At 66.7% G+C, this 46,105-nt stretch carries 37 protein-coding genes (1 of these 37 running past the window's edge); 6 read left to right on the top strand and 31 right to left on the bottom strand.

Annotation, left to right across the window (positions count from 1 at the left end; genetic code table 11):
• The 7 genes from WCE05_RS11670 to WCE05_RS11640 all read right to left on the bottom strand — a co-directional run.
• Positions 1-643, bottom strand: a 643-nt coding sequence (locus WCE05_RS11670) for a hypothetical protein (protein WP_368815962.1), incomplete at its 3' end; no start/stop codon positions are given.
• Positions 636-1,478 carry a hypothetical protein gene (locus tag WCE05_RS11665; RefSeq protein ID WP_253081814.1) on the bottom strand — a complete coding sequence of 281 codons (843 nt, stop codon included), beginning with the start codon at positions 1,476-1,478 and terminating at the stop codon, positions 636-638. The genes WCE05_RS11670 and WCE05_RS11665, both read right to left, overlap by 8 nt.
• Positions 1,475-2,050, bottom strand: coding sequence for a DUF4123 domain-containing protein (locus WCE05_RS11660; protein WP_253081813.1), 576 nt, complete (start codon positions 2,048-2,050; stop codon positions 1,475-1,477). Before WCE05_RS11660 ends, WCE05_RS11665 begins: the two co-directional genes overlap by 4 nt.
• Positions 2,047-4,152 (bottom strand): type VI secretion system Vgr family protein, encoded by a 2,106-nt coding sequence (locus WCE05_RS11655; RefSeq protein WP_368815961.1) that lies wholly within the window; start codon positions 4,150-4,152, stop codon positions 2,047-2,049. The genes WCE05_RS11660 and WCE05_RS11655 overlap by 4 nt, the downstream gene beginning before the upstream one ends.
• A gap of 494 nt (positions 4,153-4,646) precedes the next feature.
• Entirely contained in the window at positions 4,647-5,834 is a 1,188-nt protein-coding gene (locus WCE05_RS11650; protein WP_253090848.1) for a hypothetical protein, read from the bottom strand.
• A gap of 84 nt (positions 5,835-5,918) precedes the next feature.
• Entirely contained in the window at positions 5,919-6,386 is a 468-nt protein-coding gene (locus WCE05_RS11645) for a VOC family protein (protein WP_253081378.1), read from the bottom strand.
• Positions 6,387-6,570: 184 nt separating this feature from the next.
• Positions 6,571-8,190, bottom strand: coding sequence for an NADP-dependent glyceraldehyde-3-phosphate dehydrogenase (locus WCE05_RS11640; protein WP_253081379.1), 1,620 nt, complete (start codon positions 8,188-8,190; stop codon positions 6,571-6,573).
• A gap of 139 nt (positions 8,191-8,329) precedes the next feature.
• Here WCE05_RS11640 and WCE05_RS11635 point away from each other — a divergent pair, with 139 nt between their 5' ends.
• The gene (locus tag WCE05_RS11635; RefSeq protein WP_368815960.1) at positions 8,330-10,549 is read left to right on the top strand and encodes a putative bifunctional diguanylate cyclase/phosphodiesterase; all 2,220 of its coding nucleotides are present in this window, start codon (positions 8,330-8,332) and stop codon (positions 10,547-10,549) included.
• Here the strand turns inward: WCE05_RS11635 and WCE05_RS11630 are convergent.
• From WCE05_RS11630 to WCE05_RS11540, 19 genes are all read right to left on the bottom strand, one after another.
• Entirely contained in the window at positions 10,537-12,963 is a 2,427-nt protein-coding gene (locus tag WCE05_RS11630; RefSeq protein WP_368815959.1) for a TonB-dependent siderophore receptor, read from the bottom strand. The genes WCE05_RS11635 and WCE05_RS11630 overlap by 13 nt on opposite strands.
• Before the next feature lie 106 nt (positions 12,964-13,069).
• Positions 13,070-14,005, bottom strand: a complete 936-nt coding sequence (locus tag WCE05_RS11625) for a DUF4880 domain-containing protein (protein ID WP_225787958.1) — start codon at positions 14,003-14,005, stop codon at positions 13,070-13,072.
• The gene (locus WCE05_RS11620) at positions 14,002-14,517 is read right to left on the bottom strand and encodes a sigma-70 family RNA polymerase sigma factor (protein ID WP_225787957.1); all 516 of its coding nucleotides are present in this window, start codon (positions 14,515-14,517) and stop codon (positions 14,002-14,004) included. Before WCE05_RS11620 ends, WCE05_RS11625 begins: the two co-directional genes overlap by 4 nt.
• 108 nt (positions 14,518-14,625) lie before the next feature.
• Positions 14,626-15,426 (bottom strand): ChbG/HpnK family deacetylase, encoded by an 801-nt coding sequence (locus tag WCE05_RS11615; RefSeq protein WP_225787956.1) that lies wholly within the window; start codon positions 15,424-15,426, stop codon positions 14,626-14,628.
• Complete coding sequence (locus WCE05_RS11610; protein WP_225787955.1) at positions 15,398-16,564, bottom strand: GNAT family N-acetyltransferase; 1,167 nt, start codon at positions 16,562-16,564, stop codon at positions 15,398-15,400. The genes WCE05_RS11615 and WCE05_RS11610 overlap by 29 nt, the downstream gene beginning before the upstream one ends.
• 3 nt (positions 16,565-16,567) lie before the next feature.
• The gene (locus WCE05_RS11605; RefSeq protein WP_253081382.1) at positions 16,568-17,257 is read right to left on the bottom strand and encodes a GNAT family N-acetyltransferase; all 690 of its coding nucleotides are present in this window, start codon (positions 17,255-17,257) and stop codon (positions 16,568-16,570) included.
• Positions 17,258-17,291: 34 nt separating this feature from the next.
• On the bottom strand, positions 17,292-19,226 hold the full coding sequence (locus tag WCE05_RS11600; RefSeq protein ID WP_368815958.1) for a hypothetical protein: 1,935 nt from the start codon (positions 19,224-19,226) through the stop codon (positions 17,292-17,294).
• On the bottom strand, positions 19,223-20,527 hold the full coding sequence (locus tag WCE05_RS11595; protein WP_253081383.1) for an oligosaccharide flippase family protein: 1,305 nt from the start codon (positions 20,525-20,527) through the stop codon (positions 19,223-19,225). The genes WCE05_RS11600 and WCE05_RS11595 overlap by 4 nt, the downstream gene beginning before the upstream one ends.
• Positions 20,524-21,534 carry a polysaccharide deacetylase family protein gene (locus WCE05_RS11590; protein ID WP_225787951.1) on the bottom strand — a complete coding sequence of 337 codons (1,011 nt, stop codon included), beginning with the start codon at positions 21,532-21,534 and terminating at the stop codon, positions 20,524-20,526. Before WCE05_RS11590 ends, WCE05_RS11595 begins: the two co-directional genes overlap by 4 nt.
• 9 nt (positions 21,535-21,543) lie before the next feature.
• The gene (locus WCE05_RS11585) at positions 21,544-22,680 is read right to left on the bottom strand and encodes a glycosyltransferase (protein WP_225787950.1); all 1,137 of its coding nucleotides are present in this window, start codon (positions 22,678-22,680) and stop codon (positions 21,544-21,546) included.
• Positions 22,673-23,638 (bottom strand): glycosyltransferase, encoded by a 966-nt coding sequence (locus WCE05_RS11580; RefSeq protein WP_368815957.1) that lies wholly within the window; start codon positions 23,636-23,638, stop codon positions 22,673-22,675. Before WCE05_RS11580 ends, WCE05_RS11585 begins: the two co-directional genes overlap by 8 nt.
• A complete protein-coding gene (locus WCE05_RS11575) occupies positions 23,635-25,005 on the bottom strand; it encodes an O-antigen ligase family protein (protein ID WP_368815956.1) in 1,371 nt (456 codons plus the stop codon). Before WCE05_RS11575 ends, WCE05_RS11580 begins: the two co-directional genes overlap by 4 nt.
• Entirely contained in the window at positions 25,002-26,015 is a 1,014-nt protein-coding gene (locus tag WCE05_RS11570) for a glycosyltransferase family 4 protein (RefSeq protein ID WP_225787973.1), read from the bottom strand. The genes WCE05_RS11575 and WCE05_RS11570 overlap by 4 nt, the downstream gene beginning before the upstream one ends.
• A gap of 74 nt (positions 26,016-26,089) precedes the next feature.
• A complete protein-coding gene (locus WCE05_RS11565; protein ID WP_225787947.1) occupies positions 26,090-27,664 on the bottom strand; it encodes a Wzz/FepE/Etk N-terminal domain-containing protein in 1,575 nt (524 codons plus the stop codon).
• Between the two features lie 13 nt (positions 27,665-27,677).
• Positions 27,678-28,715: a polysaccharide biosynthesis/export family protein gene (locus WCE05_RS11560; protein ID WP_225787946.1), complete on the bottom strand. Its 1,038-nt coding sequence runs from the start codon at positions 28,713-28,715 to the stop codon at positions 27,678-27,680.
• A 21-nt stretch (positions 28,716-28,736) separates the two neighbouring features.
• Complete coding sequence (locus WCE05_RS11555; protein WP_253081388.1) at positions 28,737-29,384, bottom strand: CpsD/CapB family tyrosine-protein kinase; 648 nt, start codon at positions 29,382-29,384, stop codon at positions 28,737-28,739.
• A gap of 1 nt (position 29,385) precedes the next feature.
• Entirely contained in the window at positions 29,386-30,132 is a 747-nt protein-coding gene (locus WCE05_RS11550; protein ID WP_225787944.1) for a sugar transferase, read from the bottom strand.
• Positions 30,129-31,193: an NAD-dependent epimerase gene (locus tag WCE05_RS11545; protein WP_225787943.1), complete on the bottom strand. Its 1,065-nt coding sequence runs from the start codon at positions 31,191-31,193 to the stop codon at positions 30,129-30,131. Before WCE05_RS11545 ends, WCE05_RS11550 begins: the two co-directional genes overlap by 4 nt.
• A complete protein-coding gene (locus WCE05_RS11540) occupies positions 31,190-32,542 on the bottom strand; it encodes a UDP-glucose/GDP-mannose dehydrogenase family protein (protein WP_225787942.1) in 1,353 nt (450 codons plus the stop codon). The genes WCE05_RS11545 and WCE05_RS11540 overlap by 4 nt, the downstream gene beginning before the upstream one ends.
• A gap of 384 nt (positions 32,543-32,926) precedes the next feature.
• Between WCE05_RS11540 and WCE05_RS11535 the strand changes: the two genes are divergently transcribed.
• Positions 32,927-34,618 carry a sulfatase-like hydrolase/transferase gene (locus WCE05_RS11535; RefSeq protein WP_368815955.1) on the top strand — a complete coding sequence of 564 codons (1,692 nt, stop codon included), beginning with the start codon at positions 32,927-32,929 and terminating at the stop codon, positions 34,616-34,618.
• 71 nt (positions 34,619-34,689) lie between these two features.
• Here the strand turns inward: WCE05_RS11535 and WCE05_RS11530 are convergent, their stop codons facing one another.
• Positions 34,690-35,631 carry a LysR substrate-binding domain-containing protein gene (locus WCE05_RS11530; RefSeq protein WP_225787940.1) on the bottom strand — a complete coding sequence of 314 codons (942 nt, stop codon included), beginning with the start codon at positions 35,629-35,631 and terminating at the stop codon, positions 34,690-34,692.
• A gap of 146 nt (positions 35,632-35,777) precedes the next feature.
• Here WCE05_RS11530 and WCE05_RS11525 point away from each other — a divergent pair, with 146 nt between their 5' ends.
• The 3 genes from WCE05_RS11525 to WCE05_RS11515 all read left to right on the top strand — a co-directional run bounded on the left by WCE05_RS11525 (position 35,778) and on the right by WCE05_RS11515 (position 39,720).
• A complete protein-coding gene (locus WCE05_RS11525) occupies positions 35,778-37,154 on the top strand; it encodes an L-serine ammonia-lyase (RefSeq protein ID WP_368815954.1) in 1,377 nt (458 codons plus the stop codon).
• A gap of 176 nt (positions 37,155-37,330) precedes the next feature.
• The gene (locus tag WCE05_RS11520; protein WP_368815953.1) at positions 37,331-39,232 is read left to right on the top strand and encodes an acyltransferase family protein; all 1,902 of its coding nucleotides are present in this window, start codon (positions 37,331-37,333) and stop codon (positions 39,230-39,232) included.
• Positions 39,233-39,414: 182 nt separating this feature from the next.
• On the top strand, positions 39,415-39,720 hold the full coding sequence (locus tag WCE05_RS11515; RefSeq protein ID WP_225787937.1) for a DNA-binding transcriptional regulator: 306 nt from the start codon (positions 39,415-39,417) through the stop codon (positions 39,718-39,720).
• A gap of 106 nt (positions 39,721-39,826) precedes the next feature.
• On the opposite strand, the gene WCE05_RS11510 is transcribed toward WCE05_RS11515, so the two are convergent.
• The 3 genes from WCE05_RS11510 to WCE05_RS11500 all read right to left on the bottom strand — a co-directional run bounded on the left by WCE05_RS11510 (position 39,827) and on the right by WCE05_RS11500 (position 43,715).
• On the bottom strand, positions 39,827-41,122 hold the full coding sequence (locus WCE05_RS11510; RefSeq protein ID WP_253090835.1) for an FAD-binding oxidoreductase: 1,296 nt from the start codon (positions 41,120-41,122) through the stop codon (positions 39,827-39,829).
• Positions 41,123-41,136: 14 nt separating this feature from the next.
• Positions 41,137-42,225 (bottom strand): polyamine ABC transporter substrate-binding protein, encoded by a 1,089-nt coding sequence (locus WCE05_RS11505; RefSeq protein ID WP_368815952.1) that lies wholly within the window; start codon positions 42,223-42,225, stop codon positions 41,137-41,139.
• A 131-nt stretch (positions 42,226-42,356) separates the two neighbouring features.
• On the bottom strand, positions 42,357-43,715 hold the full coding sequence (locus WCE05_RS11500) for a glutamine synthetase family protein (protein WP_225787934.1): 1,359 nt from the start codon (positions 43,713-43,715) through the stop codon (positions 42,357-42,359).
• A 149-nt stretch (positions 43,716-43,864) separates the two neighbouring features.
• Here WCE05_RS11500 and WCE05_RS11495 point away from each other — a divergent pair, with 149 nt between their 5' ends.
• Positions 43,865-44,767: a helix-turn-helix domain-containing protein gene (locus tag WCE05_RS11495; RefSeq protein ID WP_253081392.1), complete on the top strand. Its 903-nt coding sequence runs from the start codon at positions 43,865-43,867 to the stop codon at positions 44,765-44,767.
• Positions 44,768-44,810: 43 nt separating this feature from the next.
• Here WCE05_RS11495 and WCE05_RS11490 read toward each other — a convergent pair whose 3' ends face one another.
• Positions 44,811-46,105 carry the 3' portion of an aldehyde dehydrogenase family protein gene (locus tag WCE05_RS11490; RefSeq protein ID WP_368815951.1) on the bottom strand. Its footprint extends 91 nt past the window's final position, so the window shows 1,295 of its 1,386 coding nt (coding positions 92-1,386); its start codon lies beyond the right edge, outside the window; its stop codon occupies positions 44,811-44,813.

Genomic DNA, 46,105 nt, shown 5'->3' with positions numbered 1-46,105 from the left:
ACCTGGCCTTGGCCTCGGCGAAGTGGCGGGCCAGTTGCTCGCTGGCCAGTTCGACGGGGTACAGCCCGGTGGGGGTATGCCAGGTATAGGGCGGGCTGATCCGATGCTCGCCGTTCTCGTCGGTGTACTCCTCGCGCGGCGCCTCGGCCCAGCGGGCGTGGGTGAAGGTGGCGAAGTAGATCTTGTGATCGCTGAAGAAGAAGTTGCGCTGCAGCTCGAAGCCCAGCCCCTGGTGGGTGCGCACGCCCATGTGGTCGAGCACTGGCGGCGCCAGGTCGTCCAGTTGCAACTGGTCATCGACGCACACCAGTTCAAGCTTTTCGGTGGCGGCGAAGGCATGGAACTCGGCGAGCCAGGCATCGCCTAGCGTGCTGCCGGCGTGTTCCAGGACCCGCTGCAGGAAGGTGTCGCGCTGATTGCGCGTCTTGTCGCGGATCCAGGGGTTACGGCGGAACCACTCAGGGCCGACGCCATCGCGGGAGGGGATGCCCAGCAGGTGGTCGCAGCCGTCGTTGCCGTCGAGGGAGAACAGCGCGCCGGGCAGGGAGCAGGGCACGCAGAGGGTAGGGGGCACGGGTAGTGCACCGTTGCGCACGCCCTGGCGCAGCCTTTCCAGGCCGGGGGGTAAAAGGGGTTCAGACATGCGAAGGTGTGTCCTTGAGTGCGCGTTGGTGAGCGGTCAGTTGCTTGCCCAGCACCTGGCACCTCTGGCGTGCGGAGCCCTGTTCGTCCAGCGACGTGACCCAGGTGGCGAACAGCGGATTGAGGTAGAAATGGCGTCCGAAAGCGATCGCCAGCAGGACGTGCAGCAGCACTTGGTTGCGGGGGAGTGCCGGGAGGTGTTTCAGGTCATCGGAAGGCTGTGGTAGGCGCTTGCCGTAATGCCGATAGGCCAGGATCTCATTGCCATTGAGTTCCTTGTGTTGCAGAGGGCGGAGCCCATAACGCTCGCAGGCATCCGACTCATATTGGCAGTAGCAGTCCTCGTGCGTGTCCGAAGGTAGGCCGCGCAGGGCCATCAGCTGGGTGATCGAATGCCAGAGCCTGTCGTCGTCCTTGGCATCTTCACGCCAGCCCAACATGGCCAGGATGATGTCGTGCATGTGGGGCAACTGGGTTTCGAGCTGCTGACGGTGGGCGATCGCCTGCTCGGCCAGCAAGCCGAGCCGCTCATCCTGGGCCAGCCCGCCAGCTTGGGTGCCAGGCCACAGCGGTTGGCAGGCGAGGTCGTTCCACCAGCCCAGCCCGAGGAGGAAATGAGTAAGGACCAGCACGCTGTATTCCCGGGTGCTGCCGTACCCCTCGTGGCAGACCAGGTTGCCCGCCTGGGCGACCAGCGCGTGGATGTGTGCGTGGCGGGTATGCAGGCGGGGTAGCGTGGGGCCAAGGGTATCGAGTAGATACTGGGCCAACTGGCGGTTCGTGGCGTGCAGCGCGGCCTTGTGGAGCGCATCGAGGTCCAGGGGTGGCAATTTCATTGGCCGCCCTCCCGCTCAGGGCGCAGCCAGGCCAGGTAACCCTCTTGCTCGCAGGCGTCTTCCGCTTGCTCGAACAATGGCTGGACGCCGAGTGCCAGGTCTGTTGCGGGGTCATGGAAATAGAGCCTGAGTACGCGCCCATGGTCGAACAGCCTGGCCAGGGCATCGGCGTGTTGTGCCAGTGATCCCACATACAGGCTCAACGACCGCGGGTCGCCAAGGCGTAGAAAGTACCGTTGCTTGCCTTGCTGCACCTTGCCGAAGCGGCGTAGGTGCTGCGCCAGTGCCTCCAGTGGCAAGGTGGCCTCGAACGCGGTGAAGGCGAGCGAGCCGTCCAGTGTGCCGAGCCACGTGTCCAGGTCACTACCGGGTTTCAGCGGGAAGAGTATCGGCGCATGCTTTTCCAGCCCGGGATTCTGCTCCAGGTACCAAAGGCACTGGTGTTCGATGGCATGGAACTCCAGACGGCCGAGCAAGCCTGGGGTGGTAGAGGCTTCGGCCAGCAGGAACAGGCTGTCGCGACCTGCATCACCTATTGCTGCGTGATCGTTCAATCGCTGATGCAGGCTCATGCGTCGCCCCTACCGGCAAAGGGGCATTCTTCGATCAGGGGAGAGCCTTCACGGATGGCCGCTTCAATCGCTTCGAGCTGCTCTTGCACCGGCGTCAGGTAGGTGACGTTGCCTTTGAAGCGGATGTTGGGCGCTTCCAGGGTAATGCCGTCGGCATCGAGGATGATCTTGCCGCTGGGGCCGCGGATATGGATGCGCTCGGTACCCTGAAGCATGTAGGACGGCGTCAGCAGGCGTTGGGCTGTCCGGGCTTCCACGCTGCGTGCGCCTTCGACGATGAGTGACTGGTTACCGCCGATGCTCAGGGAGTGATCGGTTCCGATCGTGTCGTGGCTCGCGTTGCCGATGGAACGCACTTCATTGCGGTCGATCGTGGTGAAGAGGTCTTGCTGGACATGGTCGCGCCGGTCCCGCCCCGTCGTGGTCGATTCGTCACGGGCAACGCTCGAGCTGCAGTCGCGGCCGGTGGCAATCTTGCGGTCGTTGCCGACGGTGAGGGTTTCATCGTGCTGCACCTTGGTGTTCAGGTCTTTTTGCGCATGGATGAACACTTCCTCCTGCCCCAGCTCATCCTCGAAGCGCAGTTCATTGAACCCCTTGCCCTTGTGGGTCTGGCTCTTGATCGTCATGCGCGTCTTGTGCTTGGGCAGTTCGTAGGGCGGTAGCTGGTTGCCGCAATAGGTGCGCCCGGTGATCATGGGTTGGTCGGGGTCGGCATTGACGTATTGGACGATCACGTCCTGGCCGATGCGCGGGATGGCCATCGAGCCCCAGCTACCCCCGGCCCAGGCTTGCGATACCCGCACCCAGCAGGAACTGAACTCGTTGTCCTTGCTTTCCCGGTCCCAGGGAAAGCTGACCTTGACCCGGCCCCACTCATCGCAATAGATCTCTTCACCGGGCGGGCCGACCACGGTGGCCATGTGCGGGCCGTCGATGCGCGGCTTGGGCTGGGGCTCGGGGCGCCACTCGGCCATGCCGGGGACCAGTACGGCGGTCTGCTCGTAGCGTGTGCCCTGATGGGCACCGGCCGCTTCTTCCTCGAGGCTGGTGAGCTGGCTGCCCTCATGGGTGACGCGGATCACCCGCCAGTGCGCGTTGAGGTCTTCGCGCGGGTGGCCGACGAGGTTGAAGCTCAGGCCCGGTTGCAGGCGCGCGTCGTCGCCCTTGACGTCGGCGATACGGGCGTCATGGCGCAGGGCCGTGAGGCGGGTTTCGGTGAAGGGCTTGCCGACCGCATCGCGCTTGTAGCGGCCGGGATAGTCGAAGCGTTCATACGCCAGCGCCGGGTGAATGACCTCAGGGGCGTTCGCGGCATGTTCCTGGCGGTAGCCAGGGTTGGTGAAGGTGTAGTCGCGCTGCACCTGGCGTGTGCTGCGCACCTGTTCGCTGTAGCGCAGGCGTCGCAGGCAGGGCCTGGGTTGGTCGCCGCCGCTGTTGGCCAGGTACAGCACGGTGTGGGGAGCGGTGGGTTCATCGTCCTCGAAGAAGCCGTCATCCTCGTCGTCGTGCTCGCGGGCCCCTCGGCTGATCAGCCCCAGCGACAGCAGCCGGTCGGTGATGAGCAGCTTGTGCTGCTTGGCACTGTGCTCGAAGCGGTAGACGAAGCCTTCCTCGGCGGCCAGGCGGGCGATGAACTCGAGGTCGGTCTCGCCGGCCTGGACGCAGAACTCGCGAACCTGGTGCTCGAAGCTGGTGCCCAGCTCGAACTGGGTGATGCCCTGGCGCTTGAGCATCAGTTCGAGGATCTGTGGGACGCTCTTTTGCTGGAAGATGCGCCAGTTCGAGCGCAGGCTGGCGCGGGCCAGTTGGGGTTCGACGAGGGCGTGGTAGTAGGTGCGGTGGAAACCGCTCTCGCCCTGGCTGAAGCTGCTGACCAGGCCGTGCACGTAGCGCAACGGGCGTTCACCGCGCCAGAGGGTGAACAGGACGGGTTTGTCGAGCAGTTCGCCGAAGGCGACATCGTCGTCGAAGCTGACCAGCTCCAGGTGCAACGTGAAGGGTGTGCTGAGGGCTTCGTGGAGCTTGAACGACACCACCTCGAACAAGGCGTTGCCAACAAGGGGCTGGAAGCTGTAACGCAGATCGGATTGGTGAGACATGGAAGATCCTTATCCAGATTTACCGAGCACCCGCTGTGAAAAGAGAGCATTCGGTAACGAAACAAGGTAAGGACCGTAAGTGGTGGATAAGAAGAAGTCTTGCCAGCAGATTCCTAGGTTGTTGTGGGAGATTTCGCTATTTATGTAGGTGTGCGCCTAACTCAACGCTTGGTTGCCAAGATCGCTATATTGTTTGGCTTCACTAGGCAAAAGGAATTCGCACAACGGTGATGTTTGCCCCCCGAGTTCATTGATGGGGCGTTACCGGCGGTGTGGTTGGCGAACTGGCAGGCGAACGTATTTATGACTCTACCCATGATTGATGTGAGCAGCTGGTCTATAGAGATTCAACTTGCTTTTATGATCAGTCCATTCGTGATCGGACTGCTCGGCGTCGATGGCTCGAACAACAAAAACGCTTCTGGGGAACGACGAGCGTCAAATCACGCTGGATGCTCGTCTCCGCAGCCCTGAATGAGAGGCGGCCTGGCCCCTCAACGCTCACGCATGAAGAACCCCGCCACATACTTGCGAAAGGTCTCCAGGCTCTTGAAGTCGGCATAGCGCTTGAAATTCTCGGCATCCGGCTCGGGCCCGGCCGGCTGCTCCAGCAGCGACACCGACAGCACCCGGTCCTGGTCGGAGGTCAGCACCAGTTCGTCCATCACCTGGCCGCCGATCACCGGGCGGCGCATCAGCACCTTGACGCCCTTGCTCGCCATCCAGTCGACCAGCGACACCAGTGCCTTGAGCGGCTCGCGTTCCTCGTCGCGATACACCGGGAACAGGTGCCCACGGGACAGCACCGGTACGCTGGCCACATGGATCAGCTCATAGAAGTGGCTGCCGGCGCTGGTCGGCGAATACAGCGCCAGGGCCAGCAAGGGGCCGGTCGCCCGGTTGCCGCCCCAGTACAGGTGGTGCCCCTGGAAGTCGAAGCCGTCCTCGCTGCGGGCATTGAACAGCTTGCGCCCCTTGATCTGGTCGACACAGTCGAGCAGCAGCCCGTGGCGGCGGTGGTTGCCGAATACCGTGGCCTCGCGCAGGCGGGACTTGAGCATCATCATGTGCTTCATGTCCAGGCGGGTTTCCAGGTAGTTGCTGGCCGGGACCCGCTCCAGCAGCGGATACCGGCCAGCGACGCTGCGCAGCTCGGCGAACTGGGCGGTGAGGTCTTTCTTCAGGTGGGTGGCGTAGACGTTCAAGCCACTGGCTTCGATCCAGGTCAGCAGCAGCGACAGCAGGCGCTGCTGTTCGCGCCGCTCGTTGGCCTCGGCCGAGCCGCTGGCTGTTTCGCTGGCCCGGCGGAAATCACCGAGCAGCCGCAGCGGTGTATCGGGCGGTAGCCAGGCTGCAGGTTGCACGGCCTCGGTGACACGCTCGGTGGCCTCGCGCTCGGCCTTGCTGAACGGGCAACCAGGGGTATGTTCGGGCGTGTCCGGGTTGTTGCGCAGGAACAGCGTGCCGGTGTTGCCGTTGAGGGTGACATTGAGCACCGGCACGGCATCCTTGCGGCAATCGCAGGCCAGCCACTGGTTGGCGCTGCGCACTTTCATCAGCCATTGATTGGCCTGCAACAGACGTGGGCCGGCGAGGGTGCCGGTGACGAAACCGGCCAGCAGTTCTTCCTCGGCCGGCGTCAGTGTGCGCACCTGGGTGGCGTTCTTTTCGATGATTCGCATGAAGCAGCTCCAAGCTACAAGCCTCAAGCTTCAAGCAAAGCCGCGCGGCATTCAACTTGAAGCTCGCAGCTTGCAGCTTGCCGCTCAGTTACCGGCGAACAGCTTGGCGGCACGGGCGCGGATTTCCTCGGGGCTGAGGTCTTCCTTGTGGGTCGAGACGAACCACAGGTTGCCGAATGGGTCCTTGAGGACACCGCTGCGGTCGCCATAGAACTGGTCCTGCAGCGGGCGCACCGCGGTGGCACCGGCGGCGACGGCCTGGGCATAGACCTTGTCGCAGTCCTCGACATACAGGTGCAGGCCGATGGCCGTACCGGAGACCGACTGGCTGGCGGCCAGGCCGTCTTCCATGTCGCACGGGTCGGCGAGCATCAGCGAGGAGTCGCCGATCTTCAGCTCGGCGTGGCCGATGCGGCCGTCGGGGCCGTCGAGACGGAACATCTCGACCGCGTCGAAGGCCTGCTTGTAGAACTCGATGGCCTTGGCTGCGCCCTGGATGCCCAGGTACGGGGTGATGCTGTGTTGCCCTTCGGGGATGGGTTTGACTGCCATTGCCAGGTCCTCCTTCTTGGGGTGGGCTCATGCATGAGACGAAACTGTATGCTTGTACAGTTTCGCCGAATACGCAAATGTCATTTCCCCATTAGTGGCGGTGCCTTCAAGGTCTTTGCGTTCTAGTCGTCAGTTACATTGTTGGAAAGAATGCTGGGGCTGCTATACGCCCCAGCTGGCCCGGCTAGAAAATGTAGTCGGTCGTCAGGAAACTCGACTGACGGTTGCGGATGATCTCGCTGATCAGTGCCTTGTTGGCGTCCTGGAACTTGGTCGCCACCAGGGTGCGGATGGAGAACACTCGCAGGGCGTCGTGCACCGACAGCGTGCCTTCGGCGCTGTTCTTGCGGCCGTTGAACGGGTAGGTGTCCGGCCCGCGCTGGCACTGGGCGTTGAGGTTGATGCGCCCGACCTGGTTGGCGAAGGTGTCCACCAGCATGCCGATGGTGTGCGGGTCGTTGCCGAACAGGCTCAACTGCTGGCCATAGTCGGAGTCGAGCACGTAGTCGATCACCGTCTGCAGGTCGCGGTAGGGCACCACCGGCACGACCGGGCCGAACTGCTCCTCATGGTACACGCGCATGTCGCTGCCGACCGGGTAGAGCAGGGCCGGGTAGAAGAACGAGCCGCGGCTGTGGCCGCCGCCCGGGTTGAGCACTCGCGCGCCCTTGGCGGTGGCGTCGGCCACCAGGCCGTCGAGGTAGTCGACCTTGCCAGGCTCGGGCAGCGGCGTCAGGGCCACGCCTGGCTCCCAGGGCATGCCCGGCTCGAGGGCGGCGAGCTTGCGCTGGAACTTGTCGAGGAACGGCTCGACCACATCCTCGTGGACGAACAGGATCTTCAGCGCGGTGCAGCGCTGGCCATTGAACGACAGGGCACCGGTGACCGCTTCCTCGACCGCGTTGTCCAGGTCGACCTGGGGCAGGACGATCCCCGGGTTCTTGGCATCGAGCCCCAGGGCGGCACGCAGGCGGTGCGGGCGCGGGTGCAGCTTCTTCAGGTCGCTGGCCGCCTTGTGGGTGCCGATGAAGGCGAACACGTCGATCTTGCCGCTGGCCATCAGGGCGCTCACCGTCTCGCGGCCACGGCCATAGATGACATTGATCACCCCTGGCGGGAAGCTGTCGCGGAACGCCTCCAGCAAGGGGCGGATCAGCAGCACACCGAACTTGGCTGGCTTGAACACCACGGTATTGCCCATGATCAGCGCCGGGATCAGGGTGGTGAAGGTTTCGTTGAGCGGGTAGTTGTAGGGCCCCATGCACAGCGCCACGCCCAGGGGCGCGCGGCGGATCTGGCCGAGGGTGCCCTGTTCCAGCTCGAAGCGGCTGGAGCGGCGGTCGAGGTCCTTGAGGGCGTCGATGGTGTCGACGATGTAGTCGCAGGTACGGTCGAATTCCTTCTGCGAGTCCTTGAGGTTCTTGCCGATCTCCCACATCAGCAGCTTGACCACCGCCTCGCGCTGCTCGCGCATGCGCGCCAGGAAGGCTTCGACATGCTGGATACGCTCGGCCACGCGCATCGTCGGCCAGGCGCCGCGACCCTTGTCGTAGGCCTCGACCGCGGCGTCCAGGGCGGTGAGGGCGGTCTCGGCATCGAGCAACGGAGCACTGCCGAGCACCACCTGGTGTTCGCCATCGCCGTCCTTGATCCACACTGGACTGCGTACCGTGGCCAGCGGGCCGTCCCAGCGCCTGAGCTGGCCGGCGACCAGGTAGTCGCGTTGCTCCAGGGGCTCGCCCAGGCGCCAGGCCTCGGGGATGTCACAGGCTTCGGGAAACAGCGAATCGAGCAGACGGTCCATGGGTACTGCACCTCACTTTTTCTTGGGGGGTGAAACGCTTCAGCTTGCGAGCATGCACCCTGGTGAAGAAAAACACCAGTCTGGCTCAACATTGGCGCCCCTGCGCCGATACAGGATGAATAGACCTCGGCCGCCGCCCATGAGAACCCTCCCTACCCCCCTCGATGAACCGGCGCCTGCAAAAGGGACATTGCGGCGTACCCTCGGTCGCCTGCTACCGGTCGGCTTCGCCCTGGTGGGCATCGGCCTGTCGGCGCTGCTCGGGCACCTGGACCAGCAGCGCCGGGAGAGCGAGCAACTGGCCAATCTCAGCGCACGCCTCTCTGGCGTGCGTGCCGCCCTGGAGGCACAGCTGCGCGCGGCATTCGGCGAGGCCGAGGGCATCGCCCAGTTGATCGCCGCCGATGGCCGCATCAGCGTCGGGCACTTCCACGGCATGGCCCGTGGCGCGCTCGACTCGGTACCCTACATGCGCCATGTCGCCCTGGCACCGGCGGACGTGGTCCGCGATGTCTATCCGCTGGAGGGCAACCAGGCGATCATGGGCCTGGACTACCGCCACCTACCGGACCAGTTCCCCCTGCTGCAGTCGGCCCGCGAACACCAGCAGGCGGTGCTGGCCGGGCCGGTCCAGCTGTACCAGGGCGGCCGGGCGCTGATCTACCGGCGCCCGGTGTTCATCACCGGCAAGCGTGGGGTGAAACTCTACTGGGGCAATGTGTCGATCGTCGCCGATACCGACCGCCTGTTGTGGGCGGCAGGCCTGGGGCCGGAGCTGCAGATCCAGCTGGCCGTGCGCGGAGGCGATGGCAAGGGCGCCGACGGGGCGCTGATCTGGGGCGATGCGCGGCTGTTCGACGACCCCTTGCTGAGCCAGACGGTCGAGGTGCCGGGCGGGCACTGGCAACTGGTGGCCGCGCCCCGCGATGGCTGGCCGACCCTGGGCCTGTTCGCTTCGCCGCTGTTCTTCTTCGCCTTGGGCTGCACCGGGCTGTTCAGCCTGTTCGTCGCCCAGCTCAGCGGCAATCATCGCCTGCTGCAACAGCGCAACCGCGAGCTGCGCCAGTCCCAGGCACGCTTCGAACGCCTGGCCCACTACGACACCATCACCGGTTTGCCCAACCGGGTGCTGTTCCAGCAACAGCTGGCCCAGGCGATCGCCCAAGGCGAGGGCCTGGCGGTGCTGATGCTCGATATCGATGGCTTCAAGCAGGTCAACGACAGCCTTGGCCATGCCATGGGCGACCTGTTGCTGCAGCAGGCCACGGCGCGTTTCCTGCAGGAGTTGGACACCCCGGACCGGGTCTGCCGGCTGGGCGGCGACGAGTTCGTGTTCATGCTCCAGGGCAGCCAGGAGCAGGTCAGCCACCAGGTCCGTGCCCTGTTGCACTGCCTGCAACGGCCCTTCGATCTCAACGGCAATGCCGCGTTGGTCACCGGCAGCATCGGCCTGGCCTGGTGCCCGCGGCATGGCGAGGACGTCGACAGCCTGTTGCGCCATGCCGACACCGCCATGTACGTGGCCAAGGAGAGTGGGCGCAACGCCTGGCGCCCCTATCATCCCGACATGACCGAGCGCCTGCAGCAGCGCCTGGAGCTGGAACGCAACCTGCGCCGGGCCTTGCAGCACAACGAGTTCGAGCTGTGGTACCAGCCCAAGGTCGACCTGTTCAGCGGGCGCCTGGAAGGGATCGAGGCATTGCTGCGTTGGCGCGACCCGGAGCACGGTCTGGTGTCGCCGGGGGCGTTCATTCCCCTGGCCGAGCGCACCGGACTGATCATCCCCCTGGGGGAGCGGGTCCTGGAGCTGGCGTGCGCGCAACTGGCAGCCTGGCGGGCCGAGGACTGCCTGCCTGGCCCGCTGGCGGTCAACGTGGCGGCCCTGCAGATCGAGCGCAGCGACTTCGTCAGCAGCCTGGCCACGGCCCTGGCGCGCCATGACCTGGCGCCGCATCTGCTGGAGGTGGAAATCACCGAGAGCCTGTTGATGGAGAGCCAGCAGCAGGCCTGCGCGGTGCTGGCCCGGTTGCAGGCGATGGGGGTGACCACGGCGGTGGACGACTTCGGCACCGGCTACTCGTCGTTGGCCTACCTGCGCGCCTTGCCCATCGACCACCTGAAGATCGACCGTGCCTTCATCAAGGACCTGCCCGATGACGACGACGCGGTAGCCGTCGCCCGGGCGATCATCGACCTGGGCCATGCCCTGGGCTTTCGCATCACCGCCGAGGGCATCGAGACCCAGGCCCAGTACGACTTCCTGCGGCATGCCGGCTGCGACCAGGGGCAGGGCTTTTTGCTGGGCCGGCCGATGCCGGCCCAGGCGTTGCAGCGCTGGCTGCTCGACTACCAGCGGTAGGTCAAGGTGGCCAGCAGTGTCCGGCGCTGGCCGTAGTAGCACTGCAGGGCGTTCTGGCAGAACGCCACGTAGCGTTTGTCGAACAGGTTGTTGGCGCTCAGGCGTAGGTCGGCGCCATCCAGGCGGCCATCGGCCTTGCCCAGGTCGTAGTGCAGGCTGGCATCGAACAGGGTGCGGCCCGGCATTTCCAGGGTGTTGGCCGCATCGCCGTAGGCCTTGCTCATGTAGCGTGCGCCGAAGCCTATCCCGGCGCCCTGCAACAGGCCGTCGCCCAGGGTGTGGTCGAGCCACAGCGAGGCCTGGTGCGCAGGTACCTGGACCAGTTCGTTGCCCTTCAGGCTGCTGCCGTCGACTGCGGTATTGGCCTTGGTGACGCGCGAATCCATGTAGGCATAGGAGGCCAGCAGGTCCAGGCGCTCGTGCAGGCTGGCCTTGGCGTCCAGTTCCAGGCCGCGCACTCGTGCCTCGCCGGTCTGCACGTTGAAGCCGGCGTGGGTGGGGTCTGGGTCGGGCGTGGTGATGTTCTCCTGGGTCAGCTCGAAGGCCGAAAGCGTCACGAACGCGTTGCTGCCTGGCGGTTGGTACTTCACGCCCACCTCGTACTGCTCGCCGGTCATCGGCGTGAAGGGGCGCCCGGAGAAGTCGGTGCCGTCCAGCGGCTCGAACGAGGTCGAATAGCTCAGGTACGGCGCCAGGCCGTTGTCGAACAGGTAGGCCAGGCCGATGCGGCCGGTCGGCTTGTCTTCGCGCTGCTTGCTGCGGTTCTCGCCGGCCAGGCCGCTTTCGGTGCGGGTCGAGACCCAGTCCTGGCGGGCGCCGAGGGTCAACAGCCAGTTGTCCAGGCGGATCTGGTCCTGCAGGTACAGGCCGGTCTGTTCGCGCTGCTGGTGGTAGTCGATCCGGGGAATCAGCTCGGGCACCGCCTGGCCGTAGCGCGGCGCGTAGATGTCCAGCGGGGTGGTGTAGAGCCCCGAGGCGAACTGGTATTCGTCGGTCAGGGAGAGATAGTCCACGCCTGCCAGGAAGCGATGACCGAGGCGGCCGGTGGTGAAGTCGGCCTGGGCGAAGGTATCGACGGTGACGCTGCGCGCCTGGCCTTCGCCACGGGTGGCGACACGGCTGAGTTCCCGGCCGTCGGCGCTGAGCAGGTAGCCGGGGCTGGCGCTGTTGTCGATCTGCACGCGGTTGACCTGCAGGTTCTGCTGCAGGCTCCAGACGTCGTTCAGGCGGTGCTCGAGCAGGTAGCCCAGGGAGAACTGCTCGCGCTCGTAGCCGTCGAAGCCGGGCTCGCCCAGGTAGCGGCTGCGCGGCAGGCGGCCGTTGGCGCCGGCGTGCAGGCTGGCGTCGGCCGGCAAGGCGACGTAGTCGGAGATGCTGCGGTCTTTCTGGTAGTGGCTCAGCAGCGTCAGGCGGGTGTCTTCGCTGGGCTGCCAGGTGAGGGCCGGTGCGATGAACTCGCGCTTGTCGTAGCCGTGGTCGACTTCGCCCTGGCTGTCACGCAGCAGGCCGGTCAGGCGGTAGGCGAGGGTACCGTCGTCGTCCAGGCCGTCGCCGAAGTCGAAGGCGCCCTGGGTGCGGTCGTTGCTGCCGGCCTGTAGCTGGATCTCGTGCACGGGCGAGAAGGTCGGGCGCTTGCTGACCAGGTTGGCCAGCCCGCCGGGGGTGTTCTGGCCGTAGAGCACCGAGGCCGGGCCCTTGAGCACTTCGATGCGTTCCAGGCCATAGGGCTCGATGCGCATCATCGCGGCGCTGTAGGCACCGTAGGGCAGGCGCGAGCCGTTGAGGTTGTAGCGCAGGAAGAAGCCACGGCTCTGCAGGACGTCGTTGCGGCTGTCGCTGTCGCCGAAGGAGGCGACCACCCCGGGGGTGTAGCGCACGGCCTCGGTGACGTTCTGCGCGCCCTGGGCCTGCATCTGGTCACGGGTGACCACGTTGACCGTCTGCGGGACCTCGAGCAGCGCACTGTCGCTCTTGGTGCCGGTGGCGCTGCGCGTGGCCACGTAGCCGCTGACCGGCCCCCAGGCCTGTTCGGCGGCCGTGGCGTCGATCATGACTTCGCCGAGGTTGACCTGGTCGGTGCGTTGCCGGTCCAGGGTCAGGATGCCGCCGGGGGTGACCTGCAGCACCAGGCCGGTGCCGGAGAGGGCACCGGCGATGGCTTGCTCGGCGGTCATGTGGCCCTGGATGGCCGGTGCAAAGAAGCCGCGTACCCGTTCCGGCGCATAGACGATGGTGCGCCCGCTCTGCCGGGCGACCTGATCGAGGGTGGTGGCCAGCGAGGCGGCGGGCAGGTCGAATGTCCAGGTCTGCTGGCGGCTGTCGGCCTGGGGTTGGGCGCAGGCGACGCCCACCGGCAGGCAACAGGCCAGTGCCAGGCAGAGCGGGGCGAGCAGGAAGGGGTGGCGTGGGGGCATGAAGGGCTCCATAGGTCGGTCGGGTCCGCGTTTTTCGTGCGGCTTCAGGACCTATGTGTGACGAGAGCGCGAAAGCGATATAGGGAGATGAAAAAAATTGATCTGGCTAACCCCGCAACTCGATGCGGGTCCACCAGCCCAAGGTCTGTTCGATCCTCAGCGGCATGGTCTGCTCCAGGGCGCGCAGGGCGCCGTCGCTGTCATCCAGGGGGAACAGGCCCGATACCCGCAAATCAGCGGCCTGCGGGGCGATTCTCAGGATGCCCCGGCGGTAGGGCCGCAAGGCCTCGACCAGCTCGCCCAGGCTCCAGTCATCGACGCTGAGCCAGCCGCCGGTCCAACTGCTCTCGCCGCGTCGATGCTCGGCCAGGCGCTGGATACCGGCGACATCGAAGCGCACGCCATGCCCCTCGCCGAGCGTCGCCTCGGCGCCGCCCAGGGTGCGAATGGCGACGCTGGAGGCCTGTACCCACACCCGGCTCGCCTGCGCCTGCAGGGCAACCGTGAAACGGGCATCCGTCGTCTGCACCTGGCCGTCCGGGGTGCGCACGGTGAACGGCCGGGCGCCCGCGACGACCTGCAACTGCAGCTTGCCCTTGCGCAGGCGGACCTCGCGGGCCTGGGCATCGAAGTGCAGGTCGGCGGCACTGCAGGCATCGAGCAGCAGCCGGCTGCCGTCGGGGAGGGTGCGGGCGAGCCGCTCGGCGGTGCCGCTGCGCAGGTCGGCAGCCAGTTCCTGCGCCAGGTCGGTCTTGCCCAGCAGGTAGCTGCCCAGGCCGAGCCCGGCCATGGCCAAGGCGCCACGCAGCAAGTGGCGGCGGTCGAGGCTGGGCGCCGACTGCAAGGTCTGGCGCAGTGCAGGCCCGCCCTCGGCCAGGGGCGTCAGGGTCAGCGCCAGATGGCCCTGGACCCGTGTCCAGGCCCGGACATGGGCCGGATCGGCGGCCAGCCAGGCCTCGAAGGCCTGCTGCTCGCGTGGGGACACCTCGCCGGAGCCCAGGCAGGCGGTCCATTCGATGGCCTGTTCGATGGCCTTGCTCACGACAGCAGCTCCTGGCAGCACAGCTTGAGCCCCTTGGCTACGTACTGCCGAACACGGATGGTCGAGACGCCAAGCTGCGCAGCGATGTCGGCGTACTTCATGCCGTCGAGCTGGCTGCAGAAGAACGCCGCGCGCGCCCTGGGCGACAGGCCGTCGAGCAAGGCGTCGATGGCCAGCAGCGTTTCCATCGCCAGCGCCCGTTCCTCGGCCGAGGGCGCGGTCGCCTCGGGTTCCTGCGCCAGGGCCTCGAGGTAGGCGCGTTCCAGGTCGCGCCGGCGCCAGCTGGCATAGACCAGGCGCTTGGCGATGGTGGTGAGGAACGCACGGGGTTCGCGGATGCTGTGTGGCGCGGGATGGGCAACCACTTGGACGAACGCTTCGGCGGCCATGTCTGCCGCGTCGTGGCGGCAACCCAGGTGGGCCCGCAGGCGCCCGAGCAGCCAGCCGTGATGCTCGCCGAACAGGCGATGCAGGACGTGCTGGCGCAGGGAGGAGGTATCCGGTGACGACATGGGCGAGGCAGGTATGACATGAAATGAGAAGGATTATTATTTATTCCCGCCCATCAGACAATATCCCGACGCCCCCGGCCTGCCGACCGGGGACGCGCCGGCAGGGTTTCAAGCCGGTTCGACTTCGCTGGGGCAAGGTTTCTTGCCCGGGACCAGCGCCTGGTAGCCGATCCTGCCGACCGCGCCCAACTGCGAGTCGACCAGGGCCTTCAACGACTCGCCGCTGGCCAGGTAGGCATCGCCGAAGTCATGGCCGCCCAGGGCGCTGGGATGCGCCACCACCTCCAGCACCCCCGCCTTGGGCGCCAGCCCCGCCTTCAGGTCCACGGGCGTGCAGACATAGTCCGCGGTCGCCCCGCTGAGCTGGCGCAAGCGCCTGTTGAGCAGCGTCTTGAACAGCCGTTTCAACGGGCCGATGTTGTGCCCCAGGTTGCGCGCCAGGCGCACCGGTACGCCTTGCTGGCGGGCGAAGCGGGCGACGAGCTCGCCGATCGGCCAGATGTTGTGCACGTGCTGGTGCGAGTCCAGGTGGCTGGGCACCAGGCCGTGGTCCAGGCAGTGCTGCCACTGGGCCTGCAGCTCCTGCTCGACCGCTTCGCGTTCGCTGCGGGACAACCGCAGCGTGCGGCGCTTCAGGCGCAGGTCGAACTCCCCATGAGGGGCGCAGAACCGTTGTTCGGCGAGGATCGCCTGGCTCAACGGCCGCCCATAGGTCAGGTTGAAGTGCAGCCCGATCCGCCCCTTGAGCGCTGGTTGCTGGGCCAGCACGCAGGCACCGGCGAAGGCGGGCATGTTGGCCATGGCCGTGGCCGAACTGATCAGGCCCGCCTGGAAGGCATGCAGGATCACGGCGTTGGTGTGGGCGCTGAGGCCGAAGTCGTCAGCGTTGACTATGACCTGGGATGGCATCCGGGCTCTCCTGTGGGGGATGGGGGACAACATCGCCCGCGGCCGTGGCCGCGCGCTTGCGCAGGCGTGGCTTGAGCCACTGCCAGCAGCGCAGGGCCAGGCCCAGGGCGATACCGTCGAGGCGCCAGCTGTAGCAACTGATGCGCCACTGTTCGAGTTGGCCTGTCATGCGTTCGTGGAGCTGGTGGCTGGAGTTCTCGAGGCTCACGCGCGAGGCATCGACCCAGGTCCAGCCGTCTTCCAGGCCCCAGTGGATCCACTCCTCCAGCAGCACGCGGCCGCTGCCCAGGTCGCGATGCTCGGGGACGAAGGCCAGGTTGTAGTCGTAGACCCGGCCACGCTCCAGCAAGCCCAGGCGATAGCTGATGCAGCGCCCGTCCAGCTCCAGCAGCACCAGGCACACCAGGCCTTCGGCAGCCAGGGCGGTGAAGGCCTGGTACATCCACTGGCGGCGCGTGTCGCCGGAGAAGATGCCGACCTCGTCGTCGCCTTTCCAGCTGGCCGCCTCGACGGCGCTCACGGCGTCGAGCAGCGCGACGATGTCTTGCGGCGTGGCCAGGACCCGCCGCACCAGGGCGCCGCAGGCCTTGATGCGCTTGCGCGCGCGGCGCAGTTTGTAGCGCGGGTCGCCGCTGACCTCCTGGCGGTCGGCCTCGCTGATGCGGTGCACCGGTACCTTGCAGGTCAGGCGCCGTTCGTAGGTCGAGCTGGCCATGGCCCATTGGCGCAACCAGTCGTCGCCGTCCTCGCCGGGGACTTCGCCAAGCTGCAGCAGGGCGTGGGGCAGGCGCTTGCGGATGACCTGCAGCACCTGCCTGGCGCAACGCTCGGGCAGGTCGACGAGCAGGGCGATGCGGTCGCTCAGTGGATGGCCCAGGTGCCGCACCACCGGCACGTTCAGGGGGCCGAAGGGTTCGCGCTGGCGCACCAGGGGCAGGCACAGGCACAGCCGGCCGTCCTGATGCCCCAGCAACACCTGCAACTGCTGGCCTGGCTGCAGGGCGGCCTCGGCGGCGCGCAGCCAGCCCAGGTGGTTGAATGGCGTGCTGCCGGGCAGGCGGCGGCGCAGCGCCTCGTAGCCGGCGGCGGGAAAGTCGTCGGTGCACAGCGAGGCGCACCAGCTCAGGTCCAGGCCCATGGCTCAGGACGCCGTGGCCGTGGTGCCCTCGGGCACCGGCTTGCGCAGGGGCTCCAGGCGCGACGCCTGGTAACGGGTTTCGCGAAAGAACTTCCAGCGGCCGAACAGGCAGTACACGTTCATGATTCGTCCTTGCTCCTGGTAGCCCATGCGCAGGTGTAGCTTCAGCGCCGGGATGTTGTGTTGCTCGCACACGTCCACCACCTTGTTGCAGCCTTGGGCGGCCATGGCCTTCCACAGGGCCAGTTGCAGGTCCACGGAGAGCTCGGTGCCCCAGTACTTGCGGATCAGCTCGCCGCCGAACTCGAAGAATTCGCCGGGCCCCACCGGGAACCAGCAGCCATAGAAGTGCCGGTCGTGGTAGTGCCGCGGGCTGCCCCAGATGAAGGCCACGGCATCGCCGTCGTCGTCGAGGAACATCAGCCCGGTGTGGCCCTCGGCGGCCAGCTCGCGCATGGTCTCGACCCGGTCGCCGAAGTGCCGGGCAAAGGCCTGTACGTTGTTCGCAGTGATCGTCTCCACGCGCAGGGGCGGGTAGGGTTTGAGCCGGTGCGGTGGCACCGGGGTCTCCAGGTCGCGCTCCATCCACAGCAGTTCCCAATGGTAGAAGACGTAGTGCCGGAAGGCGCTCGCCAGTGTGTCGCGCAGTCCCTTGCGCTTGATGCGGTCCTGGAGTTTGCTCAGTACGTGCATGGTGCCTCCTGATGGCTGCAGGTCGAGGCGCGCCTCATGGCGCGCTCCAGGTCAGGGCGAACAGCGTCTGCCCTGGCAGTTGAAAGTGCAGGGTGCCGTCGTGGCAGGTGAAGGCGGCCTGCCGGGCCTGGCTGTCGGGGCCGAACAGTTGCAACTGGCCTTGCGGGCACTCGCGGCGCGCCGGTGTCCCGGCCAGGGTCAGGCCCACCTGCTGCACGCGCTCGGCTTTGTTGACGCCTAGCAGGCTGCGCTGGCGGCCTTCGGCCATGGCCAGGGCATCGACTTCGAAGGCGTCGTTGTCCAGGCTCAGCACCTGGGTTAGCCAGTGACGCTGGATGAACTGCTGGGCGAGCCCCACCGGCTTGAGTTCGAAGTGGTCCTCGCCGAGCACGCGGACCATGCCCTTGGGCCACTCCGGCTCGTCGGCCACATGGAACCAGTTGAGCATGTCGAGCAGGCCATCGGCCGAGGCGTTGACCACCACCGAGGCCCACCACAGGCTGGCGTAGTGGGTGTCCTGGTCGTAGCGGCTCAGGCTGGAGCCGCTGGACATGTTGGTCTGGTCCAGCAGCAGCGCCTTGCGCGGCCGGCCCTGGTCGTCCAGGCCAACCAGTGCGGCGGCCTGGCGCACGCTGTCGCGGTAGCTGCGGGTGGCCAGCAGGTCGCGGACCATCCACTCGTGCCAGGCCAGCGCGTCGATCTGCGCGTCGTGTTCGGCGAGCAGGCGCCGCGACCAGTCCAGGCCGATGCGCTGGCGGCTGCCTTCGTGGAATGGCCCGTTGACCAGGTTCGAGCTGGCCGGCATGGCGATGCGCACCCCGGCCTCGCGGGCACCGGGGAAGCGCTGGACGCGCTCGAGCATGGCCTGGAAGTAGCGCCGGTAGCTGGCGTAGTCGCTGTAGTTGAGGTTCGGCTCGTCGGCAAACGCCAGGTAATGCAAGGCCTTGCCGCCCAGCTCGCGGGTGGCGGTGAGCCAGGCGTCCAGGCCATCGTCGCTGGTGCGGTCGGCAGCCAGCACCGAGCGCCGTCCGGTGCCCGAGAGCAGGGTGATGTCCTGCGTGATCGGGTAGCGCTGCTGGTAGAAGCGCCGGAAGTCGTTTTCGTAGTTCGGCTTGCGCGCCAGCAGGTCGAGCAGGCTGTAGTAGCCGGCGGCCCGGGGCTGCAAGGCATCGAGCACCGCATGGCTGGAAGGGGGCGGCATCACGTAGGGCAGGTTGACGCCCAGGCTGGGCGTCGGGCCCAGCACCCTGCCGCCCAGGCGCAGGGCGACCTTGCCCTCGGCGCTCGGCAGTGGGCCGAGGTCTGCGGCGCGCTGGGCGAACAGGTTGGCGCTGCCGTCGAGCCAGAACGCCGCCTTGCCCCGGCCTTGCAAGTGCAGGCGGTAGGTTTGCGCGGTGCTGGATACCGGCAGTGCCAGTTGGTCGAATTGCCAGTAGGCGCGGTAGGGCTTGAGCGTCAGCTCCAGTTGCCGCTCGTCGCCCAGGCGCTGCACCTGCAGGCCGCGCACGCCACCGTGGTACTTGCCGGCCAGGGTGGCCTGCACACCGGCCGGCACCTGGAAGAACAGCGTCACACCCGGCCCCACTTCGGCGCTGAAGTGCACCTTGGCCGGGGCGAACAGGGCGCGGGTGCCGTCGCTGTACTCGACTCGGTAGCGGCGGAAGCTGTAGCCGGGGATCTCCAGGCGGTAGGCGTTGTCGCTGGCAGGCAGCGGCCAGCGCTGGTGGCCGCGGGCCTGCTCGGGGGGGATGTGGCGCTCGGCCTGCAACTGGCCCTGGCCGTCGAGCAGGTAGAGCCGTTCATGGTTGGCCTCGGCCTGCCAGGCCGGTCGCCAGCGGATGTCCAGGGTGTCGCCGCGGGGCGCGAGCAGGTAGAGGCTGCCATCGCGGATATCGCCCCACGACAGCGGTGCCGCCTGCGCGGCAGTGCCCAACGTCAGGCTGGCGAGCAACAGGGCCAGGTGCTTCATGCCGGCCTCCGTTGCAGCATCTGGCGCAGCGGCGCCAGGTCGCTGGGCAGCACCAGCAAGGTCTGCCACAGGGGAACGCCGCTGAGCCGGCAGTACAGCACCAGCATCGCCACCGTCACTGCCAGGTAGGCGATGGACGAGGCCAGCGCGGCGCCGACGATGCCGAAAGTGGGGATCAGCACCACATTGAGCACCAGGTTGAGCGCCGCCCCCAGGCCCATCAGCAACGACACCGTGCCGGGGCGGTTCTTGCCCAGCAGGTCCAGGCGCAGGATGCTCGCGTAGCACAACCCCAGCAGCCCCGGCAGCAGGGCGAGCAGGGCCGGGTAGGCCGGCTGGTACTCGGCACCGAACAGGGTGACGATCAGCCACTCGCCGATCAGCGCCATGCCCAGGCAGGCGCCGAGCATCACCGTGGCGGTCAGGCGCAGGGCCAGCGGGGTCAGTCGCTCCATGCCGGCATCCTGCTGCAGCAGGCGTTTCATCAAGGGCGTGGTGACCGCCTCGGGGACGATCAGCAGCAGTTCGGCGGCCGCGCTGGCCATGGCGTAGTGGCCCAGGGCGGTGCTGCCGAGCAGGGCGCCGATGAACAGGTAGTCCGAGCGCAGGATCATCTGCTGGAACAGCACGTCCGGGTGGCTCCTGGCGCTGTAGGCGAGCAGTTCGCGCTGGCCGCGGAAGTCCCAGCGCAGGCGGATCGAGTGCTGGCGGCCGAGCCAGTACAGACCCAGCAGCGCCACCAGGCCCAGGCCGCCAAGCCAACTGATCAGCGCCGCCTCCAGGGCCGCGTCGTGCCACATCCAGAACAACCCGACGAACAGCAGCAAGGGCACCAGCGACTCGGTCAGGCGCAGGGCGTTGAAGGCGCCGACGCCGCCGGTGCTGTTGTGCAGGGTCAACAGGCCGCTCTTGAGCACCGTCAGCGGCACCGCCAACAGCAGCAGCCAGGCCAGCAGGCCGAGCTGGGCGGTGGCCTCGAGCTCGGTGCCGAAGGTCCGCGCCAGGGCCACGCACACCAGGGTCAGCGCCCCGGCGATCAGGCAACCGTAGACCAGCACCTGGCTGAGCAGCAGGCCCAGGCTGCGTTGCTGGGCCGCCTGGTAGCCGACCGCGGTGTTCAGCCCACCGCTGGTGAACGCGCTGATCAGGTCGGGCAGGGTGCTGAGCAGGGCGAACAGGCCACGTTCGCTGGGGCCGAGGATGCGCGCCAGCAACACGTTGCGCAGCAGGCGCAGGGCGATCATCGCCACTTTGGTGCCCATGCTCAGCAGCATGTGGCGCAGGTAGCTGTTGCGGTTCATGCCGTGCCTCCGCGGCTGATGCGCCAGGCCAGCAGCGAAGGCCGGCTGGCGGTGCGCTGGCTGACCCCGATGCGTGGCAGGGCCAGCGGGTCGTCATGCCCCTGGCAGATCCCGGCGCGGGTGCTCAGGGCATAGGGGTAGCGGTGCGCTGCCAGGCGCGCGCGAACCCGGGCGTCATGGTCGCCATTGGGGTAGCAGTACACCGGCAGCGGCTGCGTGCAGCCTTGCTGCAAGGCCTGGTGGCTGCGGCTCAGCTCCTCGTCCAGGCGCTGGTCGTCGAGCCCCGGCAGCAGCGCGTGGCTGGCACCGTGGGGGCCGAAGCGGATCAGCCCGGTGCTTTCCAACTGGCGCACCTGGCGCCAGTCCAGGGCCTGGGGCTGCGACTCGGCCGGGCAGGCGTCGGTCAGCAGGCACAGTGCCTGTGGGGCGAGCGACTTCAGGCTTTGCAGGTAGCCGGCCAGCACCTGGCTGCGGGCATGGGGGCGCTCATGGATGAAATAGGCCGCCGGCACTGGCCGGCCGACCTTGCGCAGTTGTTCGATCAGGGCCTGGCGCGGCGCCTCGCCATGGCTGCCCCACAGGGTCTCGCCCAGGCTCTCCCACCAGAAGCGCTGGCGGCTGCCGATGTAGTCGGTGGACAGGAAGATGCTCGCCGGCACCTGGTGCCGTTGCAGCAGTGGAAAGGCATGCAGGGCATTGTCGCGCCAGCCGTCGTCGAAGGTCAGGGCGACCTTGGGCCGTTGTGTGCCACGGGGGTGTTCATGGGCCTTGAGCAGGTCCATCAGGTGCACGCAGTCGAAGTGCCGTGGCAACCAGCGCAGCAGGCACTCGAAGGCCTGCGGTCCGACGCACAGTTCATTGCGATGGGGCAGGGCCGCGCTCGCGTCGTCGGGCAGCACCCGGTGCAGCATCAGGATGACCCCGGCGCCGCGCAGCTGGCTGCGGCCCTTGGGCGAGTTCAGGTACAGCCAACCGCCGGCACGCTTGAGAGTGGTCTTGATCGGCATGACAGGCACTCATCGGGTCTGGTTGGGGGTCCATTGGTTGTAGCTGTGCCCGCGCAGGAACTGCCACAGGCCGACGCTCATGCCGGCCAGGGTCACCAGCACGAAAGCGGCGAGGCGAAACGGCCTGGGCAGGCGATGGCGCACATCCAGCAGGCCGGCCACGGCGATGGCGTAGCCGAGCAACTGGGCGGCCAGAGTCAGGCGGTAGAAGCCATGCTCGTCGAGCAACCAGAAGTTGACCAGCAGCAAGGGCAACAGCAGCACCGGGGCCAGGCGGCGGACCAGCTTGTGGCTGATCAGCGCGATGGCGTACAGACCGTGGCGCAGGGGGTCGAGCAGTTCACGCCGAGCGGCGAGGCTGATCAGGCCGCCGACGGTGACGCGCTGGCGGCGGCTGAACTGCCGCTCGGCTTCGTCGACGCCACAGTCGAGCACCGTGGCTTGGTCGACATAGACGACACGCTTGCCGGCGACTGGGGCACAGGTATTGATGTAGAAGTCGTCGTTGACCCGTTCGGGGATCGGCTGGTACAGCTCGCGGCGCAGCGCCTGCAGGGCACCGTCGGCCGAAACCGTGCAACCGGTGCGATTCTCCACCCGGCGCAGCCAGGCTTCGTAGCGGCGGTAGAGGCTTTCGCCCAGGCTCAGGCCCTTGCCCGCCACGGGGATGATCATCTTGCCGACCGTGCCGCCGACGTCGGCGTCGGCGAACGGCGCCAGCAGTGCGTCGAGGGTGCCGTCGACCCACTGCACGTCGCAATCGGTGAACACCAGGATGTCGCCCGTGCAGTGGGCGACCGCGGCGTTCAGCACGCTGTTCTTGCCTTGGCGCGGCAGGTCGAGCACCAGGATGCGTGGGTCGTCGAAGTTGCGGGCCAGGGCCACGGTGCAGTCGCTGGAGCCGTCGCTGGCCAGGACGATCTGCAGGCTGGCGACGCGACAGTCGTGCGCCAGCAGGTTGCGCAGCTTGTCCTCGACGTGCCGCTGCTCGTTGTGCGCGGCCACCACCACGCTGACGTGCTGTGCTGGCAACGGCGCGGGGCGGCGCCGGGGGAAGAACGGCCCCATGGCCGTGAGCAGCAGCGGGTAGCCCAGCCAGGCATAGAAAGGCAGGAGCAGGCATAGCCAGAAGATGAATTCAGCCACGAGCGGGCCTCCTTGCGTTGCAGTTGAACAGATTGAGCACCAGGGCCGCGCCGGCCAGGTGCAGGCGGATCCAGTGCAGCCCCCACAGTTGCAGGATGAACAGCGGGTCGCGGTGCTTCAGGCCCTGGCGCAGGCTCAGCGCCAGGGCGGGCAGGGCGCCGACCAGCAGCAGGAGCAGGGCGGTGTGCCCTGAGCCGGCCAGGAGCAGCGACAGGGCCAGGGCATCGAGCAGCCAGATCGCCAGCGACAGCAGCGGGAAGCGCAGCAGGCGCAGGTTCAGGCCATGGCTGCGCAGCAGTTGCACGTGGCTGCCCTGGCGCCAGAGCTCCTTGCCCAGCCATTCCGCCCAACTGCCCTCGAACCCCCAGTGCAGCACCACCGGCTGGCGCAGCACCCGCAGGCGGGCGCCGGCCTGGTGCAGGCGCAGGGTGAAGTCCTTGTCCTCGCCGGTGCGCAGGCGCTCGTCGAAGCCACCGACGCGTTCGAACCACTGGCGCTGCATCAGCAGGTTGGGGGTCGGCAGCCAGGTGCTGTCCTGCACTGTCTGCCCGGCGCGCAGCGTGCGGCGCTGCCAGGCATAGGCGAACCAGGGCGCCTGGCGCGGGGTATCGCAGTCCAGGGCGAAGACATCGCCTTCGCCACGGCGGTGCAGTTCGAGCAGGCGGCCGAGCCAGTCGGCGGGCACTTCGATGTCGGCGTCGAGAAACGCCAGCCACTGCCCCTGGCTGGCCCGCGCGCCATGGTTGCGCAGGGCGCCGATGGCCATGCCTGGCAGGCTCAGCACGCGCGCGCCATGGGCCCGGGCGATACGCGGCCCGGCGTCGCTGGAGCCGTTGTCCACCACCAGCACCTCGCAGGCCAGGCCTGCCTGCGTGGCGGCGGCCTGTACCGCCTGCAAGGTCCGGGCGATGTGCCGGGCCTCGTTGAGCATGGGGATGACGACGCTGACCAGGTTCATGCCACGCCCCCCACCGCCCGCGTTTCGGCGGCCTTGCGCCAGGCCACGCTGGACAGCGCCAGCATCAGCCACAGGTACTTGTGGCTGGGGGCGCTGAGGAACATCAGGAACAGCGCCAGGGCAAGCATGCTCATGGTCAGGTGGGTCATCATGTCGGCCTGGTCCTGGTCGCCGGCGGCCTGCCAGGCGGCGCGCGCTCGCCAGAAGTTGCGCAGGGCCAGGGCGATCATGCCGACGAACAGCAGCCCGGCCGGCAACCCGGTTTCGCTGACGATCTCCAGGTAGGTGTTGTGGGCCCGGCGGTAGAGGTCGGTGACCTTGCTGTTGACCGGGGCGAAGGCTTTGGAGAAACCGGTGCTGGCATAGTGCAGCGGGAAGGTGCCAGGGCCGGTGCCCAACACCGGGCTGTCGCTGATCATCTCCCTGCCCACCACCAGGTAGGAGGCGCGGCGGCCCAGGGACTCGTCCTTGTGCGCATTGACCCCGGACTTGAGCAGCACCAGCGACTGGATACGCTCGACGTAGCCGGCCGGCATCAGCGCCGCCCCCAGCGGCAACACGATGGCCAGGCCGAGCATGGCGAACCCCAGGTGCCGCGGGCGGATGCGCCGCAGCTGTTCGCGGTAGTTGTAGAGCACGATGACCAGGCTGATCATCAGCACCACCAGGCCCGAGCGCGATTCGGTCTTGGTCATGCCGGCCAGCAGCAACAGGCAGCAGGCGGCCCAGAACAGCTTGACCGGCACCTGGCGGCCCTTGATCGCCAGCCACAGGCTCATCGGCATGGCCACGGTGATCAGCATGGCGAACAGGTTGGGGTCGAGCATCGCGGTGGCGCGGCCCTGTTCCTGGTACTTGGTGGAGAGGATGGCGAACAGGCACATCACGCACACGCTCAGGCTCACCAGCCGCGCCAGCATGGCCAGGTTCAGGTCGCGACCGACCAGCAGGGCGATGACGAACACCACCAGGCCGACGATCAGTTCACGCAGGTGGCCCAGGGACAGGGCCAGGTTGTCGCTGGTCCACAGGCTCAGCAGGTACAGCACCAAAAACGGCAGCAGCAGGCGCCAGTGGCTGCTGCGCAGGCGTTCGCCGGGCAACTGGCGCACGGCCAGTTGCAGGGCCAGGATCAGCGCCAGGCCGACCCCGACCAGCTTGGCGCCGGAGAGCAGGCCGTCCTTGAGCAGCCCCTCCAGCGGGACCAGCGTGGCGATCGCCAGCAGCCCCCAGGCCGGGCGCCGGTACAGCACCAGCGCACCGGCCAGGGCGAGCACCGCGCCCGGCGCCAGGTAGGGATAGGGGCTGGCCAGCAGCACCAGGCACAGCAGGCCGGCCAGGCTGACCAGCGACAGTGGGATGATCATGTGACAACCTCCTGTGCCGCGCCCTGGTAGACCTGGGCCCAGTGCCGTGCCAGGGTCGGCAGGTGGTAGCGTTCCTGCTGGGTCTGGCGGGCACGGGCCACCAGTTCGGCGACCTGCGCCGGGTCGTCGAGCAGGGCTTGCAGGTGCCGCCCCAGCTCGTCGACCGCCAGCGGCCGGGCCAGCAGGCCGTTGCGGCCGTGTTCGATGACATCGGGGATGCCGCCGACGCCGAAAGCCACCACCGGCACGCCTTCTTGCATGGCTTCGAGCAGGATCATCGGCGTGCCTTCGGTGCGCGAGCTGATCACCAGGGTGTCCAACCGCGCCATCCAGCTGCGCATGTCGTGCTGAAAGCCCGGCAGGCTGATGCGCTCGCCCAGCCCGGCGGCATCGATGCGGGCCTGCAGCGCGGCGCGTTCCGGGCCATCGCCGAGCATCACCGCCTGTAGCCGGGGGTGGCGCTGGCACAGCGGGATCAGGGTGTCGAGGAACAGGTCCGGGCCTTTCTCGCGGCTCAAGCGGCCCACGTAGCCGACCAGCCACTGGCCGTTGCCGTGGACACGCCTGGGCGCTGCGGCGGCCTGCGGCAGGCCATTGGGGATCACCTGCAGCTTGCCGGCCGCGACCCCCGCCTGACGCAGCAGCGCGGCGATGCTCTCGGCCACGCAGACCACCCGCTGCACCTTGGGTGTGCGGCACAGCTGCAAGGTGAGCCAGGTGTATAGGCGCTGCTTGCGGTTGCTCGGGGTGAAGCCGTGCTGGGTACTGACCAGCGGCAGGCGCCATAGGGTCGCGCCCAGCCAGCCGAACACCAGGCCCTTGAAGTTGTGGGTGTTGATCAAGGGCCGTTCACCCCGGTACTGGTGCAGCTGTGCCAGCAACTGCACCAGGCCCTGGCACGATTGACACGCGACGCCGGCCTCGCGAAAGCGCGCCACCAGCTGCGCCGGGGCATCGAGGAACAGCACCCGATGCTGGCCCGGCGTGGCCTGGCAGTGGTCCAGCAGCATGCGCTCGGCACCGTAGAACCCGCCACTGCTGAGCAGATGGAGGATCGGCCGGTGGCCGGCGGGCACGGCGGCGTTCAATTGCGCACCCAGTGCATCAGGCGTGGCAGCGACCAGGACCGATGCGGGTTGGGCAGGGCCGGAGCCTGGTCGTTGATCACCAGCAGCACCGGCAGGTCCAGTTGATGGGCGATCTGCGCCGGATGCTTGAAGCGATGGTCGAAGAACTCCTTGATGTAGACCAGGGCGATCGACAGCAGGATGCCCGTGAGCAGGCCGAACGGGATGATCAGGCCAGGTTTGGGGAAGGCCGCGGTGGTCGGCTCGTACGGCGCGCTGAGGATCCGCGCGTTGGACTGGCTGCCATCGAGCAGGCCCTGGCCACGGCTTTCCTCGTAGCGCTGGGCGTAGGTGGAGAAGGCCTTGTGCAGGGCATCGATCTCGGTGTCCAGCTGGCGGGTCTTGCTCTGGGTCTCGCGCAGTTGGTGGATGCGCGCCTTGTAGTCGGCGATGCGCTGGGTCTTCTGGTCGATCACCTGCTGAGTCACGGCCAGGTCCTGCTGGCGTTCGCGGATACGGTTGTCGACGATCTTGAGGAACTGCTGGCGGGTGCGGCCGATCTGCTCGCGCAGCAGCAGCATGGGTTCGGCGCTGGCCTGGAACACGGCCAGGTCGGCGCCGTAGCGGGCCACCTGACTGGTCAGCTGTTCACCCAGTTGCTTGATCTCGCGGTCCTCGAAGGCCACGTTGTCGACCGTGGTGGTGAAGGTGTAGGGGAAGCTGTAGTCGGTCATCCTGGCCTTGTTGGCCATGGCCATGCTGCTCTTGAGGTAGTCCAGCCACTGGCGGTTCTGCAACTGCCGGTCGCGGTACAGGTTCAGCGCCTGCTCCTCGGTGTTGATGGCGTTGAGGCGGAAGGTGATCTCCTCTTTCGGGTCCGACGAGCCGACCGCTTCGAGCAGGCCGAGGCGCTGGCTCTCCAGGTCGCCCAGGCGGGCCTGGTAGTGCAGCTTCTTCTGCTCGTAGAAGGTTTCCGGCAGTTCGTTGGACTGCAAGTCCTGGCGGTTCTTCAGGAAGTTGTCGAGCAAGCGCTGGACGAACAGGGTGCCGAGCTTGGGATCGTCGGCGCTGTAGATCACCGAGATCACGTTGGAGCCGGGCAGGGTCTCGACGGTGAGTTCCTTGATCGCCTGGTCGGTGAGGTCATCCAGCGCGGTGTCGCGCTGTTCGGCCACCTCGTTGCCGAACAGGCGCTTGAGCGGGTCGGTCACGTGTTCGCGCAGGGGCACGGACACATAGCGCTGCAGCAGGCCGGGCTCGGCCTGGTAGTGGCCTTCCTGGCGCAGCTGGTCGATGGTCTGGCGGATCAGCGTCGGCGAGCGCAGGATGTTGCTCTCGGTCTCCATGTCGGCCAGCGAGGGCGGGATGAAGCGGTCGGCTTCCTGGGTCAGGGACGAGCTGGTGTCGCTCTGCGAGAGCTTCTTGGACTGCACGATGACCTCGGCGGTGATGTCGTAGCTCTGCTTGAGCACCAGCGGCAGCACCACGGCGATCACCGCGAAGATCAGGAACACCCGTTTGACCAACTGGCGGTTGGCGAAGAAGATCCGGAAGAACTCATGCACGTAGTTCTCTTTGGGTTGCGTAGTCATGGCGTTCTCCCGGTCATTCGGCGTCGATTTCGCGCCGGTCGTTGTTGTCGTCCTTGCTGTCCAGGCGATAGCTGAAGTTCACGCCCATGCCCTGGAACAGGATCACGTCGGCCAGTTGCCGGGACAGCTCGCCAGCGCTGGCCAGCTTGGTCTTGGGCACGTAGAGCATGTCCTCGGGCTGCAGGTAGGCGATCGCCTGGCTTTTCCCCGACAGCGCTTCGTCGACGTCGTAGTTGTAGGCCTGCACGGTGTTGCCGTTGCGCCGCATGATCACCACCGAGCCGAGCCTGGCCTTGATGGTCGGGCCGCGTGCCAGGGTCAGCGCCTCGAGCACCGAAACCGGGCGGCGGATCGGGAAGGCGCCGGGCTGGCCGACCTCGCCGAGCACGTAGATCTCGTTGACGGCGGTGGACTTGAGCAGCACATCGACGGTCATGCGCCCCGGCAGGCTGGCGTAGCGCTCGTTGAGGTAGTCGCGCAGCTGGTTGACGGTCATGCCCTGCAGCGGGATCGAGCCGATCTCGGGGAAGGTCGCGCGCCCGTCCATGCCCACGGTGATGTCGCGGCTCATGCCGGTGCCGGGGTGGGTCAGGGCATCCTTCATGGTGCTCATGGGGCTGAGCACGCGCACCGTGACCTGGTCGCGGTTGCGCTGGAACACGCGCTTGTTGCGATAGGCCTGCTGGATGGCGCTCTCGGCTTCGGCGGTGCTCATGCCGGCGATGTTCACGCTGGTGTTGGTGCTGGGCAGGGTGATGCTGCCGTCGGGCTGCACCAGTTGGCTGCCATTGAGGTTGCCGGCGGCGAGGAAATTCAGGTCGACGGTATCGCCGGTCTGGATGCGGTAGGCCCCCGAGCTGCTGCTACTGCCGAGGTGGAAGATCACTTCCAGCACGTCCTGCGGGCGCAGCACCTGTTCCTGGCGGGCGATCTCGGTGTTCTGCGCCTCGGTGGGCGGCGCGGTGAGGATCTGTACCGGCATCTGCCGGGCTTCCTGGCTGGCGCAGCCGGTCAGTGCCAGCACGCACAGGGCAATCGATGGGTATTTCATGGTGGGTATCCTGTGCTGGCCTCAGAGGTTGTCGTACAGCCACTTGGGCATGTAGTACTTGCGCTTGTTGAACACGCTGCCGATCAGCCGCGCGCCGGCCTGGCTCAGGCGCTGGGCGGCGGCCTGGGCGACTTCCCAGCGCGTCTGCTCGCCGCACACCACGAGGATCACGCCATCGACCAGGGGGCCGATCACCAGGCTGTCGGCGCTGGCATAGACGGCTTCGCCGTCGATCACCACGAAGCGGTACTGGGCCGCGAGCTGGCGCAGCAGCACGCGCAGGCGCTCGGGGTCGAGGCGGTCGCGGCCACGTATCCAGGTGCCGCCGGGGAGCATGTCGAATGCCTGGTCGGACAAGCGCACGATGCAGTCCTCGGCCAGTGGCGGGGTGTCCTGGTCGAACAGCAGGTCGGTGAACCCGCGCAGCTTGCCCAGGCCCAGTTGCTGGCTGAGGCTGTTGGCACTGTTGCTGCTGTCGATCAGCAGCACGCTGCCCGCGCTCATCAGGGCCAGTTGGCTGGCGAAGGCCAGGGTGCTGGTACTGGTGCCGCTGCCGGTGTTGGCCGCGGTCAGCAACAGGGTGCGCTGGTCGAGGTCAAGGACAGTGGCGGTCAGGTTGGTCTCGCTCGGGGTGGCGATACTCAGGCTTCTCGAAGTGGAACCGTCCATCTCAACTTGCTCCGTGGCCAGTGAAGACTTTGAACGGAGTCTTGAAGAGGATCTTCAGGTCCAGCATCAGGCTCTGTTCGTTGATGTAGCTCAGGTCTAGCTCTACGCGTTGGTCGAAGTCGATGTTGCTGCGTCCGGAGATCTGCCAGAGGCCGGTCATGCCGGGGTAGATGGACAGCCGCGCGAGGTGGTTGTCCTTGTAGCGGTAGGCGTTGAACGAGGTGGGGCGCGGGCCGACCAGGCGCATGTCGCCGGTGACCACGTTGATCAGGTTGGGCAGCTCGTCCAGGCTGCTGCGCCGTAGCCAGCCGCCGACCGAGGTGATGCGCGGGTCCTTGTCGATCTTGAAGTCGATGGCATCGGCGCCGTGCTTGTTCAGGTGGCGCAGCGACTCCTTCAGTGCCTCGGCGTCGGCGACCATGGTGCGGAACTTGAACATGCCGAACACCCGCCCGCGGTAGCCAGTGCGCTTTTGCACGAAGAACACCGGGCCCGGGCTCGAACGCTTGATCAGCACGGCGAGCACGATGAACAGGGGTGATAGCACCAGCAGCAAGGCCAGTGCGGCGAGGCACGACAGCACGCGGTTGGTCCGCGACAGGGTCCACGGTCGCCCACCGACGCGGCCGGTAAGCCAGCCGCGGCCCTGCATGTGGATGGCCGCGTCGATGCGCTGCCGGTGCAGTGGGTCCATGCGTTTGTCCTGGTGCAGCGCCTGCAATTGCGCGCTTCTGGGTTGTCCCGTCATACCGCCCTCCGTTGATCCGCCTGCTCGCCTGCCGGGGTGGTCGTCGTGGCGTTGGGCGCGCAGTACTCTTGAAACCAGGCGATGAATCGCCTGAGCCCTTCATCGAGGGAAACCTGTGGGGTGAAGCCGGTGACCCGGGCCAGGGCGCTGGCATCGGCGCAGGTGGCCAGCACGTCGCCCGGCTGCAACGGCAGCAGCTCGATCACTGCATTGCGTTGCAGGTGCTTCTCCAGCAGCGCCAGGTAGTCGAGCAGTTCCACCGGGCGCTGCCCGCCAATGTTGTAGAGGCGCCAGGGCGCCTGGCTGCTGGCCGGGTCGGGGGCATGGGGGTTCCAGTCCGGGTCGCCTGCCGGCGCCCGTGGCATCAGCCGCACCAGGCTTTCGACGATGTCGTCGATATAGGTGAAGTCGCGCTGGTGGCGGCCATGGTTGAACAGCTGAATCGGCCGGCCTTCGCTGATCGCCTTGGCGAACTGCATCGGCGACATGTCCGGGCGGCCCCAGGGGCCGTACACGGTGAAGAAGCGCAGGCCGCTGCAAGGGATGCCGAACAGGTGGCTGTAGCTGTGGGCCATGGCCTCGTTGGCCTTCTTGGTGGCGGCGTACAGTGACAGCGGATGGTCGACGGTGTCCTGCACGCGGTACGGGGTCTGCCGGTTGGCCCCGTACACCGAGCTGGACGAGGCGTATAGCAGGTGCTGCACTGGGTGGCGGCGGCAACCCTCGAGGATGTTGAGGAATCCGACCAGGTTGCTGTCGATGTAGGCCTGGGGGTTTTGCAACGAATGGCGCACGCCGGCCTGGGCGGCCAGGTGCACCACCACCTCCGGGCGCTCCATGGCGAACAGCCGGGCCATGCCGTCGCGGTCGCTCAGGTCGAGGTGGCGCAGGTTGAAGTCGCCGCCTTGCTGGCGGACCCAGAGCACCCGCGCATGCTTGATGGCCGGATCGTAGTAGTCGTTGAAATTGTCCAGCCCCACCACCTGGTGGCCGTCGCGCAGCAGGCGCAGGCAGGTGTGGGCACCGATGAAACCGGCCGCGCCGGTGACCAGCACTTTCATGGCGCACCCACTTGTGGGGCGACCTGGCGCAGGCCGATGCCGCTGTAGAGCAGGCCATGGGCCGCCACCTGCTCGGGGTTGTACAGGTTGCGTCCGTCGACGATCACCCGTTCGCGCAGCTTGCTGGCCAGCAGGGCGAAGTCGACCACGCGAAAGTTCTTCCATTCGGTGCAGATCACCAGGGCATCAGCGTCCTGCAGGGTGTCGTCGCGGGTGGCGCACAACTGCAGGTCGTCACGGTAGCCGTAGAGGCGCCGGCATTCGTCCATGGCCTCTGGGTCGTAGGCGCGCACGGTGGCGCCTTCGGCCCACAGCGCTTCCATCAGGTAGCGGCTGGGCGCCTCGCGCATGTCGTCGGTGTTGGGTTTGAAGGCCAGGCCCCAGAGCGCGATGGACTTGCCGGCCAGCGGCGTGCCCAGGCGCTGCTTGAGCTTGGCGAAGAGGATCTGGCGTTGCCGGTCATTGACCTCGGTGACGCTCTGCAGCAGGCGCAGCGGCATACCGCTGCGCTCGGCGGTGTGCAGCAGGGCCTTGAGGTCCTTGGGGAAGCACGAGCCACCGAAGCCGCAACCGGGGTAGATGAAGTGATAGCCGATGCGCGGGTCGGAGCCGATGCCCCGGCGCACCGCCTCGATGTCGGCGCCCAGCTGCTCGCTGAGGTTGGCCAGCTCGTTCATGAAGCTGATGCGCGTGGCGAGCATGGCGTTGGCAGCGTACTTGGTCAGCTCGGCGCTGCGGTTGTCCATGAACATCAGTTTTTCGTGGTTGCGGCAGAACGGGGCGTAGAGCTCGGCCAGTTGGTCGTGGGCGATCTCGTCGCGGGTGCCGACGATGATGCGGTCCGGGCGCATGCAATCGGCCAGGGCACTGCCTTCCTTGAGAAACTCGGGGTTGGACACCACGCGCACTTGCAACTGGCCCTTGCCCAGGCGCTGCAGTTCCTCGCGGGCCAGGGCCAGGACCTGGTCGGCGGTCCCCACCGGCACGGTGGACTTGACGATCAGGGTGCGGTCCTGCTCCATCAGCGCGACGATCTGGCGGGTGACATCGAGCACATGGGAGAGGTCGGCCGAGCCATCCTCGTCGGGCGGGGTGCCGACGGCGATGAAGATCAGCTCGGCGTGGCTGACGGCATCGCTGGCCTGGGTGCTGAACAACAGGCGACCGTCCTTGATGTTGTCTTCCAGCAGCTCCGACAGGCCTGGCTCGCTGATCGGCGGCACGCCCTGGCGCAATTGGTTGATCTTGTGGGCGTCGACATCCACGCACAGGACCCGGTGGCCTACATCTGCCAGGGCCGCCGCCTGTACCAGACCGACATAACCAGTACCAAAAACGCTCACGTCCATGCGCAGTGCCTCGTATGGATGAGTAATAGGGATGAAACAAGGTGGTGAATTCGGTATAGCTCAGCCGTCCGGTTTTGCGTCAAAGCAATGGCATGTTTCGTTGAATTTACAAGCGCTGAGCGAGAGGGCCATCTGCCATCAACCCTTTTCCAATCCGTGAGTTAGCGTGGAAAGCTACTGGCAATTGGCCGGTTAGCAAACCGATGAACGGTCAAAGGCCGCGAAAAACGTGGGCTGTACGTGATAGAGAGTCTCAAGGATGAGTCACTTGTACCGCCAAAATACAGCGTGACGTTAACGCCGGAAAATTGACTTTCTCGGCTTGTGATTTGTTACAGGGCTGCTACGGTTTGAAGGGAAAACCATGACCGGAGTGGCCGAATCATGCGCGCAGGGATCAAGGGATTGTTGCTGGTCGCCTACCTGGCGAGCTTCCACACGTATTACCAGGAGCGGATGGAAGCACTGGGCATCGGCCCTGCATTGCTGATGTACCTGGGGCTGTTCGCGATCACGACCGTGGCCTTGCTGTTGACGGCCTGGATACGTCCTGCCTGGGTACGCTGGCCACTGGCCGTGGCGTTGACGGCCAGTGCGGTGTTCTTCGATGCCTACACCCGCATCACCGATTCGTACCTGACCTACAGCGCGTTCGTCTCCATGGTCTATTCCGGCGGCTTCATCCACGAGGCGCTGCAGCAGTACCAGCAGGCGATCAGCGTGGCCCTGGCCAAGGGGCTTTTGCTGCTGTTCGGCATCGGCCTGCGGCCGGGCGCCGTGCCTCGTTTGCCACGGCTGGTGCCGGTCGCGGCACCGTTGCTGGCCTTGCTGCTGCTGATCGGCATCCTGTTCGTGCGTGCCGGCGAAGGTGCCCGTGGCCTGCCGGTGATGTACACGCCGCTGGCCTACCTGAGCCTGTTCACCTACGAGTCGCTGCACGACAGCGTCGGGCCGCGCCAGCCGGTGACCCTGGCCCGTTCGGGGTCGCCCCTGGCACGGGACATCGTGCTGGTGATCGACGAAAGCGTCGCCGGCAACTACCTGGACCTGAACACCCCGGCGGGGGTCACCAGTCACCTGGCCCAGGCGCAGCCCGGGGTGGAGATCTTCAACTACGGCTATGCGGCGGCGGTGGCCAACTGCAGTGCCGACACCAACGTTACCTTGCGCTATGGCGGGACCCGCGCCGATTACCTGCGGATCAACTCGACCGGCCCATCGATCTGGCAGTACGCCAAGCAGGCGGGGCTGGGCACGGTCTACATCGATGGGCAACGTACCGGCGGCAAGCTGCAGAACCTGATGACCGAAACCGAGAAGCGCGACATCGACCGCTTCGTGCAGTTCGACGACACGCCGGTGATGCAGCGCGATATGGCCGCGTTGCAGACACTGGTGCAGCTGCTGCGGGACGACCAGGCGCAGTTGATCGTGATCAACAAGGTCGGCGCCCACTTCCCGGTGCACGACAAGTACCCCGACGCATTCATGCAGTACCAGCCGGCGCTGCCGCGTGGGCGCTTCGCCGACGTTGCCGACACCGGCACCCGCGAAGGTTTCGATGGCCGGCCGCAGGACTGGGTGCTGTATCGCAACTCGTACCGTAACAGCCTGCTGTGGAGCGTGGGCGAGTTCTTTCGGCGCCTGTTCGCCGAGGGCGACCTGAGCCAGGCGGTGGTGATCTATACCTCCGACCATGGGCAGGACCTGCATGAGCGGGGCGATCCGGGGTTGAACACCCATTGCGGCAGCGACCCGGTGGCGGAGGAGGGGTTGGTGCCATTGGTGGTGATCCAGGGCCAGGGGGTGAAGTCGCTCGACTGGCGCGCGCACCTGGGCGACAACCACAACGCTTCCAGCCACTACAACATCTTCCCGACCCTGCTGAGCCTGATGGGGTATGACCGGGCAGGGGTGACGGCGATGTACGGGCGGGCGCTGGATGTGGCGACCGAGGACCCCTTCACCTTCAACGTGCGATTCAATGCGCGGCTGGGGGCGAAGCCGGATTTCCGGCGTATCGACCTGGGGCGGATCGTGACGCCCAAGCCGGACAAGGTGATCGCGGTGCAGTAGTCATCCTGGGGCCAGGTGCCATCCCGAGGTCATTAGGGCCGCTTCGCGCCCCAAAAGGGGACAGCACCGCGTCACGCCAACGCCAGGGGATGCAACGCCCGGAACCCTTGTGCCTCTTCCACCAGCCAGTCATGCACCGCCCGTGCCCCCGGTTGGCCCAGGCCCCCCGGCGGGTAGTGCAGCATGTAGCGCTTGTGATTGGCGATCGGCATGCCGAACGGCACGATCAGCGCCCCGCGCTCGAGCTCGTCGTTGAGCAGGGTGCGCCGGGCGATGGCCACACCGACCCCGGCAATGGCTGCCTCGATGGTCAGGTGGTTGCGGTTGAAGGTGTGCCCGCGGCGCACATCCAGCCCACCTGCGCCGATGCTCTGCAGGTAGAACTCCCATTCGGCGTATTCCGAGCTGCCACGCCAGGCGGTGATGTCGTGCAGCAATGGGTAGTGCACCAGGTCCGCAGGGCCATGCAGGGGCGGGCGCCCGCGCAGCAGGGCCGGCGAGCACACCGGGAAGATCTGCTCCTCCAGCAGCGGGGTCGAGCGCATGCCCGGGTAGCTGCCATCGTTGAGGTCGATGGCCAGGTCGAAATCGTCCGGGTGCAAGGCCTGGTTGCTGTCCTCGGCCACCAGGCGCAGCTCGATGTCCGGGTAGCGCTGCTGGAAGCGCGGCAGGCGGGGTGTCAGCCACTTGGCCAGGAACGAGGGGATCGATCGCAGGCGCAGGGTGCCGCGGATCTCGCCGGCATCCAGGCGCAGCAGTTCGGCTTCGATGCTGCCATAGGCTTCGGTCACCGTCTGCGCCAGGCGCTGGCCCTCGGCGCTCAGCTCCACGCCACGGGCCCGGCGCAGGAACAGGCGGTAGCCCAGGCGCTCCTCCAATTGGCGCATCTGCTGGCTGACGGCACCGGGGGTGATGTGCAGTTCCTCGGCGCAGCGGGTGAACGACAGGTGCCGCGCCGCGCAGGAGAATACATGCAGCCAGACGAACAGCTGGCCATTGAGTTGTCGTCGCATCGTTTAGTTAGGCTAAAGCCTTGCTTAGGAACTTTCGTTGGTCATTGGCGGGTGTGCGCGGCAGTATCGCGCAAATTCGCAATACCGTTCAATTTTTCCAGAGAGCCGTGTCACGGCGCAGTCGCCCGTCACGGTCAGGCATTAGCATGGCTATCAGTGTTTTCGACCTTTTCAAGATTGGCATCGGCCCCTCCAGCTCCCATACCGTCGGCCCGATGCGTGCCGCGGCCACTTTCGCCCAAGCCCTGCGCGAGCGCGGGCTGCTGGCGCAGGTGAGGCGTGTCGAGGTACGCCTGTACGGCTCGCTGTCGGCCACCGGCGTTGGCCATGCCACCGACCGTGCCTGCCTGCTTGGCCTGATGGGCCAGTGGCCGGACCGTATCGAGCCGCAGAGCATCGAGCCACGCATCGAGCAGTTGCTGGATACGCAGCGGCTGATGCTCGACGGCAGCCACCCGGTGGCCTTCCAGTATGCCCGTGACCTGCTGCTGCTCGACGAGAACCTGCCGTACCACCCCAACGCCATGCGCTTGCACGCCTTTGGCGAGCACGGGCAGCGCTTCAGCCAGACCTACTATTCCATCGGCGGTGGCTTCGTCGTCGAGCAAGGCGAGATCGATGCCCCCGAGGCCAATGCCGACCCGGTGCGCCTGCCCTATGAATTTTCCAGCGCCGCAGAGCTTCTGGCGCTGTGCAGGGCGCACCGGCTCAGCGTCAGCCAACTGATGCTGGCCAACGAATGCACCTGGCGACCGCAGGCCGAGGTGCGCGAGGGCTTGCTGAAGATCTGGGCGGCGATGGGCGAGTGCGTCGCCAACGGCCTGCGCAACGAGGGCATCCTGCCTGGGGGGCTCAAGGTCAGGCGCCGCGCTGCACGCTTGCACCGCAGCCTGCAGGAGGCGGGCAAGCCCAACGTGATCGGCTCGACCCTGAGCGCCATGGAATGGGTCAACCTGTTCGCGTTGGCCGTCAACGAAGAGAACGCCGCCGGCGGGCGCATGGTCACCGCGCCCACCAATGGCGCGGCCGGCATCATCCCGGCCGTGTTGCACTACTACATGAAGTTCAACCCCGGCGCCAGCGACGACGATGTGGTGGCGTTCCTGCTGGCCGCGGCGGCGGTGGGCATCCTGTGCAAGAAGAACGCCTCGATCTCCGGCGCCGAAGTCGGTTGCCAGGGCGAGGTCGGTTCGGCCTGCGCCATGGCCGCCGCGGGCCTGGCCGAGGTGCTCGGGGCGACCCCGGCGCAGTTGGAGAACGCCGCCGAGATCGCCCTGGAACACAACCTGGGGCTGACCTGCGACCCGGTCGGCGGCCTGGTCCAGGTGCCGTGCATCGAGCGCAACGCCATCGCCGCGGTCAAGGCGATCAATGCGGTGCAGATGGCCCTGCGCGGCGACGGCGAGCACTTCATCTCCCTCGACCAGGTGATCCGCACGATGCGCGATACCGGCGCCGACATGCACGACAAGTACAAGGAAACCTCGCGTGGCGGCCTGGCCGTGGCCTTCGTCGAGTGTTGATGGAGCCAGAAAAATGACGATTCGCGCCAGGGTTTTTCAAAAGTTACCCTGGCTAGGTGTACGGTTGTCGGGTTTTTGACTTTTCGCCTTGGCGAGCGCGCAAATCCAGCCTACAACTGTGAGATGGCACATTGCCTCTGGGCATCCGTCTCCAAAACCTAGGGAAGGCTTGGCGCATGACTCGTGAAAAGTACCGCACCGATATCGACGGCTTGCGCGCGGTGGCGGTGATCGCCGTCTTCGTGCATCACCTCAATACCGCGTGGCTGCCGGGCGGCTTCATCGGTGTCGACATCTTCTTCGTGATCTCCGGTTTCCTCATCACCTCCCAGGTCTTCGCCGAAGTGCGCGAAGGCCGCTTTTCCCTCAGGCGGTTCTACCAAAGGCGGATCAACCGTATCGTGCCGGCGCTGGCCACCGTGCTGCTGGCCAGCGTGGTGGTCGGTGCCTTCCTGCTGTCGCCGGTCGACCTGATGCGGCTCAACGCCACGGCGTTGTTTTCCCTGCTGGGGGTGTCGAACTTCTATATCTGGATCACGTACGGCAACTACTTCGCCGCCGACGCCAGCGAAGCGCCTTTGCTGCACACCTGGTCGCTGGGCATCGAGGAGCAGTTCTACGTGGTCTGGCCGCTGCTGGTGGTGCTGGTGTACCGGCTGGCTCCCCGCCACCTGCTGCTGGTGCTGGGCGTGGGGGTGGCGCTGGCCGTGGCGTTCTCCCACTACGCCACCGGGATGTTCGCCACGGCGTCCTACTACTTGCTGCCCACGCGCTTCTTCGAGCTGATGCTCGGGGGTTGGCTGGGCCTGTACCTGCAGCAGCCACGGGCCATCGGTCGTGTGCGTGCCGGGGTGTGCACGGTGCTTGGCTACCTGCTGATCGGCGTATCGCTGGCATGGCTCGGCGAAGGTGCGCCGTTCCCTGGTCTCAACGCACTCTGGCCCTGCCTGGGTGCGGCCTTGCTGATCTACGCCGGGGCGGGTGGGGCACGGTCGCCGTTGTTGAGTAGCCGGCCGATGGTGTTCATCGGGCTGATCTCCTACTCCCTGTACCTGTGGCATTGGCCGTTGATCGCCTACCTCAACTACTTGGGCGTCCCCATTACCCTGGGCGTGGGCGGCGCCGTGGTGGTGGTCGCGGTGCTGCTGTCCTGGCTGTCCTGGCGCTATGTCGAGGTGCCGATGCGCCGCAGCGGGGTGCAGCTGCGCTTTGCCCAGGTGTTCTTCCGGCGCTTCGCGGTGCCGGCGCTGGGCTTGGTGCTGGTGGCAGGGGTGACCCAGCAGTTCGAAGGGTTCCCGCAGCGCTTCAGTGCCAAGGTCGAGAGCCTGGAGGCCATGACCTTGAGCAAGCCTGCCGAGATCCGCCGGGGCTGCCATGTGGTCAATGCCCTGTACACCACCGGGCCCAAGGACGACTGCCGCCTGGGTGCCGAGAAGCCGGCCATCGACGGCATCCTGGTGGGTGACTCCTTCGCCAACCATTTCTCGGGCATGGTGGACATCCTGGCGCGGCCAGACAACATCAGCCTGATGGACTACACCATCGACAACTGCCTGCCGGTGCTCGGCTACACCGGCGGCATGTCGCCTGTGTACGCGACCCATTGCGACTTGCGCAATGCGCGGGTGTTCGACCTGATCGAGCGCAACCGCTACCGCTATGTGGTGCTGGCGGGCAGCTGGCCGCGCGACGAAGCGGCCAAGGGCATCATCGAGGACAGCATCCGCCATGCCGTGGAGCACAGCGGCCAGGTCATCGTGATCCTCAACAACCAGCCCATCGACAAGGCCGCCACCTGCCCGATCCGCCGGCTCATGTTCGACCTGCAGCGCCAGTGCGAGACCGACGAAAGCAGCCGGCCCCACTACTGGGCGCAGATCCGCGCCAAGTACCCCCAGGTGCGCTTCATCGACCCCAACCAGGTGATCTGCCCGGGCCAGCGTTGCAGCCCGTTGATCGACGGCAAGCTGCTGTACCTGGACAACGCCCACCTCAACGAGGTCGGCTCGCGCTTCATCGGCCAGACGCTGCTGGAGCGGGGGTACTCGTTGTTGCGTGACCCTGTGGGGCGGTCGTGACCGGCTGTCGAGTGCGTCCTGCGGGGCGGGTGATGGGCTGATTTCCTACATGGTTCTTTGAAATACCAGACTTTGGCTTTTTGATCATTTCTGGAAAATATGCCCGTTACGGGCATATGTCGGATCCGTGGTGAGCGAAAGCTTTGCGGATGCCCTGGCCAGCAGTGTGATGGAGGTCTGTTGTGACCAGCAAACTGATTGAGTCCTTGCGCGACGACCTGTCCGCTCTCCACGAGACCGGAGCCGTTGGCAAGGTCACGATGCGTGAATTCGAAGCGATCTGCCCGGCGCCGGTTCGCGACTTCAGTGCGCTCGATATCAGGCGGTTGCGCGAGACGCTCAATTTCAGTCAGCCGGTGTTCGCACTGCACCTGCACACCTCGACTTCGACCATTCGCAAATGGGAGCAGGGTGAAACGCGTCCTGCGGGGCCTGCCTTGAAGTTGCTCAATGTCATCGCCGACAAGGGGCTGCACGCCATTCTCTGAGGTTGCTCGACCTCGTCGCGAGACGCCGGCGGGGCCCAGGGTTCGTCAGGCTGCTGACGCTCCCCAGGGCCCCGAACTGCGGTAAACGAATTGACCGTACAGGCCGCTAGCCGAGCACCTCGCGCAACCGATACCACAGCATCCCCAGCGCCAACAGCGGCGAGCGCAGCGCCTTGCCGCCGGGGAAGGTCAGGTGTGGCACGGCGCTGAATACATCCAGGCCCTGGCTGTGGCCGACGGCGATGGCCTCGGCCAGCAACTTCGCGGTCCAGTGGGTGACGTTCAGGCCATGGCCGGAATAGCCTTGGGCGTAATAGACGTTGGGGTGCTGGCTCAGCCGGCCGACCTGGGGGAACCGGTTGGCGGTGATGCCTATCATGCCGCCCCACTGGTAGTCGATGCGCACGTCGGCCAGTTGCGGGAACACCTTGAGCACCTTCGGCCGCATGTAGGCGCCGATGTCCTTCGGGTCGCGCCCGGAATAGTGACAGGCACCGCCGAACAACAGGCGCCGGTCGGCGGTCAGGCGATAGTAGTCCAGGCCCACTTTCTGGTCGCACAGGGCCATGTTCTGGGGGATCAGCGTGCGCGCGATGCGCTCGGGCAGCGGCTCGGTGGCCACCACGTAGCTGCCGGCTGGCAGCACCTTGCCGCTCAGGCGCGGCTCCAGCTCGTCCAGGTGGGCGTTGCAACCCAGCACCAGGCTCTGCGCCCGGACCTTGCCGTGGGCGCAGTGCAGGGTCACGGTGCTGCCGTGCTCGATGCGCAGCACCGGGCTGCGCTCGAACAGGCGGGCGCCGAGCCCGTGCGCTGCACGCGCCTCGCCCTGCACCAGGTCGAGCGGGTGCAGGTGGCCCGAGCCCATGTCCACCAGGCCACCGGCGTACTGGTCGCTGGCGACTACCTCATGGATGCGCTCGGGGCCGACCAGGCGTGTCTCGTGGGCGTAGCCGAGGGCTGCCAGGTCGTCCAGTTCGTGCTGGAAGGCGGCGAACTGCGTGGGGGTGTTGGCCAGCTCGCAGAAACCCCAGCGCAGGTCGCAGGCGATGCCGTACTGCTCGATGCGCCGGGCCACCAGCGCCACCGAGTCGATCCCGGCCTGTTGCAGGTAGCGCACGCCGTCCTGGCCGACGTAGCGGGCGAACCCGCTGACGTCGTGGCCGATGCCGCGGATCAGTTGGCCGCCGTTGCGCCCGCTGGCGCCCCAGCCGATGCGCCGGGCCTCCAGGAGGATCACCGAGAGGCCGCGTTCGGCCAGTTCCAGGGCGGTGTTGACCCCGGTCAGGCCGCCGCCGACCACGCAGACATCGGCGCTCAGCTCGCCTTCGAGCTTGGGGTAGGGCGCCAGGTCGCGCGCCGTGGCGGCGTAGTAGGAGGTCGTGTGTTCGTAGGTCTGGGACATGGTGCGGGCTCGGCTTAGCGGTTGGATTTGATCTTGCTCCAGGAGCGGGTCATGAGCCGCATGATCTTCGGGCTCTGGGTGTTGGAGACGTACAGCTTGTCCAGCACCTCCTGGGGCGGGTAGATCTCGGGGTTGTCCACCAGCGACGCGTCCATGTAGGCCTTGGCGTCCGGGTTGGCGTTGGCGTAGCCAACGGCAGCGCTGACCTTGGCGATCACCTGCGGGTCGAGCAGGTAGTCGATGAAGGCCAGGGCCTGTTCGGGGTTGTTGGCGTCCTTGGGAATGGCCAGCAGGTCGAACCACAGGTTGCTGCCTTCCTTGGGAATGCTGTAGGCGACCTTCACCCCGTTGTTGGCCTCCAGCGCGCGGTTGGCCGCCTGGAACACGTCGCCGGAGTAGCCGAAGGCCACGCAGACATCGCCGTTGGCCAGGTCCGAGACGTACTTGGAGGAATGGAAGTAGGTGACGTACGGGCGCAGCTCCAGCAGCTTGGCCTCGGCCTTGGCATAGTCGGCAGGTGCCTCGCTGTTCGGGTCCATGCCCAGGTAGTGGAGCATGGCCGGGAACATCTCGTCGGGCGAGTCCATGAAGGCCACGCCGCACTGCTTGAGCTTCTTCAGGTTCTCTGGCTCGAACAGCACCGCCCAGGAGTCGATGCGCTCGATGCCCAGCACCGCCTTGACCTTGTCGACGTTGTAGCCGATGCCATTGGTGCCCCACAGGTAGGGCACGGCATAGGTGTTGCCCGGGTCGTTGCGTTCCAGTTGCTTGAGCAACGTCGGGTCCAGGTGCTTCCAGTTCGGCAGCTTGCTGCGTTCCAGCGGCATGAAGGCGCCGGCTTGGGCCTGGCGGGCGAGGAAATGGTTGGAAGGCACCACCACGTCGTAGCCGGTGCGCCCGGCCAACAGCTTGCCCTCCAGGGTCTCGTTGGAGTCGAACACGTCGTAGATCACCTTGATCCCGCGGCTGGCCTGGAAGTCGGCCAGGGTGGTGTCACCGATGTAGTCGGTCCAGTTGTACACGCTGACCGTCGGCTGGGCCTGGGCGGTCGCGCCGAACAGCAGGGTGAGTGCGGTGGGAATCAGGGATGGTAAATGACGCATGTCGACACCTCGTTGGTCTTGTTCTTGGGTTCGGTGTAACAGGGGCTGCGCTGCAGCCCATCGCCGGCCAGCCGGCACCCACGGCGCCCTGGGCAGGGCGCATGACGGGTGGGCACCGTTGGCCCTGTGGATCAGACGCTCAGCAGCAGGAACTCACGCTCCCACGAGCTGATCACGCGCTTGAAGTTCTCGTGCTCGGCGCGCTTGACCGCCACGTAGCCACGGACGAACTGGCGGCCCAGGTAACGCTGCAGAGTCTGGCAATCCTCCATGTGCTGCAGCGCGTCCTCGATGGTGATCGGCAGGCGCAGGTTGCGCCGCTCGTAGGCCCGGCCCTGGACCGGCGCGCTGGGCTCGATGCGCTCGACCATGCCCAGGTAGCCGCACAGCAGGCTCGCGGCGATCGCCAGGTAGGGGTTGGCGTCGGCGCCGGGCAGGCGGTTTTCCACGCGCATGGCCTCGGGGCTGGAGGTGGGGACGCGCAGGCCGGCGGTGCGGTTTTCCTCGCCCCACTCGACGTTCACCGGCGCCGAGGTGTCCGGCAGGAAGCGGCGGAACGAGTTGACGTTCGGCGCGAACATCGGCAGCACCTTGGGGATGTACTTCTGCAGGCCGCCGATGTGGTGCAGGAACAGCTCGCTCATGCTGCCGTCATCGTTGGCGAACACCGGCTTGCCGGTGGCGATGTCGACCACGCTCTGGTGCAGGTGCATGGCGCTGCCCGGCTCGTCGGTGATCGGCTTGGCCATGAAGGTGGCGGTGACATTGTGCTTGAGCGCCGCCTCGCGCAGGGTGCGCTTGAACACGGTGATCTGGTCGGCAAGGTCGAGGGCGTCGCCATGACGGAAGTTGATCTCCATCTGTGCCGGGCCGTCCTCGTGGATCAGCGTGTCCAGGTCCAGGCCCTGGAGTTCGCACCAGTCGTAGACGTCCTCGAACAGCGGGTCGAACTCGTTGGCCGCGTCGATGGAGAACGACTGGCGGCCGCTTTCGGCGCGGCCCGAGCGGCCCAGCGGGGCCAGCAGGGGCAGGTCCGGGTCTTCGCAGCGCTGGGTCAGGTAGAACTCCATTTCCGGCGCCACGATCGGTTGCCAGCCCTGGTCGGCGTACAGCTTGAGGACTTTCTTGAGGACGTTGCGCGGCGACAGCTCGATGGGGTTGCCCTGCTTGTCGAACGTATCGTGGATGACGATGGCGGTGGGTTCGAGGGCCCAGGGAATCTGGTACACCGCGGCCGGGTCGGGGCGGCAGACCATGTCGATGTCGGCCGGGTCGAGCAGGTCGTAGTAGATATCGTCGTCGACGTAGTCGCCGGTGACCGTCTGCAGCAGCACGCTCTCGGGCAGGCGCATGCCTCGCTCGTGGAGGAACTTGGCGGTGGGCGCGATCTTGCCGCGGGCGATGCCGGTCAGGTCGCTGATCACGCATTCGACTTCGGTGATCCGGTGTTCTTTCAGCCAGGCGGACAGCTGATCGAAGGGGGCGTTCATACAGACCTCTTGGTTGGGTTTTGGTGGCACTTCGCGCAGGAAACTTCCCAGGAAAAGCGCTGAGGGCTATCTTGTCCGCAGCCCCCTGGGTGGATCTATCCACTTTTTTTCTCGATGAATGCACCAAAAGAGTGCATGAAGGATGCCGCGTGACAACGCCCAATGCCTTGCAGGTCCAGGCTTTCCATACCCACGACGTGACCGAACAGGTGCGCGTGACCCCCGGTTGGCAGCAGCAATACCGGCAGATGTCCCCGGGGCATTTCAATGGTCAACTGCGCTGCCTGTGGCTCGATGGCGTGGAGGTCTACGAGGAATGCCTGAACACCCGGGTCGAGCAGTTCTTCCACGCCCCGAGCGGTGCCCTGGCGTTCTGCTTCGACCGCAGCGACAACAGCCTGTACCTGCTCAACGAAGACAGCCGCAACATCTGGATCACTCCGGAGAACTACCAAGAAGTGGCGGTGGTGTTCGACCAGACGTTTCTGGCCCGCCATGGTCTGGACCTGGCGCGCCTGGAAGGTTTGTTCATGGTGCCGCTGGGCAGTGGGCAGAATGCCTTGTTCGGCAGTTGGCTGAGCGCGACCCTGACGCGTCTGGCCGGTGCCGACTGCCCGCTGCAAGGGCAGGCCCTGGCCGAGCAACTGCTGGAAGATTGCCTGTTCATCCTCGACAACGCCTGCCAGCGCCTGCAAGGGCAGGCCCTGGGCCGGCGTGACGAGGAGCGGGCGATCATGCGCCGGGTCAGCGAGTGGGCCGCCGACTGCCCGGAAGAAACCCTCAACCTGGTCGAGCTGGCGCAGGTGGCCGGGGTTTCCCTGCGCCAGTTGCAGCAGGCCTTCAAGGCGTTCACCGGCATGCCCCCGGCGCACTGGCTGCGTTTGCGCAGGCTCAACGGCGCACGGCGCGACCTGCTGCGGGGAAATGCGCAGGTCACCGTGGCCGAGGTGGCCATGCGCTGGTCGTTCTGGCACCTGGGGCGGTTTTCCGACAGCTACCGGCAGTTGTTCCGGGAGTTGCCGAGCGAGACCTTGAAGCGTAGGCGAGGGTAAGGCTGCAAAGCAGCCTCCATGCGCCAAGGCCCGGCCGAGTGGATCAGTCGCGATCCAGCCACACCGTCTGCACGTTGCAGAACTCGCGCACGCCGAAGTGCGACAGCTCCCGCCCGAAGCCGCTTTTCTTCACGCCACCGAAGGCCACGCGGGGGTCGGAGGCGCAGTAGCCGTTGATGAACACGCCACCGGTGTCCAGCGCCTCGGTCATGCGCTCGGCCAGGGCCAGGTCGGCGGTGTAGATCGTCGAGGCCAGGCCGAACTCGCTGTCGTTGGCCAGCTCCACTGCGTGGTCGGCATCGCGGGCGCTGATGATTGCTGCCACCGGGCCGAACAGCTCCTGCCTGAAGGCCGTCATGGCCGGCGTCACGTCGGCGAAGACCGTCGGGGCGTAGAAGTTGCCGGTACCCTCGAGCTTGTGACCGCCGAGCAGCAGGGTGGCGCCTTCGGCCAGGGTGGCCTGGACCTGGCCGTCCAGCTCGTCGCGCAGGTCATAGCGGGCCATCGGGCCGATGTAGGTATCGTCCTCCAGCGGGTTGCCGACCTTCAGCTGGCGCGTGGCCTCGACGAACCGGCGGGTGAACTCCTCGACGATGCTGGTTTCGACGATCAGGCGCTTGGCCGCGGCGCAGACCTGGCCGGTGTTCTGGTAGCGACCGATGACAGCGGCCTTGACCGCCGCATCCAGGTCCGCATCGGCCAGGACGATGAACGGATCGCTGCCCCCCAGTTCGAGCACGCACTTCTTCAGCGCAGCGCCGGCCTGGGCACCGATGGCCATGCCGGCGCGTACGCTGCCCGTCAGGGTGACGGCGGCGATGCGTGGGTCCTGGATGGCACGGGTGACGCCTTCCGGGGCGACATTGATCACCTCGAACACGCCCTCGGGCAGCCCGGCCTGCTTGAACAGCTCCAGCAGTAGGTAGGCGCTGCCCATCACGTTCGGCGCATGCTTGAGCACGTAGGTGTTACCGGCCAGCAATGCCGGGACCGCGCCACGCAGGACTTGCCAGAGCGGGAAGTTCCACGGCATCACCGCCAGAATCGGGCCCAGCGGGCGGTATTCGATGCGGGCCTTGTCGATCTGGGTCGGTTCCGGCGCGAGCATGGCTGGGCCGTGCTCGGCGTACCACTGGCACAGGCCGACGCACTTGCTCACTTCGCCACGGGCCTGGGTGATCGGCTTGCCGATCTCGCGGGCGATCATCTGCGCGAAGGCTTCCTGGTTGGCCAGCAGGGCGGTCGCCAGGGCGAGCAGGTATTCGCTGCGCTGACCCAGCGACACTCGGCGCCACTGGGCAAAGCCTGCCTTGGCGCGTTGCAGCGCCGCTTCCAGTG

This window comes from Pseudomonas sp. I2 (assembly GCF_040984075.1).
GTDB classification, from domain to species: domain Bacteria; phylum Pseudomonadota; class Gammaproteobacteria; order Pseudomonadales; family Pseudomonadaceae; genus Aquipseudomonas; species Aquipseudomonas guariconensis_B.
This window is presented reverse-complemented; position numbering and strand designations above follow the sequence as displayed.

Bases quoted from the DNA above. Each gene is read 5' to 3' on its own strand.
- WCE05_RS11665 (WP_253081814.1), bottom strand. From the start codon at position 1,478: ATGAAATTGCCACCCCTGGACCTCGATGCGCTCCACAAGGCCGCGCTG.
- WCE05_RS11660 (WP_253081813.1), bottom strand. From the start codon at position 2,050: ATGAGCCTGCATCAGCGATTGAACGATCACGCAGCAATAGGTGATGCA.
- WCE05_RS11655 (WP_368815961.1), bottom strand. From the start codon at position 4,152: ATGTCTCACCAATCCGATCTGCGTTACAGCTTCCAGCCCCTTGTTGGC.
- WCE05_RS11650 (WP_253090848.1), bottom strand. From the start codon at position 5,834: ATGCGAATCATCGAAAAGAACGCCACCCAGGTGCGCACACTGACGCCG.
- WCE05_RS11645 (WP_253081378.1), bottom strand. From the start codon at position 6,386: ATGGCAGTCAAACCCATCCCCGAAGGGCAACACAGCATCACCCCGTAC.
- WCE05_RS11640 (WP_253081379.1), bottom strand. From the start codon at position 8,190: ATGGACCGTCTGCTCGATTCGCTGTTTCCCGAAGCCTGTGACATCCCC.
- WCE05_RS11635 (WP_368815960.1), top strand. From the start codon at position 8,330: ATGAGAACCCTCCCTACCCCCCTCGATGAACCGGCGCCTGCAAAAGGG.
- WCE05_RS11630 (WP_368815959.1), bottom strand. From the start codon at position 12,963: ATGCCCCCACGCCACCCCTTCCTGCTCGCCCCGCTCTGCCTGGCACTG.
- WCE05_RS11620 (WP_225787957.1), bottom strand. From the start codon at position 14,517: ATGTCGTCACCGGATACCTCCTCCCTGCGCCAGCACGTCCTGCATCGC.
- WCE05_RS11615 (WP_225787956.1), bottom strand. From the start codon at position 15,426: ATGCCATCCCAGGTCATAGTCAACGCTGACGACTTCGGCCTCAGCGCC.
- WCE05_RS11610 (WP_225787955.1), bottom strand. From the start codon at position 16,564: ATGGGCCTGGACCTGAGCTGGTGCGCCTCGCTGTGCACCGACGACTTT.
- WCE05_RS11605 (WP_253081382.1), bottom strand. From the start codon at position 17,257: ATGCACGTACTGAGCAAACTCCAGGACCGCATCAAGCGCAAGGGACTG.
- WCE05_RS11600 (WP_368815958.1), bottom strand. From the start codon at position 19,226: ATGAAGCACCTGGCCCTGTTGCTCGCCAGCCTGACGTTGGGCACTGCC.
- WCE05_RS11595 (WP_253081383.1), bottom strand. From the start codon at position 20,527: ATGAACCGCAACAGCTACCTGCGCCACATGCTGCTGAGCATGGGCACC.
- WCE05_RS11590 (WP_225787951.1), bottom strand. From the start codon at position 21,534: ATGCCGATCAAGACCACTCTCAAGCGTGCCGGCGGTTGGCTGTACCTG.
- WCE05_RS11580 (WP_368815957.1), bottom strand. From the start codon at position 23,638: ATGAACCTGGTCAGCGTCGTCATCCCCATGCTCAACGAGGCCCGGCAC.
- WCE05_RS11575 (WP_368815956.1), bottom strand. From the start codon at position 25,005: ATGATCATCCCACTGTCGCTGGTCAGCCTGGCCGGCCTGCTGTGCCTG.
- WCE05_RS11570 (WP_225787973.1), bottom strand. From the start codon at position 26,015: ATGCTGCTGGACCACTGCCAGGCCACGCCGGGCCAGCATCGGGTGCTG.
- WCE05_RS11565 (WP_225787947.1), bottom strand. From the start codon at position 27,664: ATGACTACGCAACCCAAAGAGAACTACGTGCATGAGTTCTTCCGGATC.
- WCE05_RS11560 (WP_225787946.1), bottom strand. From the start codon at position 28,715: ATGAAATACCCATCGATTGCCCTGTGCGTGCTGGCACTGACCGGCTGC.
- WCE05_RS11555 (WP_253081388.1), bottom strand. From the start codon at position 29,384: ATGGACGGTTCCACTTCGAGAAGCCTGAGTATCGCCACCCCGAGCGAG.
- WCE05_RS11550 (WP_225787944.1), bottom strand. From the start codon at position 30,132: ATGACGGGACAACCCAGAAGCGCGCAATTGCAGGCGCTGCACCAGGAC.
- WCE05_RS11545 (WP_225787943.1), bottom strand. From the start codon at position 31,193: ATGAAAGTGCTGGTCACCGGCGCGGCCGGTTTCATCGGTGCCCACACC.
- WCE05_RS11540 (WP_225787942.1), bottom strand. From the start codon at position 32,542: ATGGACGTGAGCGTTTTTGGTACTGGTTATGTCGGTCTGGTACAGGCG.
- WCE05_RS11535 (WP_368815955.1), top strand. From the start codon at position 32,927: ATGCGCGCAGGGATCAAGGGATTGTTGCTGGTCGCCTACCTGGCGAGC.
- WCE05_RS11530 (WP_225787940.1), bottom strand. From the start codon at position 35,631: ATGCGACGACAACTCAATGGCCAGCTGTTCGTCTGGCTGCATGTATTC.
- WCE05_RS11525 (WP_368815954.1), top strand. From the start codon at position 35,778: ATGGCTATCAGTGTTTTCGACCTTTTCAAGATTGGCATCGGCCCCTCC.
- WCE05_RS11520 (WP_368815953.1), top strand. From the start codon at position 37,331: ATGACTCGTGAAAAGTACCGCACCGATATCGACGGCTTGCGCGCGGTG.
- WCE05_RS11510 (WP_253090835.1), bottom strand. From the start codon at position 41,122: ATGTCCCAGACCTACGAACACACGACCTCCTACTACGCCGCCACGGCG.
- WCE05_RS11505 (WP_368815952.1), bottom strand. From the start codon at position 42,225: ATGCGTCATTTACCATCCCTGATTCCCACCGCACTCACCCTGCTGTTC.
- WCE05_RS11500 (WP_225787934.1), bottom strand. From the start codon at position 43,715: ATGAACGCCCCCTTCGATCAGCTGTCCGCCTGGCTGAAAGAACACCGG.